We start from the raw sequence: 57,671 nt of genomic DNA, 5'->3' as shown, positions 1-57,671 counted from the left end.
GGCGGCGGCATTCTGGCGGAAAGTATGGCACGCGAAGGCGCAACCGTCACCGGGCTGGATATGGGCTTTGAGCCTTTGCAGGTCGCCAAACTGCATGCGCTGGAAAGCGGCATTGAGGTAGAGTACGTGCAGGAGACGGTTGAGGAACATGCGGCAAAACACGCCCAGCAATACGACGTCGTCACCTGTATGGAAATGCTGGAGCACGTTCCCGATCCGCAATCGGTCGTCCACGCCTGCGCCCAACTGGTTAAACCCGGCGGCGAGGTGTTCTTCTCAACGTTGAACCGCAATGGGAAATCCTGGCTGATGGCGGTCGTCGGCGCTGAGTATATTCTGCACATGGTGCCAAAAGGCACGCACGACGTGAAGAAATTCATTAAGCCTGCTGAACTGTTAAGCTGGGTAGATGAAACCGTCCTGAAAGAGCAACATATCACCGGGCTGCACTACAACCCGATAACCAATACTTTCAAACTCGGTCCCGGAGTAGACGTTAACTACATGTTGCATACCCGCGCTAAAAAAGCCTGACATCAAAGAATTTTCCTATAAGGGTTGCGTTAGATCATCGGGCGCAACCTTTCCCTTCGATGAAGAAATCAGCATTCGATCAAATTTTGATTTTTTTTTATGAATTGTTGACATCCTCTCCAGGCCTTATCAGACGCGCATTTAGCGATTCTTACGCTTTTGCAACCGCAATTTAACGCCAAAATCAACTCTTGTACTCAAAAGAATCCCTACTAGAATACTCACCATATAGCGTTTCACTTATCGATTACCCCCTATATATAGTATTTATCCACAGAGTTAGTCACAACGTGGCGTTGTGGATAAGCGGGGGGATATTTTTCTTTCACGGACAGGTAAACAGGTAGAAAACCACATGAATCAGAGTCTGCTGGTGACAAAGCGTGACGGCCGTACTGAGCGCATCAATCTCGACAAAATTCATCGCGTGCTTGATTGGGCGGCAGAAGGACTGAATAACGTATCGGTTTCTCAGGTCGAGCTACGCTCGCATATTCAGTTTTATGATGGGATTAAGACCTCCGATATCCATGAAACTATCATTAAGGCCGCCGCAGACCTGATCTCTCGCGATGCGCCGGATTATCAATACCTGGCTGCGCGTCTGGCGATTTTCCACCTGCGTAAGAAAGCCTTCGGCCAGTTTGAGCCGCCCGCACTTTACCACCATGTGGTAAAAATGGTTGAGCTTGGCAAATACGACAATCATCTGCTGGAAGACTACACGGAAGAAGAGTTCAAGCAGATGGATTCGTTTATCGTTCACGATCGCGATATGACCTTCTCCTACGCTGCCGTTAAGCAGCTGGAAGGGAAATATCTGGTGCAAAACCGCGTGACCGGCGAAATCTATGAAAGCGCGCAGTTCCTCTACATTCTGGTAGCGGCCTGCCTGTTCTCGAACTACCCGCGTGAAACGCGTCTTGACTATGTAAAACGTTTTTACGATGCGGTCTCTACGTTCAAAATCTCGCTGCCGACGCCCATCATGTCCGGTGTGCGTACCCCAACCCGTCAGTTCAGCTCCTGCGTACTGATCGAGTGTGGCGACAGTCTGGATTCCATCAACGCCACCTCCAGCGCGATTGTGAAATACGTTTCTCAGCGCGCCGGTATCGGCATCAACGCTGGCCGCATTCGTGCGCTGGGCAGCCCGATTCGCGGCGGCGAGGCCTTCCACACCGGCTGTATTCCGTTCTACAAGCACTTCCAGACGGCGGTGAAATCCTGTTCGCAGGGCGGCGTGCGCGGCGGCGCGGCGACACTGTTCTATCCGATGTGGCACCTGGAAGTGGAAAGCCTGCTGGTACTGAAAAACAACCGCGGCGTGGAAGGCAACCGCGTACGTCACATGGACTACGGCGTACAGATCAACAAACTGATGTATACCCGCCTGCTGAAGGGCGGCGACATTACGCTGTTCAGTCCGTCCGACGTGCCGGGGCTGTATGATGCGTTCTTCGCCGACCAGGACGAATTCGAACGCCTGTACGTGAAATATGAAAACGACGACAGCATCCGCAAACAGCGTGTGAAAGCGGTCGAACTGTTCTCGCTGATGATGCAGGAACGCGCCTCTACCGGTCGTATCTATATCCAGAACGTTGACCACTGCAATACTCACAGTCCGTTCGATCCGGTTGTCGCCCCGGTACGCCAGTCTAACCTGTGTCTGGAGATTGCCCTGCCAACCAAACCGCTGAACGATGTCAACGATGAAAACGGCGAAATTGCGTTGTGTACGTTGTCTGCATTCAACCTGGGCGCCATTAAAACTCTGGACGAGCTGGAAGAACTGGCTATTCTGGCAGTACGCGCTTTGGATGCTCTGCTCGATTATCAGGATTACCCGATTCCGGCTGCCAAACGCGGCGCAATGGGCCGTCGTACGCTGGGCATTGGCGTGATTAACTTCGCCTACTGGCTGGCGAAAAACGGTAAACGTTATTCCGACGGCAGCGCCAATAATCTGACGCATAAAACCTTTGAAGCCATTCAGTACTATCTGCTTAAAGCGTCCAACGAACTGGCGAAAGAGCAAGGCGCCTGCCCATGGTTCAACGAAACCACCTATGCAAAAGGCATTTTGCCGATCGACACCTACAAAAAGGATCTGGATGCGATCGTCAACGAACCGCTGCACTACGACTGGGAACAGCTGCGTGAATCGATCAAAACCCACGGTCTGCGTAACTCCACGCTATCGGCGCTAATGCCGTCGGAAACGTCGTCCCAGATCTCCAACGCCACCAACGGCATTGAGCCGCCGCGCGGCTACGTCAGCATCAAGGCCTCGAAAGACGGTATTTTGCGTCAGGTCGTGCCGGATTATGAGCATCTGAAAGACGCTTACGAACTGTTGTGGGAGATGCCGAACAACGACGGTTATCTGCAACTGGTGGGTATCATGCAGAAGTTTATCGATCAGTCGATTTCCGCCAATACCAACTACGATCCGTCACGTTTCCCGTCAGGAAAAGTGCCGATGCAGCAACTGCTGAAAGATTTGCTCACCGCGTATAAGTTTGGCGTGAAAACTCTGTACTATCAAAATACCCGCGACGGCGCGGAAGATGCGCAGGACGATTTGGCGCCTTCTATTCAGGACGATGGCTGCGAAAGCGGCGCTTGTAAGATCTGATGAATAGTGCCGGGTAGCGCTATGCTTACCCGGCCTACGATTGTACGGTTTGTAGGCCGGATAAGGCGCTTGCGCCGCCATCCGGCGCTCATCCCATAAAGGATTCACTTCAATGGCATACACCACTTTTTCACAGACGAAAAACGATCAGCTCAAGGAACCCATGTTCTTTGGCCAGCCGGTCAACGTTGCACGCTATGACCAGCAGAAATATGACATCTTCGAAAAACTGATCGAAAAACAGCTCTCTTTCTTCTGGCGTCCGGAAGAGGTCGACGTCTCCCGCGATCGTATCGATTATCAGGCGTTGCCGGAGCACGAAAAACATATCTTCATCAGCAACCTCAAATACCAGACGCTGCTGGATTCCATTCAGGGACGTAGCCCGAACGTCGCCCTGCTGCCGCTCATTTCCATCCCGGAGCTGGAGACGTGGGTAGAGACCTGGGCGTTTTCTGAGACGATTCACTCACGATCCTATACCCACATTATTCGTAACATCGTCAACGATCCGGCGGTCGTGTTTGACGATATCGTGACCAATGAGCAAATTCAGAAGCGCGCCGAAGGTATCTCCGCCTACTACGACGAACTTATTGAGATGACCAGTTACTGGCACCTGCTCGGTGAAGGCACCCATACCGTTAATGGCAAAACGGTTGTCGTGAATCTGCGTGAGCTGAAGAAAAAACTGTATCTGTGCCTGATGAGCGTGAACGCGCTGGAAGCCATCCGCTTCTACGTCAGCTTCGCCTGCTCTTTCGCATTTGCCGAGCGTGAACTGATGGAAGGCAACGCCAAAATTATCCGTCTGATCGCCCGTGACGAAGCTCTGCATCTGACCGGCACGCAACATATGCTGAACCTGTTGCGTAGCGGCGTGGACGACCCGGAGATGGCGGAAATCGCCGAAGAGTGTAAACAGGAATGCTATGACCTGTTCGTGCAGGCGGCGCAGCAGGAAAAAGAGTGGGCGGACTATCTGTTCCGTGACGGTTCGATGATCGGCCTGAATAAAGATATCCTGTGTCAATACGTTGAATATATTACTAATATTCGTATGCAGGCGGTAGGGCTGGATCTGCCGTTCCAGACCCGCTCCAACCCAATCCCGTGGATCAATACCTGGCTGGTGTCCGATAACGTTCAGGTCGCGCCACAGGAAGTGGAAGTTAGCTCTTATCTGGTCGGACAAATCGATTCGGAAGTCGATACCGACGATCTGAGTAATTTCCAGCTCTGATGGGACGCGTCACGCTGCGTATCACTGGCACACAGCTGCTGTGCCAGGATGAACACCCTTCTCTGCTGGCCGCGCTGGAATCGCATAACGTTGAGGTGGAGTATCAGTGCCGCGAAGGTTATTGCGGCTCCTGTCGTACCCGGCTGGTTGCCGGTCAGGTTGACTGGATTACGGAACCTTTAGCGTTTATCCAGCCGGGAGAGATTTTGCCCTGCTGCTGCAGGGCAAAAGGCGATATCGAAATCGAGATGTAACTCAGTGCAACTCGCTGGTGGAAACCAAAGGCATCACGCCACGTTTTTTCATCTGCACGGCATACAGTGCGCCAGCGAGTACCACCAGCACCGCGCCAGCGACATAAATCATACGATAGCCAACTGACTCAACCATCATTCCCATGATAAAGGCGCCAATCGCCATTCCGGCGTCCATCGCGTTAAAGAACAGTGAATTCGCCACACCGATTTTATGCGGTTCAACCGAGCTGATAATTTGCGTCTGGAAGACCGGCGTGACCGAACCGTAGCCGATACCGATGAGACCGCCGGAAATAATCATCATGATGCTGCCATTGGTGTAGCCCAGCGCCACCAGACCGATGGTAAAAGCCAACAGACATGGATAAACAACATATTTCGGCCCTTTTTTATCACAAATATTCCCGGTGAAGGTACGGCATATCATCAGTAAAATCGCGTAGCACAGCAGGAAATTACTGGCCGCCGCCATTAAATCCAGCTCACGCGCATACAGCGCCAGGAAAGCCGACACGCCGGCATAGGAGAAAGTCATAAAAAAGGTGACCAGCGCAAAAGGCAAGGCGGCGCGGTCAAACATCGCGGAAAAACCCAGATTCGGTTTCGAACCATCGGCATGACGAATTACCGGAGGAACCGTCACAATCAGGGAAAGCACAATCCCTAACGCCGCTACAGCGGAACAAAGCCAGAATGCGGCAGTGAACGCGTCCCAGCGGGCCATATTCAAACCGATCCACGGTCCTACGACCATCGCCAGGCCCATCGCTAAAGAGAAAAAGCTGATGCCCTCTCCACGTCGGGAGGCCGGAATTAACCGCGCTGAAATAGTTCCTTTTACCGTGGTAATAACACCAAACGTAATCCCATGAAGTACGCGGATAAAGAGCAGCGACTCGATAGAATGGCAAACCGGATACAGCGCAGTAATCACCAAAAAAGCCAGAGAAGAGAGCACCAGAATCTTTTTATTCGAATATTTTCCCACCCACTGTCCGGCAAATGGCCGAATAACAATTGCCGCGGCCAGGAAACATGTCACTAACAGCCCGGCCTTATCTGCAGAAGCATGCAGGCGGTCAGCGATATAAATGGGTAATAAAGTTAGCAGTACATAAAAAACAAAAAAGATAATAAAACTGACTATGGTGATTGCCCAAAAATCCTTCGTCCATAATTTTTCTTTCATTCTTAACGACCCGCTCAGATGGCGCACGCAGGCAACGCTCAGCTCAACTGAACACCTATCAGGTGCGTCAAAATGTGATGTATTCGATAGAATCGCAGTATAAACAAGTGCACTCTATTAGAAAAATTAATCGTTTTAATTATATTGATTAGGTTTTACTAATGACGCTAACCCAAATCCACGCCCTGCTTGCCGTACTGGAGTACGGCGGATTTACCGAAGCCAGCAAACGGCTATACATGACGCAATCCGCCGTCAGCCAGGCCATCTCCGCGCTTGAGGAGGAGCTCGGCGTTGACATATTGATTCGTGAGCGTCGTAAAGAGATTGAGCTTACCGCCGCCGGTAGCCGCATCGTCAGGCACTTACGCGCGATCCAGCGCGACGTCAACGCGGTAAAAGAGATTGCCGAACAAGAAAAAAAGAACCCGGCCCGTACGCTACGGATTGGCTGTTTTCCCAGCGCCTGCGCCTGCATTTTACCCGGCGTCATTCGCTATTTTGAAAGCCATCATCCAAATGTAAAAATTATCCCTTATGAAGAGAACAGTACGGCTATTATTGATTCGCTGCAGGACGGAAGTATTGATGCCGGTTTCGTTCCTTTTCCGGTCAACGGTATGTATTGCGTCCCCATTTACCGGGATAAATTCACCGTAGTGGTGCCTGAAAATCATCCCCTGGCGGCCAATAGTACAGTCACGGTCGAAGAACTGATGGACGAACCACTTATTGTCAGTAAAGGTCGTTATGAATTAAGCATTATGGCGTTGTTTAAAGAAAAGGGTATTGAGCCGATATTTAAATATGAATTTAACCATCCCGATACTGCGCTGAATTTTATTCGCCAGGGATTAGGTATCGCCTTATTGCCAGAATTAACCTTAAAAGCCACGACAGGAAAATTATGCTCCGTGGCGCTGGAACCCACCTTTTATCGACAAATTTCCCTGTTAGCAAAAGAACCGCCGGTAGAAGGAAGTCCGCTATTTTTATTACAAAAATGTATGGAAACACTGACCGATGAGGGGTTGCTATAAAACAACCCCGCCTGATGGCATTGCGTTTACCAGACTTACGCTGGCAAACGTTGCGCCAGGCCGGATGAGGCGTTTATGCCCTCATCCGGCGCGTCACTTCGACTATGGCAAACCTTTAGTCATTTTTTTGCAGGAATATGACCGCTTTATCCGGGAAGTCAGTGAACAGCCCGTCGACGCCCGCCTTGTTATACAGGATGTCGTACAACTGATTGACGTCTGTGGCATAGTCCGGCAATTGATCGGCACGCACAGTGTAAGGATGCACTACCATCTTATTCTGATGCGCGTCTTGCACCATTCCAGTCAGCTTGATATTCCCTTTCGTTGAGCCTTCCGCGACCAGCATATGGTAATCCGGACCAATACCGTCCGCATATTCCGCCACCTGCTTCATAGCGCCCGGCTTAAACATCCAGTCGTAGTTGTAATTTACCCAACGACCGTCCGGCTGTTTCTGCTGTGTTTCATTCCAGTCGGTATACGCAATAAGTTGAACCAGATTGAGATCCATCCCCATTTTGGGTTCCAGTTCATTCTTAATACGTTTCAGCTCAGCGACATCAAAACACTGCAAATAGACATTGTCCTGCTTGCCGGTGTAACCATACTTCTTCAGCACTTCCAGCGTTTTCGCGGCAATATCTTTCCCTTCCTGATGATGGAACCACGGCGCTTTAATTTCCGGATAAATACCGATATTTTTACCGGTAGAGTGATTTAATCCCTGAACGAATTCAATTTCCTCTTCAAAGGTATGAATGCGGAAATCAGATTTTCCCATCGGGAAACGGCCCGGATAAGTTTGTACTTTTTTGCCGTTTTCAATATCAAACCCTTCGGTAAACTTCAGGGATTTAATTTCATCCAGCGTAAAATCGATAGCGTAATAGCGCCCATCTTTACGCGCCCGGTCCGGAAAACGGTCAGCGACGTCAGTCACCCGGTCAAGGTAGTGGTCATGGAGGACGACCAGATGGTCGTCCTTTGTCATCACTAAATCCTGTTCCAGATAATCTGCCCCTTGCGCATACGCCATCGCTTTCGCCGGTAGCGTATGCTCCGGTAGATAACCGCTGGCGCCACGGTGGGCGATAACGACTTTTTCAGCCGCCACGGCGCCGCTTCCGATAGTCATTCCTGCCAACATTAACGCCACGCTAAGGTTTTTCAGTGTGGTTTTCATGTTATTAGCCTCCGTTGCGTTTTAACTGCAGCTCATCATGATGGCGTTTTTCACCAATCATCACGACTACCAGCAGGATTACCGCCAGAATGCTGCCGCCAATCATCACCATAAAGCCGCCATCCCAACCGAAGAAGTCAACGGTATAACCCACAATGGCGCTTGCAGCGACAGAACCGCCCAGGTAACCAAACAGACCGGTAAAGCCCGCCGCCGTACCCGCCGCTTTTTTCGGCGCCAGTTCCAGCGCGTGCAGACCGATCAACATTACCGGGCCGTAGATCAGGAAGCCGATGATAATCATACAAGCCATATCAACGTTCGGGTTTCCTGCCGGGTTCATCCAGTAAACGATGGTCGCGATAGTCACCAGGGTCATAAAAAACACGCCGGTCGCACCGCGGTTGCCGCGGAAGACTTTATCCGACATCCAGCCACACAGCAGCGTGCCCGGAATACCCGCGTATTCATACAGGAAGTAGGCCCAGGAGGATTTATCCAGTGCGAAATGCTTCACTTCTTTCAGGTAGGTCGGCGACCAGTCGAGGATACCGTAGCGCAGCAGGTAGACGAACACGTTGGCGATAGCGATATACCACAGTAATTTGTTCGGCAGTACGTACTGCATGAAGATCTGCTTCGCAGTCAGCTCTTCTTCCGCTTTTTCGTTGTAGTCGTCCGGATAGTCGTTTTTATACTCTTCGATAGGCGGCAGACCGCAGGATTGCGGCGTATCGCGCATCATTGCGAAAGCGAACAGCGCCACCACAATCGCGCCAAAGGCTGGCATATAGAGCGCCGCTTTCCAGTCGTTAAACCACGCCATCCCCAGCAGGAACAGCAGTGGCGGGATCCCGCCGCCGACGTTATGCGCACAGTTCCAGACCGACACAATGCCGCCGCGCTCTTTCTGCGACCACCAGTGAACCATCGTACGTCCGCACGGCGGCCACCCCATCCCCTGGAACCAGCCGCAAAGGAACAACAGTACAAACATCACGGCGATGCTGGATGTCGCCCACGGTACAAAGCCCATAAACAACATGACTGCTGCGGCCAGAATCAACCCTGCCGGCAGAAAAACGCGCGGATTCGAGCGATCGGACACCGAACCCATTATAAATTTCGAAAAACCATAAGCGATGGAAATCCCGGACAGCGCAAAGCCCAGATCGCCGCGTGAAAAACCCTGTTCTACCAGGTAGGGCATCGCGAGGGCAAAGTTCTTGCGCACCAGATAATACGCGGCATAGCCAAAGAATATCCCCAGGAAAATCTGCCAGCGTAATCGGCGATAGGTCGGATCAATCTCCGCCGCTGGCAAGCGCGCTTTATGCGGCGCTGGTTTAAAAATACTCAACATATTGTAGCCTCCGTGGCCCGTATTTTATTTAGAGGTAAACACCGCAGTTCGTTCAAACAACCCCGCTGCTCCCAGTGTGGCCGGGATGTTAAGTAAAGATACGTCACGTTAATGTGAATTACAGCACATATTGTTACAGATTTATGACTAATGTTCAGAAAGGCGCACGAAATCACGTTTCATTTTCGAATAGTGAGCGATTATGCGCGAAATCAAACATTCCATATGATTTGTATGGCTAAATGATAAAAAACGAACTGTGAGGAAAAACAATGAAAACTCGCGACTCGCAAGCAAGTGACGTGATTATCATTGGCGGGGGAGCAACAGGCGCAGGGATCGCCCGCGACTGCGCGCTGCGCGGTTTACGTGTCGTTCTGGTGGAGCGGCATGATATAGCGACCGGCGCGACCGGGCGTAACCACGGGCTGCTGCACAGCGGAGCTCGTTATGCGGTTACCGACGCGGAATCCGCGCGCGAGTGCATTAGTGAAAACCAGATTTTAAAACGGATCGCCCGCCATTGCGTCGAACCGACGGATGGTCTGTTTATTACGTTGCCGGAAGATGATCTTGCGTTTCAGGCCACCTTTATTCGCGCCTGTGAAGCGGCAGGCATTCGCGCTGAAGCCATCGATCCGCAGCAGGCTCGCATCATCGAACCTTCCGTTAACCCTGCGCTCATCGGTGCGGTAAAAGTGCCGGATGGCACCGTGGACCCTTTCCGCCTTACCGCCGCCAATATGCTGGATGCCAGAGAACATGGCGCAATCGTGTTAACGGCGCATGAAGTGACCGGGCTCATTCGTGAAGGCGCAACGGTCTGCGGCGTCCATGTGCGCAACCATCTCACTGGCGAAACCCAGACGCTTCACGCGCCGGTGGTGGTCAATGCGGCAGGTATCTGGGGGCAACGGATCGCCGAATACGCCGACCTGAGTATTCGCATGTTCCCGGCGAAAGGCTCGCTGTTGATCATGGACCATCGGATCAACCAGCATGTCATTAACCGCTGCCGGAAACCATCGGATGCCGACATTCTGGTACCTGGCGATACGATTTCACTGATCGGCACCACCTCTACCCATATTGATTACAATGAGATAGACAGCAACCGCGTCACCGCAGATGAAGTCGATATCCTGCTGCGTGAAGGGGAAAAACTGGCCCCTGTCATGGCGAAGACGCGTATTCTGCGCGCGTATTCCGGCGTCCGCCCGCTGGTGGCCAGCGATGACGATCCCAGCGGTCGTAACGTCAGCCGCGGTATTGTGTTGTTCGACCACGCCGAACGCGACGGGCTTGATGGCTTCATTACCATTACCGGCGGGAAGCTAATGACTTACCGCCTGATGGCGGAATGGGCGACCGACGCCGTGTGCCGCAAGTTGGGCAATACTCGCCCCTGCATCACGGCGGATACGCCGTTGCCTGGCTCAAAAGAGTCTACGGAACATACGCTGAAACGCATTATCTCGCTTCCCGCGCCGCTACGCGGATCGGCGGTTTATCGGCATGGCGATCGCACGCCGGGGTGGCTGAGCGAAGGCCGCCAACACCGTAGCCTGGTCTGTGAATGCGAGGCCGTCACGGCGGGGGAAGTGCAGTATGCCGTCGAAAACTTAACCGTGAATAGCCTGCTGGATCTGCGCCGTCGCACCCGCGTAGGGATGGGCACTTGCCAGGGCGAGCTATGCGCCTGCCGCGCGGCCGGGCTATTGCAGCGTTTTAATGTGACGACCGCGGCGCAATCTATTACGCAACTCTCTGAATTTCTGAATGAGCGCTGGAAAGGCGTACAACCTGTCGCCTGGGGAGACGCGCTGCGCGAAAGCGAATTCACGCGCTGGGTTTATCAGGGATTATGCGGTCTGGAGAAGGAGCACCAGGATGAAATTTGATACGGTTATTATGGGCGGCGGTCTCGCCGGTTTGCTGTGCGGACTGCAACTCCAGCAGCATGGATTACGCTGCGCCATCGTCACCCGCGGACAAAGCGCGCTGCATTTTTCCTCCGGCTCGCTGGATCTGCTCAGCACCCTGCCCGACGGCCAACCGGTGACCGACATTACCGCCGGGCTTGATGCGCTGCGCCGCCAGGCGCCTGAACATCCTTATTCGCGTTTAGGCGCGCAAAAAGTCCTTACGCTGGCGCAACAGGCGCAAACGCTACTTAACGCCAGCGGCGCGCAGTTATACGGCGACGTACAGCAGGCGCACCAGCGTGTCACGCCGCTTGGCACATTGCGTTCAACCTGGCTTAGCTCGCCGGAAGTACCGGTCTGGCCGTTATCCGCACAGCGAATTTGCGTCGTCGGCGTTAGCGGATTACTGGATTTCCAGGCGCACCTTGCGGCAGCGTCGCTGCGCCAACGCGACCTCAACGTGGAAACCGCAGAAATCGACCTTCCGGAACTGGACGTACTGCGTGATAACCCGACGGAATTTCGCGCGGTCAATATTGCGCGTCTGCTTGATAACGAAGAAAAATGGCCGCTGCTGTACGACGCGCTGTCGCCAATAGCGACAAACTGCGACATGATCATCATGCCCGCCTGTTTCGGGCTGGCGAACGATACGCTGTGGCGCTGGCTTAACGAACGTCTGCCCTGCGCGCTTACGCTGCTGCCGACGCTGCCGCCATCGGTGCTCGGTATTCGTCTGCACAATCAGCTCCAGCGCCAGTTTGTCCGTCAGGGCGGCATCTGGATGCCGGGCGATGAAGTGAAGAAAGTCACCTGCCGTCGCGGTACCGTGAGCGAAATATGGACCCGCAACCATGCCGATATCCCACTGCGCCCGCATTTTGCCGTACTTGCCAGCGGTAGCTTCTTTAGTAGCGGTCTGGTTGCCGAGCGCGAAGGGATCCGCGAACCTATTTTAGGGCTCGACGTACAGCAAACGGCCACCCGCGCCGAATGGTATCAACAACATTTCTTCGACCCACAGCCCTGGCAGCAGTTTGGCGTCGTGACGGATGACGCTTTCCGCCCCTCCCTTGCGGGCAACACGGTAGAAAATCTGTATGCAATAGGTTCTGTGCTGGCGGGATTCGATCCTATAGCTGAGGGATGCGGCGGCGGCGTCTGCGCAGTCAGCGCCCTCCAGGCCGCGCACCATATCGCTGAGCGTGCAGGAGAACAGCAATGAGCGACACACGTTTTGAAAGTTGTATTAAATGTACGGTGTGCACCACCGCGTGCCCGGTCAGCCGCGTTAATCCTGGCTACCCTGGCCCTAAACAGGCCGGACCGGATGGCGAACGCCTGCGTCTGAAAGACGGCGCACTGTATGATGAGGCGCTGAAATATTGCATTAACTGCAAACGGTGTGAGGTCGCCTGTCCGTCGGACGTGAAGATTGGCGATATCATCCAGCGCGCCCGCGCGAAATACGATACGACGCGCCCGTCATTGCGTAACTTTATTCTCAGCCATACCGATCTGATGGGCAGCGTTTCAACGCCGTTCGCGCCGGTGGTCAATACCGCCACCGCATTAAAGCCAGTGCGCCAGTTGCTTGATTACGCGCTCAAAATCGATCATCGCCGCACCTTACCAAAATACTCTTTCGGCACCTTCCGCCGCTGGTATCGTAGCGTGGCGCAGCAGCAGGCTAAATACAAAGATCAGGTCGCCTTTTTCCATGGCTGTTTTGTGAATTACAACCATCCGCAGCTCGGAAAAGATCTGATTAAGGTGCTGAACGCAATGGGTACCGGCGTACAGCTGCTGAGTAAAGAGAAGTGTTGCGGCGTACCGCTGATCGCTAACGGTTTTACGGATAAAGCTCGCAAACAGGCTATCAGCAATGTGGAGTCGCTACGCGAGGCGATTGCCGTCAAAGGTATTCCGGTCATCGCCACGTCATCCACCTGTACGTTTGCGTTGCGCGATGAATATCCTGAAGTGCTGGACGTGGACAACGCCGGCCTGCGCGAACATATCGAGCTGGCCACCCGCTGGCTATGGCGCAAACTGGATGCCGGGAAAACGCTGCCGCTTAATCCTTTGCCGCTGAAAGTGGTCTACCATACGCCGTGTCATATGGAAAAAATGGGCTGGACGCTTTACACGCTTGAATTATTGCGGCAAATTCCGGGGCTTGAATTGACGGTACTTGATTCACAGTGCTGCGGCATTGCCGGTACGTATGGATTTAAAAAGGAAAACTATCCGACATCACAGTCCATCGGCGCGCCGCTGTTCCGCCAGATTGAAGAGAGCGGCGCCGACATTGTCGTCACCGATTGTGAAACCTGTAAGTGGCAAATTGAGATGTCTACAAGCAAACGCTGCGAACACCCCATTACGCTACTGGCCCAGGCGCTCGGCTAAGTAAAAAGCGCCGGAGCCCCTCCGGCGCTATTACCCTACTCACCAGGGCCGATTTTCCATCAGATATATATCCTTCATACTTCAAGTTGCTTATGTGTTGGCTACGGATTATTTTGGGTATAAACGCGGATGTCTCTTTGCAATAACCTGCCCTATTTGGTTAACCATGACCGCTAACCCATGGTGGCATGACAGATAACGACGTTACTGTGTATAGAGCAATATCTCTTGTATCGACGCGTTACCAGCCCCCTTTAAAGAGGGGGATAACTGAATATCCCCAATAATAATTGAGTGTTATGTGAATAATAAGAAAATCAGGTCTATGCCTGATTTAATATATCCCCCACTAATAATAATATTTTTACAAATAATTATACATGACATCATATTCGCTACTTTCACCTATCAGGAAACAGAGCAAAATGAATATATGTGTAAATTCACTTTACCGATTGAGCATATCGCAATTTCACAGCCTATATGCAGGAGAGGTGAGCGATGAGACGCTTGCGTTGTTGCTTAGCTCAGTAGAGAACGGTGATCAGAATTGTATTGATCTGTTATGCAATCTTGCGTTACGCAACGATGACCTGGGACATAGAGTTGAGAAATTTCTTTTTGAATTCTTTAGCGGAAAAAGATCGGGCTCACCAGATATAGATAAAAAAATCAATCAGGCTTGCCTTGTATTACATCAAATTGCCAATAACGATATAACAAAAAATAATACTGAGTGGAAAAAGCTACATACCCCTTCCAGATTACTTTATATGGCCGGTTCCGCGACAACCGACCTTTCTAAAAAAATAGAAATAGCACATAAAATTATGGGCAACCAGTTCGCTCAGACAGATAAAGAACAGGTTGGAGTTGAAAATCTTTGGTGTGGTGTGCGAATGATGTCGTCAGATGAGCTGGCAGCTGCAACGCAAGGTCTGGTTCAAGAATCACCTTTTCTCTCGGTAAACTATCCCATTGGGCTTATTCATCCTACCACCAAAGAAAATATATTAAGCACTCAGCTACTTGAAAAGATTGCTCAATCAGGATTATGTGAAAATGAAATCTTTCTGATAAATACAGGAGATCACTGGCTTCTCTGTTTATTTTATAAACTTGCAGAAAAAATAAAATGTCTCATATTTAACAGTTATCATGATTTAAATGAAAATACTAAGCAAGAGATTATAGAAGCAGCAAAGATTGCAGGTATATCAGAAAGCGATGAGGTTAATTTTATCGAAATTAATTTACAGAATAATGTACCCAACGGCTGTGGTCTATTTTGTTACCATGCAATTCAACTCTTATCGAATGCCGGACAAAACGATCCTGTTACCACATTACGAGAATTTGCGGAAAATTTCTTAACGCTTCCAGTAGAGGAACAAACACTATTTAACACCCAAACCCGGCGACAAATATATGAATACAGTCTCCAGTAATGGTGAGTACTTAGAGCCTATCCCATTAGGCTATTTTATTCGCCATTTTGGGACCGGGCAGTGCTCAAAATCCTCACGTACTACGTGTACGCTCCGGTTTCTGCGCGCTGGCCGGCCCCAAACTGGCTTCAACAATTACGCCTGGTGGGATAGGCTCTTATCCTGAAATGATGCTCTGCGAAGAATTTATAAGTATATAAGGGTGGGAAGGCCAGGCCTTCCCACTAAAAGTTCTATGCCGTCAATGATTCAACCACGTCTATCCAGCCATGCTCGCTGATAATGTCCTCGCCATTAAGCCAGCGGCGCAGCATATTTAGCGCCATCATCGCACAGACCTCCTGACGTATTGCCAGACTATACCGATTGGCGCTAAAACGCACGCGTAAGGCATACGTGCCATCCGGCATTTTTCTCAATAACTACGTTTTGCCGTGCTTACTGACTGAACAGATTTAAACATCGCCAACCTGCTGTCCAGCGCCTCGGTGTAGAGCATCGTATCTACCCCGACCGCGACAAAATTCGCGCCCCACGCCAGACATTTCTGCGCCATTGCCGGATCGACCGCCAAAAAACCCGCCGCTTTTCCGGCGGCGCGAATACGATAAATACACGCTTCAATGATCCGCTGCACTTCCGGGTGTCCGGCATTATCGGGGTAACCCAATGAAGCAGAGAGATCTGCCGGACCGATAAAGACGCCATCAATGCCTTCAACCTCCAGAATCGCGTCAAGGTTTTCCAGCGCCACTTTGCTTTCAACCTGCACCAACAGGCAGAGCGACTCATTGGCCTGTGCCATATAGTTGTCGATTCTCCCCCAGCGCGCCGCACGCGCCACGCTCGCGCCAACGCCTCGTTGCCCCAACGGCGGGTATCGGGTAGCGGAAACGACCTGGCGCGCCTGTTCTGCGGTGTCAACCATCGGGATCAGTAGCGTTTGCGCCCCGATGTCCAGTACCTGTTTAATGAGCGCTTTACTTCCCTCGATCGGGCGAATCACCGGCTGGCTGGCATATGGGGCGATGGCCTGTAACTGATGATACAAGTCCTGCACCGTATTAGGCGCGTGCTCGCCATCTATTAACAACCAGTCATAACCCGACGTCGCCGCAATCTCCGCCATATAAGAGGTGGTTGAACTGAGCCACAAACCAATTTGCGTATCCCCTTTACGTAATCCTTCTTTAAAAGGATTTGATAACAATGCGTTCATAGCGATCCTTACAACGTAGATAAGATTAATGATGCGCAGCGCCGGATTGCGCCACCGGACGATTAACGCTCAGCGTGAAGATAATTAATGAGCCAATGATGGCGACTCCGGCCAGCGTCAGCAGGCCCGCCGCATCGCTGGCAAACAACGTTTCCGCTTTTACGCGCAGAATTGGGGCAATAAAACCGCCCACAGCGCCAAACAGATTAACGAAACCAATTCCTGCCGCCAGAGCCGTACCGGAAAGTAGCTGCGTCGGCATAGTCCAGAATACGGGCTGAACGGCAATAAATCCTACTGCTGCAACACAGAGCGCCAGAATAGCGAGCACCGGAGAAACCAGACCTGACAGGCCAATGCCAATGCCCGCAGCCAGTAGCGTCACTGCCGCAACGTTACGGCGATCGCCGGTACGGTCGGAGTAGCGAGGAATAAGCCATGTGCCAAGCAAAGCCGCCACCCAGGGAACCGCTGTTACCACCGAAGCGGTAAAGCCCACTTTAGTGCCCAATAGCGCGGCAACCTGGGTCGGCAGGAAAAAGATGAGTCCGTATACCGCCACCTGAATCGTCAGATAAATAATAGCCAGTTGCCAGACGCGTCCATTACGCAGCGCATCCGCAAGCCTTGACGTGACCTTTTTCTCTTCTTCGCTCGCCAGTTGCCTGATAAGCGCGTTCTTTTCTTCCAGGCTAAGAAAACGCGCCTGCTGCGGAGTGTCATCAAGCCAGAAAAAGGTGAATATCCCTGCGCCAATCGCCAGTAGGCCTTCGATAACGAACATCCAGAACCATCCCGGGTGCCCCATAAAACCATGCATCTCCAGCAGAGCGCCGGAGAGCGGCGAACCCAACGTTAACGCCAGCGGCGCGCCCATATAAAATAGCCCCATAATGCTGGCACGGTTACGCTGCGGGAACCATTGTGAAGTGAGATAGATCATGCCGGGGAAAAATCCAGCCTCCGCCGCGCCCAATAGCGTGCGGATTATCAGAAATTTTGCTTCACTATCCGCCCAGGCCATCGCAGCAGAGAGAAAGCCCCACAGCAGGGTAGTCGTGCCGATCCAGGTTCTTGCGCCAAATTTGCGCATCAGCAGATTAGCCGGTACGCCAAGGAAAGCGTAAACCACAAAGAAAATACCGGCCCCTAGCGCGTAGGCTTCATTACTTAGCCCGGTATCTATCTGATAGGTCTCTTTGGCAAAACCAATATTTGAACGATCCAGAAACGCCAGTACATACAGCGCCAACATAAAAGGAATTAAACGTGCGCGGTTTTTCTTCACTACGCCGTCAAGTAAAGTGATGCTCATAGCAATATCCTCAACAGGATGAGGGCGTTGCCGTACAAAGGCAACGCACGAGTTATTAGTGGCTATAAGGGCGTTTCAAGTGACAGTCACGGTTAAGCTCGACGCCGAAGCCCGGCTTATCCAGCACTGATTTATGGATGCGTCCATTCATCGGCACCGGCTCATCCAGGAGAATCGGGTCAAATTGCGGACGCAGGGTGGAGCAGTCCGGGCTGGTCATCAGGAACTCGCTGAAAGGGGTATTAGTGAAAGTAATAACTGCATGGTGCGAATAGACAGACGAACCGTGCGGCACCACCAGTTGCCCGCGCGATTTGGCAAGCGCGGCGATCTCAACCAGCGTGGTTAATCCGCCGCACCAACCAACATCCGGCTGCATAATATCAATGCCGGTTTCTGCCAGAGTGCGGAAGGATTGCAGCGTACCATGGTGTTCGCCGCTGGTAACCATCATCCCTGCAGGCGCGTTGCGTTTTAATTCGCGATAGCCTTCATACTGCTGCGGCGGCAGACACTCTTCAATCCATTTGAGATTAAATGGCGCACAGGCGTGAGCCAGTTTAGTCGCATAGTTCACATCCTGACTCATCCAGCAGTCGAGCATCAGCCAGAAATCCGGCCCGCACTTTTCACGCATATCCGCCACCATCGCGGCATCTTTACGGATCCCCGCATCACCATCGTGCGGTCCCCAGTGAGTCGGCATTTTACCGCCGATAAAGCCCATTTCTTTAGCCAGATCCGGGCGTGCGCCGGTGGCGTAAAACTGAATTTCATCGCGTACCGCTCCGCCCAGCAATTTATAAACCGGCAGCCCAACCACCTTGCCAAACAGATCCCACAGCGCCAGATCCACACAGGAAATCGTGTTCATCACCAGACCGCCGGAACCGGAGTAGTACATGGTCGCGCCGAGCATCTGATCGTGAATAAGTTTGATATCGCTTACGCATTTGCCTTCAATAAACCGGTTAAGATGTTTTTCTACGATAAAACAGCCCATCTCCCCTGCTGTCGAAACGGCGAACCCCGTCTGTCCATTTTCCGCCTCTACTTCGACGATCAGCGTCCCTAACACGTTGATCCCAAAAGACTGACGAGACTGCTCATAGTCGCGATATTTGCTCATGGGAGTGGCGATATGGTCATCAATCCAGTGATTTCCTCCCTGGTCGTGATAATCCCCGCCGCCAGCCCCTTTCTCTGCGGTAGCGCCCCCAATAAACCAGGCTCGAACGTGTTTAATTTTAGGAAGAGTCATAATATTCTCCATTTTAAGATGCGAGTGAGTCGAAGGGACTTTTCCATCCCAACAGGCGTGAAATATCTTTGGCACAGGCAATAGCTTTACCGGCCAAATAATCAAGATTCTCTTCGTTGATTTGCAGGCGTGTGCCGACCACTGAAATTGCCGCGGTCAGTTCGTTTCTGGCATTAAATACCGGTGCGGCAACGCAGCGGACATCCGGATAATCCTCCCCGTTATCAAAGCTCCATCCACGCTGGCGAATGCGTTCCAGCTCATCATTCAATTGTTGCGGCTCGGTGATGGTGGTCAGCGTGGCTCGCTCCCATACCATTTTTTCAATAATGGCTTTGCGTACGGCGGCCGGCTGCCATGCCAGCAGGCATTTGCCGATGCCGGAACGATAAAGAGAGAGGCTTTTCCCCTCATGCGAGCGCACGCTGATAGTGGATGAAGATTCCACTTTCAGTATGTAATACGCATTTTCGTGGTCGATGATCCCCAAGTGACACAGCAGCCCGGTTTCATCCATCAGTTGTGTTAGACGAGGACGCGCCAGCTCCCGCAGATCCATCTTGCTGAGCGCATGACCCGACAATTCAACGAGCTTAGTCCACAGGCAGTAGTTCTCCTGATGATCGAGGCTAATAAATCGCTGACATTTTAATTCATTCAACAGCAGGTACGCGGTGCTTTTTGGAATACGCAACGTTTCAATAATGATTGCCGCGCTGCATGGGCCAATACGCGCGATCAAATTGAGGATGTCGATTGCGCGAGTAAGAGCCGGGACTTTACTTGATTCCAACATATTGGACTCCAGTCTGAGACACTGGAATCAGTGTGAAAGGTCAGCAGGGAAAAAATTGTGAAGCGCGTCAAAGCTTATCCGCCTTCCAACGGAGTGGAAGGGTTAACCATATAAATGTGAATTAACGCACGTATTACTTTGTATTCAGTACAATTGGCTGGACAAAAAAGCAGATAATATTGCCGGATAATGGCATAGCGGCCTTATCCGGCTCACGATGTCGTTCCCATCGCAGATAAGAGAAAGGGATTATGATGTCAATGATTCAACCACGTCTATCCAGCCATGCTCGCTGATAATGTCCTCGCCATTAAGCCAGCGGCGCAGCATATTTAGCGCCATCATCGCGCAGACCTCCTGACGTATTGCCAGACTATACCGATTGGCGCTAAAACGCACGCGTAAGGCATACGTGCCATCCGGCGTCGCCAGCGCGAAATTAAGATGTTCGTTTTCCAGCCCCGACACGGCCAGCGCCAGACCGGCATAATGATTGCTGCGCCGTTCTGTCGTCCAGTGTGCCGTTTGCGCCAGCGTCTCTTCCTGAGAAGGAACGACTTCGCTGGCAAGAACAGGCGCCCCGGCTCGGGAAAGCTGTAGCGCCAGTAAACCGCTGGTGTATTGCTCGCTCAACGTCAGACTCAACTGCCTTTCCTGCAGGCGGCGGGCTATTTGCGCCGGCAGGTTTTCCGTACCTTCAAAAATCAGGTTCTGCCCGGCAACCCGTTTGACCTCTGGCCATAACGCCAGCATCGCCTCCCGTTGCGTCGCCGGGCCGGTCAACTTCAGTTCAATGATCGGCATTGATGAGCGATACCCCATCGTCACGCCGGGCGGCAACGGCAGTGAATCGAGACGCTGCGCGAGGTCGCTTTCTGAACGTCCAAAAGTCGTTAACCGCAGGCAAAGCGGCGGCTCCGGCAGCGAAAAACGCGCGCGTAACCGCGGTAAGATTTCCTTCTCCACCATAACCTTAAATTCCGACGGTACGCCGGGGGTGAAAAACATCAGGCAGCGGTTGAGCTGTAGCGCAAATCCACAGGCAGTGCCGACCGGATTATTAATAAACTCCGCGCTGGCAGGCAGTTCCGCCTGTTTACGGTTGCTCGGCGCCATCACGCGACCGCGCTGCTGAAAGTAGCGTTCCATTTCGGTCAGCCACGCCTGGTGCAGTACTAATCCTTCGCCTTTTGCCGTTGCCGCGGCGAGCGCGCTTAAATCATCGCTGGTCGGCCCTAACCCGCCATTAACAATCAAAACATCAGCATGTTGACTGCGTTCACGCAAGATAGCGACCAGACTGTCCAGATTATCGCCTACCGTATTTCGCCGTGATAACGGAACGCCCTGATGAAAGAAAAAATCAGCCAGCCAGGCGGCATTGGTGTCAACGATTTGTCCGTGCAACACCTCATCCCCGGTGGATAGCATTTCCACATTTAGCATTGTGTTCTCCTGCTCTTATGATGAAAACACTATAACGCAAAGACGAATATGACGTGGAAAGAAGAATGACGGGAACAGGAGGAATATGGCGCGACGATTGCCGCGCCGTTAGCATCAAAAGCTGGCGTTTACGCCAACATAAGGGCCGTCAGCAATCGCATTATCGCGGTTGCCGTCTTTACCCGCCAGGTTCAGGTAACGATAACCGGCTTCAATGCTCAGCGGGCGCATAATGGTGAAACGCGCGCCTGCATTCGCTTCTTCATAACTGTCGATACCGCTGGACAGCGAATCTGGTGAATAATAATACTCGCCGAACAGACGGAAGCTGTTGCCGATTTTCCATTGTAGCCCACCGCCGACAGCCGCCGCATAGCCTTCATCGCTGTCTTTCGGATTGGTATAAATACCTTTACCGCCGACCGTCGCCAGCAGCGGTCCCACCGGAATGTTCAGCCCCAGACCCACGCCCGCAGCGTCGCCATCATCATCGTTGTGCATCCAGTTGCCGCTTAGCGCCAGTCCCGTCGATTCCGTACCAAAACCCACGCCAATGTTGGTGTAATCTTCGCCCGCCTGGCCGCTAATACTGATGGCCTGCGCCGATGCAGAAACAAACAGCATTCCGGCAAAACCTAATAATATGCTTTTTTTCATTTTTACCCTTTCCAGCAAGCACATAAAGAAAAACTCCCCAAAACGGCAGAATTGTACTGCCAGACGCTGAGGAATCAATGCACTAAGAAACCATTCCAAAAACATATTGTAACGAAATACTACTTTCGCCATGACGCATCATTGCGCCATCACATGGCGACGCCTGCATCAACAAAATTAACAAAAAACGCAGTCTGCGTTATCGCTTCCATATTTCACAAAGAATTTCGCAGAATGATTTGTTAAGCTGATGGCCTGGTGGTTTAAGGAAGCGACTTATGCGTCAACGAACTATAGTTTGCCCATTAATTCAAAATGATGGCTGTTATCTGCTGTGCAAAATGGCCGACAACCGCGGCGTCTTTCCCGGTCAGTGGGCGCTGTCGGGCGGCGGGGTCGAGCCAGGCGAACGCATTGAAGAGGCGCTGCGTCGGGAGATTCGGGAGGAACTCGGCGAACAACTGATTCTGAGCGATATTACGCCGTGGACCTTCCGCGACGATATCCGCGTTAAAACCTACGCTGATGGCAGACAAGAAGAGATTTATATGATTTATCTCATCTTCGACTGTGTTTCCGCTAACCGCGATATATGTATTAACGACGAATTTCAGGACTACGCCTGGGTCAAGCCAGAAGAACTGGCGCTGTATGATTTGAATGTAGCGACACGCCACACATTAGCATTGAAAGGGTTATTATAATGACGACAGCCGCTTCAGGCTGTCTTTACGCTTTTAACATGCGGCTAGCCGGGAACAAATTCACCATCTAAAAAGAGTTTTCCGTTTTCCGCATGCATAACGAGCGCATTAAGATAGTCCGGATCAAACTTTACGCCGCGCTTATTTTTTGCAATATACGTCAAACAATGATTATGGGTAAAAATGACTATATTTTTATTCTGCGACTTTTTCAGTAACGTATTGATTGAAGCATAAATACCGCTGCCGCAATCCATCATTTTTTTATCCACCGTAAGCGACCTGCCCGCAGAAAACCAGGTTGCCGACTGGATGGTGCGCACCGTATTACTGGAATAGAGATTGTAATTTTGTATATCGGCACTGAAGGCTTTACCCAGCGCTCTGGCATCTTGCGCACCGTTGACCGTAATCCCCGTGCTGTCTGACAGGCAGGTATTATCGGAACGATCGCACCGCTCGGCATGGCGGAATAACACGACTACCGGATGCTGCTTCGCCAGCGCCGCCAGCGCTTTACCGTTAATCTGCGGTAGACCGTTACCACTCCAGGCATGTTGTGAGGTCAACCCGGCGATAATAACCAACGCCCCCGCCAGAGTCGCGAGATAGCGTTTGTTTTTAATAAAGCGTAGGGTAAATGCCAGCACATTAACCTCTCAGGCAGACAGTGCAGCTAACTTAATAGCAATACGATTAAAATGAAATTCCGCAACGGAAGACCAGGCCAGAAACATAAAAACAGCTTTTGGGCATGCATAAAATGCCTTAAACTTTCGGCGAAAGCAAAGCATAATTCCGTTAAAAATTATCTTTTTACTTCACCTTAATTTCTTAATGTTAATTTAATATTCATCCAGTAGGGTTCAGCTAAATGCGTTAAAAAATAAGCCCTTTTCTATTGCCGAAATATTTGAAAAGCGGCTTTCAATGGCTGAAGGAAAAATGATGTCGGACTTTTTGCCTTTCTCCCGTCCGGCGATGGGCGCGGAAGAGCTTGCTGCCGTTAAGACCGTACTGGACTCAGGTTGGATAACAACCGGCCCGAAAAATCAGGAACTGGAAGCGGCGTTTTGTCGGCTAACTGGCAATCAATATGCCGTTGCCGTCAGTTCAGCCACTGCCGGTATGCACATCGCGTTGATGGCGCTGGGCATTGGTGAAGGCGACGAGGTCATTACACCGTCAATGACGTGGGTTTCTACGCTAAATATGATCGTTTTACTCGGCGCGAACCCCGTCATGGTCGATGTCGATCGCGATACGCTGATGGTCACGCCTGAACATATCGAAGCCGCGATTACGCCACAAACCAAAGCAATTATCCCCGTCCACTACGCTGGCGCGCCCGCCGATCTGGACGCTATTTACGCTCTTGGCGAGCGTTATGGCATTCCAGTGATTGAAGACGCGGCGCACGCGACAGGAACCAGCTACAAAGGTCGCCACATTGGCGCCCGGGGCACCGCGATTTTCTCCTTCCACGCCATTAAGAACATTACCTGCGCTGAAGGCGGTATCGTCGTCACGGATAACCCGCAATTCGCCGATAAACTGCGCAGTCTCAAGTTTCACGGGCTTGGCGTTGATGCCTGGGATCGACAGAGCGGGGGACGCGCGCCACAAGCGGAAGTCCTGGCGCCGGGCTACAAATATAATTTGCCCGACCTCAACGCCGCTATCGCGCTTGCTCAGTTACAGAAACTGGATGCGCTTAACGCTCGCCGCGCCGCCATCGCAGCGCAGTACCACCAGGCAATGGCAGACCTGCCTTTTCAGCCTCTGAGCCTTCCGTCGTGGGAGCATATTCACGCCTGGCATTTATTCATTATCCGGGTCGATGAAGCCCGCTGCGGTATTACCCGGGATGCTCTGATGGCATCGCTGAAAACGAAAGGCATCGGCACAGGGCTGCATTTCCGCGCCGCGCATACGCAAAAATATTATCGCGAACGTTTCCCAACGCTCACGCTGCCTGACACCGAGTGGAACAGCGAGCGGATCTGCTCACTGCCGCTCTTCCCGGACATGACCGAGAGTGACTTTGATCGAGTCATTACCGCCCTTCATCAGATAGCAGGACAATAAGCATGTTTGACGCCGCCCCCATAAAAAAAGTCTCGGTGGTTATTCCTGTCTATAACGAACAGGAAAGCCTGCCGGAATTGATAAGACGCACCACCACCGCCTGCGAGAGCCTGGGCAAAGCGTGGGAGATTTTATTGATAGATGATGGTAGCAGCGATAGCTCGGCGGAGCTGATGGTTAAGGCGTCCCAGGAGGCCGATAGCCATATCATCTCTATTTTACTCAACCGTAACTACGGTCAACATGCAGCGATTATGGCGGGGTTTAGCCATGTAAGCGGCGATCTTATCATTACGCTGGATGCCGATCTGCAAAACCCGCCGGAAGAGATCCCGCGCCTGGTGGCGAAAGCCGATGAAGGGTTCGATGTGGTAGGCACCGTGCGCCAGAACCGACAGGACAGCCTGTTTCGCAAATCGGCGTCAAAAATCATTAATCTGCTGATCCAGCGCACAACGGGCAAAGCGATGGGCGATTACGGCTGCATGTTACGCGCCTATCGCCGCCCTATTATCGATACCATGTTGCGCTGCCATGAACGCAGCACCTTTATCCCTATTCTGGCCAACATTTTCGCTCGTCGGGCTACCGAGATCCCGGTGGATCACGCTGAACGTGAATTTGGCGACTCTAAATACAGTTTTATGCGTCTCATTAACCTGATGTATGACCTGGTGACCTGCCTGACGACGACGCCGCTGCGCCTGTTAAGCCTGCTGGGCAGCGTTATCGCCATCGGCGGGTTTAGCCTGTCGGTATTGCTTATTGTACTTCGCCTGGCGCTGGGACCGCAGTGGGCGGCGGAAGGCGTATTTATGCTCTTTGCCGTTCTGTTTACCTTCATCGGCGCGCAATTCATCGGTATGGGACTGCTGGGCGAATACATCGGTCGCATTTATAACGATGTCCGCGCCCGCCCCCGCTATTTTGTTCAACAAGTTATCTACCCGGAAAGCACGCCGTTTACTGAGGAAAGTCACCAATGAAAGCCGTTATTTTTGCCTATCACGATATGGGATGTCAGGGCGTGCAGGCCGTACTGGATGCCGGGTATGAGATTGCCGCGATTTTTACTCATGCCGACAATCCTGCGGAAAACACCTTTTTTGGCTCCGTCTCCCGGCTGGCGGCAGAATTAGGGATTCCGGTTTATGCGCCGGATAACGTAAACCATCCTATCTGGGTCGACCGCATCGCTGAGCTTGCGCCGGATATTATTTTTTCGTTCTATTACCGCAACCTGTTAAGCGAAGAAATTCTGCACCTCGCCCCGGCTGGCGCGTTCAATCTGCACGGTTCTCTATTGCCTGCCTATCGTGGCCGTGCGCCGCTAAACTGGGTTCTGGTTAACGGCGAAAGCGAAACGGGCGTAACGCTGCATCGTATGGTCAAACGTGCCGACGCCGGAGAGATTGTCGCCAGTCAACGCGTCGCTATTGCGCAGGACGATGTTGCGCTTACCCTGCATCATAAGCTATGTCAGGCCGCGCGCCAGTTGCTTAATAGCATCCTGCCCACCATGAAATGCGGCGATATACCTTCTGTTCCTCAGCGTGAGTCTGACGCTACATATTATGGTCGCCGCAGGCCGGAAGATGGCCTTATCGACTGGCACAAACCGGTTTCCACTGTGCATAACCTGGTGCGGGCGGTAGCCGCCCCCTGGCCCGGCGCGTTCAGCTATAACGGCTCGCAAAAATTCACTATCTGGTCTTCCCGAATTTATCCGGATGCGCAGGGCGCGCTTCCCGGCTCGGTAATTTCGGTCTCTCCGCTGCGGGTCGCCTGCGCCGATGGCGCGCTGGAGATTATTACCGGCCAGGCCGGAGACGGTATTACTGTACAGGGCTCGCAGCTTGCACAGACGCTTGGTCTGGTGGCGGGCGCGCGTTTGAACCGTCCACCAGCGACCAGCGGTAAACGTCGCATTCGCGTTCTCATCCTCGGCGTCAACGGTTTTATCGGCAATCATTTGACCGAACGGTTACTGAATGAAGAGAATTACGAGGTCTACGGTATGGATATCGGCAGCAACGCCATTAGCCGATTCCTGCTCCACCCTCGCTTTCATTTCGTGGAGGGAGATATCAGCATCCACTCAGAATGGATCGAATATCATGTCAAAAAATGCGATGTCGTACTGCCGCTGGTAGCGATTGCTACCCCGATTGAATACACCCGCAACCCGCTGCGCGTCTTTGAACTTGATTTTGAAGAAAATCTGCGGATTATTCGTTATTGCGTGAAATACCGTAAACGCGTAGTTTTCCCGTCTACCTCTGAAGTGTACGGCATGTGTACGGACGCCTCTTTTGACGAGGACAAATCGAATCTGATCGTCGGACCGGTGAATAAGCCGCGCTGGATTTACTCCGTTTCCAAACAGCTTCTCGACCGGGTAATTTGGGCTTATGGCGAAAAAGAGGGATTGCGCTTCACGCTTTTCCGTCCCTTTAACTGGATGGGGCCGCGGCTGGATAGCCTGAACGCGGCGCGTATCGGCAGTTCACGCGCGATAACGCAGTTGATTCTGAACCTGGTAGAAGGGACGCCGATCAAGCTTATCGACGGTGGTCAGCAGAAGCGCTGTTTCACCGATATTCGCGATGGTATCGAAGCATTATTCCGCATTATTGTGAATGATGGCGATCGGTGCGATGGCAAAATCATTAATATCGGCAATCCTGACAACGAAGCCAGTATTCAGGAACTGGCGACGCTGTTGCTCGACAGTTTTGATAAGCATCCGCTGCGCTGCCATTTCCCACCGTTTGCCGGTTTCCAGGTCGTCGAAAGCCGTAGTTATTACGGCAAGGGTTATCAGGATGTCGCACACCGGAAACCCAGCATCGACAATGCCAGGCGCTGTCTGGGCTGGGAACCGTCTATTGCGATGCGGGATACGGTTGAAGAAACGCTGGACTTCTTCCTGCGCAGCGTAGATGTCGCGGAACGCGCATCATGACGAAAGTCGGTTTACGCATTGATGTTGATACCTTGCGAGGAACGCGTGAAGGTGTTCCCCGGCTGCTGGCGACATTGCATCGCCACGGCGTTCAGGCCAGCTTTTTCTTCAGCGTCGGGCCGGACAATATGGGACGCCATCTTTGGCGTCTGATAAAACCGCGATTTTTATGGAAAATGCTACGTTCAAACGCCGCCTCGCTCTACGGTTGGGATATCCTGCTGGCCGGCACCGCCTGGCCGGGAAAAAATATCGGCAACGCTAATGCCGGGATTATTCGTGAAACGGCAACATACCATGAGACGGGACTACATGCCTGGGATCACCATGCGTGGCAGACTCACAGCGGCCACTGGAGTATCCGCCAGCTTGAAGAAGATATTGCGCGCGGCATAACGGCGCTTGAGGCCATTATCGGAAAACCCGTCACCTGCTCAGCCGCGGCCGGCTGGCGAGCGGATGGGCGCGTTGTTCGTGCGAAGGAGCCGTTCAACCTGCGGTATAACAGCGATTGCCGTGGAACCACCTTATTCCGTCCGCTACTGATGCCGGGCCAGACAGGGACGCCGCAAATCCCCGTCACCTTACCCACATGGGATGAGGTTATCGGCCCCGCCGTTCAGGCGCAGTCGTTCAATACCTGGATTATCTCCCGTATGTTGCAGGACAAAGGCACGCCGGTATATACCATCCATGCGGAAGTCGAAGGTATTGTCCATCAACCGCTGTTTGAAGATTTGCTCGTTCGTGCACGCGACGCGGGGATCACCTTTTGTCCTCTGGGCGAACTGCTGCCGACATCGCCTGAGTCTCTGCCGTTGGGGCAAATTGTACGTGGACACATCCCTGGCCGTGAAGGTTGGCTGGGGTGTCAACAGGCAGCGAGCGCCTCATGATGAAATCGATACGCTATTATCTGGCTTTCGCCGCATTTATCGCGCTCTACTATGTTATTCCTGTCAATAGCCGCCTGCTCTGGCAGCCGGATGAAACGCGCTATGCCGAAATAAGTCGGGAGATGCTGGCGTCTGGCGACTGGATCGTGCCGCATTTTCTGGGATTACGTTATTTTGAAAAACCGATAGCCGGTTACTGGATAAACAGTCTGGGTCAGTGGCTTTTTGGCGCTACCAATTTTGGCGTGCGGGCTGGCGCTATTTTAACGACATTGCTGGCCGCAGCGCTGGTGGCGTGGCTGACGTTCCGCTTATGGCAGGATAAACGTACCGCGTTGCTCGCCTCCGTGATCTTTCTCTCCCTCTTTGCCGTTTACAGTATCGGGACGTATGCGGTACTCGACCCGATGATCGCGCTTTGGCTTACGGCCGGGATGTGTTGTTTCTGGCAGGGGATGCAGGCCACGACCCGAACGGGCAAGATTGGGATGTTTTTGCTACTGGGCGCAACCTGCGGTCTGGGTGTATTAACTAAAGGCTTCCTCGCCCTGGCCGTACCGGTAGTGAGCGTGCTGCCGTGGGTCATTGTCCAGAAACGCTGGAAGGACTTTTTGCTATACGGCTGGCTGGCGGTCTTGAGCTGCTTTGTGGTTGTCCTTCCCTGGGCGATCGCCATTGCGCGACGCGAAGCCGATTTCTGGCATTACTTTTTCTGGGTGGAGCATATCCAGCGATTCGCCATGAGCGATGCCCAGCATAAAGCCCCTTTCTGGTACTATCTGCCGGTACTGCTCGCGGGAAGTTTACCGTGGCTGGGGTTACTGCCTGGCGCGCTTAAACTGGGCTGGCGCGAGCGAAACGGCGCATTCTATTTGCTCGGATGGACGATCATGCCGCTTCTCTTTTTCAGCATTGCGAAAGGGAAACTGCCCACCTATGTTCTTTCCTGTTTCGCACCGATAGCGATACTCATGGCGCGATTCGTCCTGCATAACGTAAAAGAAGGCGTTACCGCGCTGCGTGTCAACGGCGGGATCAACCTGGTGTTCGGGTTAGTCGGGATCGTCGCAGCGTTTGTCGTCTCCTCATGGGGCCCGCTGAAATCGCCGGTGTGGACGCATATCGAAACCTATAAAGTTTTTTGCGTCTGGGGCGTCTTTACTGTTTGGGCGTTTGTGGGCTGGTATAGCCTCTGTCATAGCCAAAAATACCTATTACCCGCGTTTTGTCCGCTGGGACTGGCGCTGCTGTTCGGCTTTTCCATCCCCGACAGGGTGATGGAGTCCAAACAGCCCCAGTTTTTTGTCGAAATGACCCAGGCGCCTTTGGCATCAAGCCGCTATATTCTTGCCGACAACGTCGGCGTCGCCGCCGGGCTGGCCTGGAGTCTGAAACGAGACGATATTATGCTCTACGGACACGCGGGCGAACTCAGGTATGGCCTTAGCTATCCTGATGTGCAGGATAAATTCGTTAAAGCCGACGATTTTAACGCCTGGCTCAACCAGCATCGTCAGGAGGGCATTATTACGCTAGTACTTTCAATAGCCAAAGATGAAGACATCAGCGCTCTTTCCCTTCCCCCTGCGGACAATATTGATTATCAGGGGCGTCTGGTGTTAATTCAGTATCGGCCTAAATGATCGGCGTCGTTCTGGTGCTTGCCAGTCTGCTCAGCGTTGGCGGTCAGCTCTGCCAGAAGCAAGCGACACGGCCATTGACGGCGGGCGGACGCCGCCGTCACCTGATGCTGTGGCTGGGCCTGGCGCTGATATGCATGGGCGCAGCGATGGTGCTGTGGCTGCTGGTGCTACAAACCCTGCCGGTGGGAATTGCTTACCCGATGTTGAGTCTGAATTTTGTCTGGGTCACGCTGGCGGCATGGAAAATCTGGCATGAACAGGTTCCGCCCCGCCACTGGTTGGGCGTCGCATTGATTATCAGCGGCATTATCATTCTGGGGAGTGCGGCATAATGGGCGTAATGTGGGGACTGATAAGCGTTGCAATTGCCTCCCTCGCCCAGTTGAGTCTGGGATTCGCCATGATGCGGCTGCCATCGATAGCGCATCCGCTGGCGTTTATTTCCGGACTGGGCGCATTTAATGCCGCGACCCTGGCGCTATTCGCCGGTTTAGCGGGGTATCTGGTTTCCGTCTTCTGCTGGCATAAAACATTACACACGCTCGCGCTCAGCAAAGCCTATGCGCTACTGAGTCTCAGCTATGTGCTTGTCTGGGTAGCCTCAATGCTGTTACCCGGTTTGCAAGGCGCTTTCAGCCTAAAAGCGATGCTCGGCGTATTGTGCATTATGGCGGGGGTAATGCTGATTTTTCTGCCCGCCAGATCATGATGGCTTGCGCGTCAACCGCTGCCATTCGTCGCAGGAATAACAGCGTGCATCAACGATTTTTAAGGTCTGGTGTTTTTCCCGATTAATACAATACTGCGCATCCTGTAAAGGCGACAGGATATCGCCGGGACTCAGTAATATCATGGAATTCGCCTCGGCGATCATTTTTAGCGAACCGCCGCTATCGCACAGCACCAGAACATGGCACGCCCTCTTTTTGACATAATGCGATTTCTTAACCAACCATTCCATAGCGCCCCCGTTTCACGCTGATTGTTCATAACACGTTACACATCAACGGATAAACAAAACGGCAATAGCGATGGAATGGTTGTATATTAACCTAACATTAATTTTTACAGTTCTCACACACCCACTGCTGGAGCGCACGGCGAGATATTTTAATCCCTCCGTTTTTCAGTTCTGACGGCAGCGTCAACCAGCGAACCGGCTGTTGAAAACGCGCCAGCTTATCGCGAACCCATTCAGCGAGGTTCACGTCTCCGGCCTGCGATGCATACTCCACAACCGCAACGGGACGATGGCCAAACTCTTTATCTTCTACCGGCACGACAAAGGCTTGTTGCACCAGCGGATGCGCGTTAATAACGCGTTCGACTTCCTCCGGCTGAATGCCTTCGCCGCCGCTAAAGAACAGGTTGTCCAGCCGCCCGGCGATGGTTAGCCTGCCGTGGTTCAGCTCGCCGCGATCGCGCGTGGCAAACCAGCCTTCGTCATTAACCAGCGGGATCAGTTTGCCATCACGCCAGTAACCTTCCGCCATACTGGCGGCGCGCAGCCAGACTTCATTATCGACGATTCTGATCTCTCTGCCGGGAAGCGGCGCGCCAACATCATCCGAACCATCGGCCTCTTTGGCGCATACCGTAGACGCGAACTCCGTGAGCCCATACCCGCACCAGCAGCGAATCCCTTGTTTGCTGGCCTGGTCGGTGAGTTCAACCGGAATCACCGCGCCGCCGAGCAAAACGGCTTTCAGCGTCACCGCCGCCCGATTCGCCAGCAACCGCCATAGCTGCGTCGGCACCAGCGAAGCATGAGTACACCCTGCCAGCATCTGCTCCAGCGGTTGCTTATCGCGTACCGTCATGCGCGCCCCGGCGAAGAGCCAACGCCACATAATACCCTGCCCGGATACATGAAACAGCGGCAGCGATAGCAGCCAGTCATCCTGCGGGCCAAACGGCATTAGCGAAAGCACCCCCTGCGCGCTGGCAAGATGCGCCTGGCACGTATGTACGGCCGCTTTTGGCAATCCTGTGGAACCCGATGTCAGCGTCATGGAAACCAGACGCTGCGATTGCCAGGCCACAGCATACGCCGCTGTACTCTTTTGTATCTGCAACGCGGTTAATCCGGAAAACGCATTTTCGCCTTCCAGTGTCAGCGCAAAACGCAGCGTTAACTTCGGCACCAGCGCCTCCAGCAATGTCTGGGGCAACTGCGGGTTGACGGGCAGAACCCGCGCGCCGCACTGCATCAGCGCAAGCCATGCCAACAGAGTGCGCGGCTGATTCCCGGCGCGCAGCAGGACACCATCGCCCTCGCGTACGCCCTGCGCGGCAAACCCGCCCGCCAGCGCATCAATACGCTCACAGAGGGCGTGCCAGCTTAGCACTTCATCGTTCAGGCGCAGAGCGGGCGCCTGGCTGCGAACCTGACGCCAGTGGCGCCACGGCCAGTCCGTGAATGTCATAACAGTCGTTCCAGCTCATCACGCTTCAGACAAGGCAACGCGCTACCGGGCCAGGGGCGAACCTGTTGCGCCTGCATCAGATGCAAGGTATCCAGTCCGGGCAGCGTTCCCGGCGTCAACCAGGCGGCAATCCGCGCCAGTTGCGTCAGGCCGAGGCTGGACTCGATTGAAGAGCTGATGACCGCCGTCAGTCCCAACGCATGGGCGGCAGCGACTTGCTCACGCACTTTATCAAGCGATCCGGTCAGCGTAGGTTTGATAACCACAGCCTTGACGCCCTCTTCGGCTTCAAAGGTGAAATCCGCTTCGCGCAGACTTTCGTCCCAGGCAATCGCGATGCCGGTTTCACGGGCAAAGGCGCGGGAATCATCCCGCGTCTTACATGGTTCTTCGAGAAAGGCGATACGAGCGCGGTAGTCTGGATTAACATACTTTGCGAACTGTTGGGCTTTTAGCGGCGTCCAGGCGCGATTCGCATCCAGACGCAGATGCAGATCCGGGATCGCCTCCAGCAGCAAATTAACCACCATGCCGTCGCGTACCGCTTCATAGAGACCCACTTTGACCTTAGCGATTTTCTCGCCGGGCATATCGGCAAGCCGCAGCACCAAATCGTCAGGATCGCCAGTGCATAACGGCGCGGCGCGATAGTCCGCCGCCTCCGGCAATACGCCTGTCAGTTCCGCCAGCGCGCAGCTTGCGCCAAACGCGACCGAAGGCATCTCGGGTAATCCCTCGCTCCCCTGAAGCCAGTCGTTCACCCATGTTAGTAGCGCCGTCTGCGCCTCTTCCCACGTTTCCTGACTGAAGCCCGGCAGCGGAGAGATCTCTCCCCATCCCTCACGCTCGCCGTCACGCAGACAAACATACAGCCCGTCGCGAGTTTTTAACCGCCTGTCGCGCAGAACCACCCCCGCGTCCATGGGGATCTGCCAGCGGTATACCTGCGCGCTACGCATTATGGGTTCCGTTTGAATTTGCTGAAGTCAGGCTGACGCTTCTGGTTAAAGGCGTTACGGCCTTCCTGCCCTTCTTCGGTCATGTAGAACAGCATGGTAGCGTTGCCGGCCAGCTCCTGCAGCCCGGCCTGACCGTCACAATCGGCATTCAGCGCCGCTTTCAGGCAACGCAGCGCCATCGGACTGTTTTGCAACATTTCGCGGCACCAGCGCACGGTCTCTTTTTCCAGATCCGCCAGCGGCACAACGGTGTTAACCAGCCCCATGTCCAGCGCCTGTTGCGCATCGTACTGGCGGCACAGGAACCAGATTTCACGCGCTTTCTTCTGACCAACGATACGCGCCATATACGAAGCGCCCCAGCCGCCGTCAAAGGAGCCGACTTTCGGACCGGTCTGGCCGAAGATGGCGTTTTCCGCCGCGATGGTCAGGTCGCACATCATGTGCAGCACATGCCCACCGCCGATGGAGTAACCCGCGACCATCGCGACAACCGGTTTCGGACAGGTGCGAATCTGGCGCTGGAAGTCCAGCACGTTCAGGTGATGCACGCCGGAGTCATCCTGATAACCGCCGTAATCGCCGCGCACCTTCTGGTCGCCGCCCGCGCAAAACGCTTTATCGCCTTCGCCGGTCAGAATAATCACGCCCACGTTGTCGTCGTAACGGGCATCCGCCAGCGCCTGAATCATCTCTTTGACGGTCAACGGACGAAATGCATTGCGCACCTGCGGACGATTAATGGTGATTTTTGCAATACCGTCGGTGGATTTTTCATAACGAATGTCGGTGTAACCCTCCGAGCAGTCGTGCCATTCTACCGGTGCGTAAAGCATTGTTTCATCAGGATAGATCATAGTGTGTCCTTTAGTCAGAGACGCAGAATCTGAGCCAGACTGTCTACCACGCCAGCGGGGTTTTCCCGATGCGCGTTGTGTCCGGCGTTACGAATAACATGGCATGTCGCCGCCACTTCCTGCGCCAGGGCGCGGAATTTGCTGTCGCGTTCGCCACATAAATAATAAAACGGAAATGCCAGCGCGTTGAGCGCCTCGCGTAAATCCGGCTGGGCGGCAAGCGATGTCGCCTCCAGCATCGCAGCCAGCGTTTCGCCGTTATTCTGGCTACGCAGCGCCGTCAACGTCTGCCTTTGCTGCGCCGTCAGCGAGGCGAACACCGGCTGCTGATACCAGTCGTGAAAAACCTCAGTCAGGGGTTCACGACGAAAACGCTCTGCCCAGCGCCCGTCGGACAATCGTCTTTCAGCGCGCGCCTGTTCATTTTGCAGCCCCGGATGACCGCCTTCGACCACCAGGCCGCACAGGCCTGGTATTCCCTGGCAGGCTGCCATCATCGCCACCCGGCCGCCAAGGGAGTATCCCACCAACCAAAACTTTAGTATGTTGTAACTAATTAACGTGGCGCGCAGTAATCTGATGACATCGGCAAATCCGCCGACCGGAATAGCCGTAGATCCGCCATGTCCCGGTAAGTCAATATAAAGCCGCGAACAGCCGTGAAACTGTTCGCCAACCGGCTGCCATTCGCGGCAATCGCCAGAAAAACCGTGCAGGAAAACCAGCGAGGGCGCCCCAGGCTGTCCGGGCATGTGCTGCGCGTGCAACATCATAGATGGCTTACCTGAGCCAAAAGTTGCTGCAGCGTCTGCGCGCCATCCGTATCGTTTACCACCAGCTCAATCACCGTTGTCGCCGGGGTTCGCCACGCGCCAGCCAGCGCAGACTCCAGCTCTTCCCAGTTTTCCGGGCGATGATAGCGTAGGTTAAACATGGCGGCCGCATGGTCAAAATGGACGTTTTGCGGCATCAAATAAAAGCGCTCACGTTTGCTTTGCGGCGTCGGCAGCAGGGAAAAGATCTGTCCGCCGTTATTGTTAACCACAATCAACACAAACGGCGCGGATACCTGACGTAGTAACGCCAGCGCGTTAAGATCGTACAGCGCGGATAAATCGCCGACGATAGCCAACGTCGATTTGGCGCTGGCGCGCTGCACGCCCGCCGCCGTGGAAAGCAGACCGTCAATGCCGCTCGCCCCGCGATTGCTGTATACCGGATAGCCAGCCGGCAACTGCGACAGCGCGTCGATCAGACGCACCACCAGACTATTGCCCACGAACAATTGCCCCTGCTCCGGCAGATAGTCGCGGATACGGTGCGCCAGCTGCGCTTCGCCAAAGGTGTCTCGCTGCGCGACCACCCGTTGCCACGCCAGTTCCGCCAGACGCGGGATCTCTACACACCACGGTTTACGTTTTTCCGCCGGATGCATCTCCAGCCAGTCGGCGATTTTCGCTACCAGTCTGCGTCCACGATGGTGCGCCGGGTCCAGACGACCTTCAATATTGTCGATTACCCAGTACTCTTCCGGCTCGCAGGTTGCCTGCCATTGCAGTAAGCGTTTTCCGGTAAGGCTACTGCCAAGCTGGACGACAATCTGCGCCTGCTGCAGTTCGGTCACCGCTTTGGCGTTGCCGAGCCACAGGTCGGCGCATGGCAGCGGCTGCCCGGTTTGCGACAATACGTCGCCAATTAATGGCCATCCCAGAGTTTGCGCCCACTGCGCCACTTTTTTGCCTTCTTCCGCGCTCATACGCCCGGCGACAACGACGCCGCGTTTTTGTCGCCAGAAGAACCAGTCGCGCTGTTTGTCGCTTTCCAGTCGACGCGCTTCGCGCAGCCAGGGCTTTTCATCCTGCCACCAGTCGCCGAGACGCTGCTGCCAGACCAGACCGGTATCATTCATATCGCCATACAGCGGTTCGGCAAAAGGACAGTTAATGTGCAGCGCGCCCGCATGAAGCATGGCGAGCGCATTGTCGATGGTCGACACCAGCCAGCGCGCCGGAATATCCTGCGTGGGACGCGGCAACGACAGAGTTTGGGAGGGGTGCGAGGCAAACATCCCCGCCTGACGGATCGCCTGGTTGGCGCCGCAGTCAATCAGCTCCGGCGGGCGATCGGCGGTAAGTAAAATGAGCTTCTCGCCCGTCAGACCCGCCTCAATCAGCGCCGGATAGAGGTTCGCCACGGCGGTACCTGAAGTGACAATAACGGCAACAGGCTGTTGGCTGACTTTCGCCAGCCCTAACGCCAGATGACCAAGCCCACGCTCATCAAAGTGCGTATGGTGAATAAAAGCAGGATTCTCTGCCGCCGCCAACGTGAGCGGCGTGGAACGGGAACCAGGGGCGATACAAACATGCCTGACGCCATGACGGGTTAAGGCTTCCAGGATGACCGCCGCCCAGCGCCGGTTAAATGCACTTACTGACATGAGTTTGTCCGGTATCAATCATTGGGACTAAGTATAAAGAGCTGCAAAAATGGATTATTGATATGGGTCGGGAATATGTGACTCATTACGCATCCATCTGCAATAAGGTACGTAACCCGGCCGCTTTATTATCTATTTCCTGCCATTCCTGTTCCGGATCGGAGCCGCGGACGATTCCCGCGCCGGCATACAATCGCACCACATTGGCCGTCACTTTGGCTGAACGTAACGTCACGCAAAACTCACTTTGCCGCGTGGAGAGATAGCCTGCCGACCCGGCATACCATTCACGTTCGAACGGCTCATGTTGTTCTATAAAACAACGCGCGGGTTCACGAGGGATCCCGGCGACCGCTGCGGTAGGCTGTAACTGGTGCAGGCAGAGCGTGTCATCCGCCTGATTAAGCGCCGTCCAGATACAGCGGCGCAAATGCTGTACCTTGCGCAGTCTGAGCACCTGCGGCGGCAGCACATCCAGCGAGTGGGTGCAGTTTTGCAGTCGCTGGCAGATGTCTTCGACAACCAGCATATTTTCTCGCTGGTTTTTATCGTCTTTCATTAACCATTCGCCAAGCTGCCAGGCTTTATGGTTATCCGGATGGTTCGCCACCGTCCCGGCCAGCGCTTCGGTACGCAGCGCCGTTTCACGCCGCCGCCAGAGCCGCTCCGGCGATGATCCCAAAAAGGCGGTATCGGCGGAAAAAGCCATAAAAAAGTGGTAGCAGTTGAGATTTAAACGACGACTGGACGCCATCATCGCGGCGGCATTGACCGGACGGGAGAATTGTAAGTCGGTGGCCCGCGCCAGCACAACTTTATCAAACGCCTCTTGCGCAATGGTGTGGGTGGCCTGCTGAATCAGCTTCACCCAACCGTCTTTGTCCGGCCAGTGTTGTTCGCTCGTGAGCGAAAGGCGTAGCGCCGGAACAGGCTTAATGCCGACCAGAGAAGCGAGAAACGATTTCGCCTGGCGCGCATCATCGCGTAGCGAAACGTCACTGTACAGATGTAAGCGTAAGGTCGCCGTACCCCCGCTACGTCGCCACTCCAGCCGTGGCAGCAATAAGTAGCCCTCTTTCGGCTCGAACGCATTCAGCCCCCAAATACGCAGATCAGGCTGCGCGTGCTGACGTAAAAACCGTTGCGCCAGATCGAGCGATGAAAAGACGGAGATTGCCCCGAGAACGGCAGCTTCTTCGTCGCCATTGCGCTGTTGCCAGTAGAATTGCGGAAAGGATGACTGGCTGGCCAGCCAGCTCAATGCATCGAAGGCATCGTTTAAAGGGAAAGGCGCATCGAAAACGCAAAGCCCTGGCGTCGCCGGTATCTCTTGCGATAGCTGACGCGTCAGATTTTCCAGCGCAGTAGTAATAGAATGCACGCGGACCCTCCCTGTTAAAAACCCCACATTATACGGGGTACTGCCCTAAAAAAGCAGTACCTCATTTAGGGAGGGTTGCAATTCTGTTCAGTGGGGGGATTTAGCGCCGCGCCAGCAGCAGTCCAAGTACCAGTCCTACCGCCGCGCCTACGCCAATACCCTGCCAGGGTTTTTCATGAACGTAGTCATCCGCTTTATAAACGGCCTGCTTTGCCCGGTAATAATAGCTATCCGACGCATGGCTTACGCGGTTTTTCACCTCTTCCAGCGCTTGTTCCGCGCGGGCTTTCAGCTCAATGTATTTTTGATCGGCGGGATCGCCTGAGGAACGTAAAACCTCTTCCAGCGTTTCGCTGAGCAAAGTCAGATCATCATCAACACGTGATTCACCAAATTGATATGACATTCTCATTCTCCGTTGTGTTAACACCTGCTCCTAACTATAGTCAACGGTTTCGGTTTATGCCTGATGAACCTCCCGCGCCATTCCCCGGTGCGGAATGCCGTCTTCGTCATAAACATCGGTGACGGGAATAAAACCAAACCGCGCATAAAAAGGTTGCAGATGCGCCTGCGCCCCCAGATATAGCGGCTTATCCGGCCAGTGCCGCCCACAAGATTCCAGCGTTTTCGCCATTAATTGCTGGCCCAGTTTCGCCCCTCGCCAGGCATCGCTGACGATCACCCGGCCAATGACAACCGGGTCTGATTCGTTATCGCTTTTCAGAATCCTCGCATACGCCACCAGCTCATCCTGATGCCAGCCCAGAATATGCCGATTGTCGCCGACTAAATCATCGCCATCCACATCCAGGTAAGGACAGCGCTGTTCTACCACAAAGACTGCGCAGCGCAATTTGAGTAACGCGTAAAGTTGAGGAACGGTAAGTTCGCTATGGTGGAGATCCTGCCAGTCAATCATGATGCGCTCCTGTGTTGTGGTAATCTTGGGTTAAACGATAACCAAACGTGTATGGACAAGATGGAATTAATTTTTTTAGGTACGTCCGCAGGCGTTCCCACGCGCTCACGCAATGTAACGGCAATTTTATTACATCTGCAACATCCAACGCAGCCGGGAGTATGGCTTTTTGATTGCGGCGAAGGGACACAGCATCAAATGCTTAATACCGCGTTTCATCCCGGTAAGCTTGAGCGCATTTTTATCAGCCATCTTCACGGCGATCATCTGTTTGGCCTGCCGGGTCTGCTATGCAGCCGGTCGATGGCGGGGAACCCCCATCCGCTAACCGTATACGGACCTCAAGGCGTGCGTGAGTTTATTGCAACCACACTGCGCCTTAGCGGTTCATGGACCGATTTTCCGTTGCAAATTGAAGAAATTAGCGCAGGCGATATTCTTGACGACGGTCTGCGTAAAGTGACCGCGTTCAGGCTGGAGCATCCACTGGAGTGCTACGGATATCGCGTTGTTGAACATGACAAGCCTGGCGCGCTGAATGCCAGGGCGTTAAAAGCCGCAGGCGTTACGCCCGGCCCGCTGTTTCAGGCGTTGAAGGCAGGAAAAACCGTCACGCTTGCCGATGGAAGGCAGATCAATGGCGCCGACTACCTTGCTCCCGCCGTGGCCGGGAAATCAGTGGCGATTTTCGGCGATACCGCGCCCTGCGAGGCCGCCCTCGCGCTGGCGCAAGGCGTGGATGTGATGGTCCATGAAACCACGCTGGATGCGTCAATGGAGGAGAAAGCCAACGCTCGCGGACACAGCTCCACCCGTCAAACCGCGACGCTGGCGCGGGAAGCTGCCGTCGGTCGGCTGATCATGACCCATATTAGCTCACGCTATGACGATAAAGGCTGTCAGCGCTTACTGGCGGAATGCCGTGCTATTTTCCCGGCGACGGAGCTGGCTTACGATTTTTCTGTTTTCCCGGTTTAGCGCTCCATTTTTTGTCCTCATTGCCGATAACACTAAAAAAGGCAGGCTTTCATAATGAGGTTAGGATGGACAATTTTCAGAAAGATATTGATGACAGGGCCAATTTAACCCTGTCCAACCGTTTTGAACTGCTGTTATTCCGTCTTGGTACATCGCTGCATGAACAGAAATCAGAGCTGTTCGGCATCAATGTATTTAAGCTGCGCGAAATCGTACCAATGCCCGCCTTTACGCGCCCGGCAGGCATGAAAGCGCCGCTATTGGGCATGGTCAATATTCGGGATCAGGTCATTCCGGTGATTGATTTGCCAGCGGTAGCGGGCTGCAAGCCGGAAACCGGGCTGAATATTTTGCTGATCACCGAATATGCGCGCAGCGTACAGGCATTTGCCGTCGAGTCGGTGGAAAATATTATGCGTCTTGACTGGCAACAGGTGCATACCGCCGAGAAAGCCGTCAACGGTCGCTACATCACCAGTATTGCCTGCCTGGATGACAACAAAGAAACCAACAACCTGGCGCTGGTGCTCGACGTTGAGCAGATCCTTTATGATATTGTCCCCTCCAGCCACGATCTGCGCGCCACCAATCTGAAGACCAATAAATTTTATATTACCCCTGGCGCGGTAGCCATTGTGGCGGAAGATTCCAAAGTCGCCCGCGCGATGCTGGAAAAAGGGCTGAACGCAATGGGAATTCCGCATCAGATGCATGTGACCGGCAAGGATGCATGGGAGAGAATCCAGCAACTGGCGCAGGAAGCGGAGGCCGAAGGTAAGCCAATTAGCGAGAAAATCGCGCTGGTCCTGACAGATCTTGAGATGCCGGAGATGGATGGCTTTACGTTAACGCGTAAAATTAAAACCGATGAACGGCTGAAAAAGATCCCGGTCGTTATTCACTCTTCCCTTTCCGGCAGCGCCAACGAAGATCATATACGTAAGGTGAAGGCCGACGGCTACGTGGCCAAGTTTGAGATTAACGAACTCTCTTCGGTCATTCAGGAAGTGCTGGAGCGCGCAGCAACAAACAGCCAGGGACCACTGATCAGCCGCAAAAGCGCCTGACGTAACAGGGGATGCCTGCAGTACAGGCATCCCCTGACGCTTAGTGAGACAAGCCTTCCGCCAGTTTTACCAGTTTAATAAACTCCGCGCGATAGCCTTGTTTATCTTCTCCGCGCGCCTGTTCACCCCATTTAATAATTTGCGGCCAGGTCGTATCTGCCAGCGTTTCTGAGCCACGCAGTTTTTGCCCGAAAGCCGCTACCGCCGCGCGGAAACGAAAATCTTCAGAGGCGTCAGCAAAGCTCGGCATCTTTCCCATAACGACCGGGAACTCGGCTAATGTACTTTCGCTGCCCTGCGGCGCTTTCCAGCGCAATTTGATCCACGCCAGCTCGCTTGATTTTGTTGGCTTTGAGGCGGCTTTATCCTGAGCGTAGCGCAGTTTATCCACCGAGGCTTTCTGCCCGTTAAGCGTCAGTTCAAAGAATAGCGTGACGTGTTTACCCGCGCCGATATCACCGGCATCAACCTTATCGTTATTGAAATCCTCGTCGCGCAGTTGGCGTTTTTCATAACCAATCTGCCGGTACTCAGTCACCCACTGCGGATTAAATTCGATTTGCGATTTTACATCTTTGGCAACGGTGACCAGCGTTTGATGCATCTCATCTTTGAGGACTTTTTGCGCCTCGGAGAGGGAGTCGATGTAGCTGTAATTACCGTTACCCACATCAGCAATTCTCACCATCATGGCTTCGTTGAAATTGTCATCGCCGACGCCCAGCGTAGATAAAGTAATACCTTTCTCGCGCTCTTTTTTTACCAGCGCTTCGATGTCTTTGGGATCGGTAATACCGAGGTTAAAATCACCGTCGGTGGTCAACAAAATGCGGTTAACGCCGCCTTTGATAAACCCTTTTTCGGCCTGCTCGTAGGCTAGTCGTAATCCCGCTTCACCACCGGTACTCCCGTAAGCATCCAGATTATCAATTGCCGCTTTAATCGCGGTTGTGTTATTTCCCGCTGTAGACGCCAGCGCAACGTGAGTGCCGCCCGCGTAGGTCACAATCGTGATGTTATCCTGCGCACGCAGATCGTTCACCAACAGTTTTAGCGCCGACCGGATCAACGGCAGGCGTTCCGCTGGCTGCATAGAGCCGGAAGTATCAATGAGAAAAACCAGGTTGGCAGGTGGTAGATCTCTGGTCTGCATGTCCCGGGCCTGAACATCAACTTTTAATAGCGTACGCTGCGCGTTCCACGGCGAGGGAGCCAGTTCGTATTTAACCGCAAATGGCATCGGTATACAGGCCGCAATAGGTTTAGTGTTATCCTGCTTATCCGCAACGGGCTGAGGCGCGGGAAAATAGTTGAGCATCTCTTCTACCCGCACGGCTTCCGGCGGCGGCAGTTGTCCCTGATTCAGAAAGCGCCGCACGTTAGCGTAGCTGCCAGTGTCTACATCCAGACTAAACGTGGCGAGCGGCGCCTGACTTACCTGTTTAATCGGATTTTCGTCGTAGTGTTCGTAACGCGCGGTCCCCATTACATTACCGCCTTGTGCAGCGAACGCTTTTGATGCCACGGCACGTGTCCGCATTTCATGTTGCGGTGCTTCGGCTGTTGCCAGAGATCCCGCTTTGGCATCTGCCAGAGATGCCGCTTTGGCATCTGCCAGGGCTTTGGCTTCAGCTTTCGCTTTATATTCGGCTGCTTTTTTCGCAGCCTGTTGGGCGGCCTCGGCTTGTCTTTTCTGGACAGTGTCATCCCCGGCCTGAGCGCTATTTTCTTTCTGGATAGCCTGCTCCTGTTTTAACTCAGCCGGATTATTTCCCTGCGGGTCGGAGGGCTCCGGCCCACAGCCCGAGAGAACAACCCCACCCAACAACAGCATTAATGTTTTTCCATTAAGCATACAAATTCCTTTTCAATTATATTCGGGTAACTCTCTGCAGATGTCCTGCATTATATTCCGCTTTACTTTTATTATCTGCATGGCGAAAGTAGAAAATAACATTACCTGCGTTAATAACCACCAATAATAAAAAACATAATTATATTTTTGAGGCAAATAATATTTATGTTTAAGATGAACAACTTAATCAGTTGCTGGCGTTCGACCCACAGATTCTGCGTGAAGAACATTATTTACAGTGACCGGTTTACCAAAAGTGAATATATAAGATGGGGGACAATCTGCACTGTGCCCTCGCCGATACTTCCTTTTACAACCCGCCAGACACCAACCCATTAAGCCGTGCCGTTGCTCACGTTATTGATGGAAAGAGATTATATGCCGCCGTCACATGAAATAATGAACTGAGCGCGATCGGACGCCCTGAAAAACGCTGACAGAAATACGCTTCAGATCAAATTTTTCCCATTGAAGTCGATGAATAAACATTTATCCGGGAAACGGGTCACGAAAACAGTTGGGAGAGTTGTTCCACTGCTTGCGGAACCGGATACCGAATGTTGCGCTGCGCTCTACCCAACCTACGCCTGATGGCGCTTTGCTTATCAGGCCTACGAATTATCACATATTGATAACCCTATAGGCCGGATAAGGCGTAGCCGCCATCCGGCATAAATGTTGTACTAAGCCTGGTCAGCAACCTACCAGTTATAGCGCATGTTCAGGCTAAAGCTGGCGTCGCCGTAGTCGTTCTTTCCCTTCTGACCGGCGGCCTGAGCGTAGACGCTTAGCCGTTCGCTGACGTTTGCCTGAATCCCCACTTTCACTTCCACGCGGTCGTTCGGCAAATCCTGCGATACCTTCGTGTCGCCAAAGGTGGCCGAGGCATTGTCGCTGGCGTGCAGCCAGTTGACCTCCATAAACGGCTGGATCCTGCCGCTCTCTTTGTACAGTTTACCGTCCACACGCACGCCTAAGCGCGTCGTCCAGCTATCATCGTTCTGGCCGCTGATGCGGGTACCGCCATCGTCAATAACCGTGTCGGCGCTGTAGCGCTGCCAGGTGACCTGCGCCTGCGGCGTCAGGCTGACCGTGTTGCGGTTGCTTAACGCAATATCATAACGATAACCCGTTTCCAGCGAGACGGCGTGCGCGGCGGAGTCGTAACGGCTGGCGCTGAGTCCGTCGTTATCCACGCTGTTGTTGTAAGCGCCGTACTGATACCAACTGTCGATGTAAGCCCCGCGATGGCTTTGCGCATCGGCAAACCAGGTGGCGTAGAGGCCGAGGTTGTAGCCGTCCACGCTACCGTTGGCGGAGAACTGGCTGCCGTCCGCCCCCCGGTTGCCGGTGCTGTCGGTGCTGGCGTTGATGTAGCTGCCCATCAGGCCAACGGTGACGCTCTGCGCGCCGTCGCTCCAGGTCAGGATGTCGCCGCCGAGCTGGAACTGCGAGTAGTCGCTGTCGATATCTACATTGCCGTTAACCGCCTGCGATTCGGCTTTACCGGCCTTAAAACGCATCCAGATGCTGCCGTCGGCGGAACGGTACTGGCTGCCTTCCCGGTCGTAGAGGGTCTGCATTTGCAGGTTGCGCGCCATCCACTGGTTGCCGAGATAAACGCCAATGTCGGCGCGGTACTGCGGCGCCACGGGCGTGACGTCGCCGCCGTCAGGTGGAGTGATATCGCCGCCATCGTCCGGCGGGGTGATATCGCCGCCGTCGTCAGGCGGAGTGACCTCACCGTCATCGTCCGGCGGAGTGACCTCGCCGCCATCGTCCGGCGGGGTGACCTCGCCGCCGTCGTCAGGCGGAGTGACCTCGCCGCCATCGTCCGGCGGGGTGATATCGCCGCCGTCGTCCGGCGGAGTAACCTCACCGCCGTCGTCCGGCACGTCATCAGACTCGGAGCGCAAGTACCAGTCGCCGCCGTCTTGTTTCAGCGTGTAGGTCCAGGCGTTAATATCAACATGCCCTTTGTAGAGCGTAAAATCACCGTCGGACTGGCCGCCCACCTCAATGACTTCAATACCGTTAACCGTTTTTGCGCCCAGGCCATTAACGTTGGTGATATGCAGCGTGGTGCTACCGGCGGTGTCGCCGGTGACGATCAGTTTATCGGTGGGCGAGCTGTCATCGCCCAGTTGGGTATTGAGATAGAGATGACCGTCGTTGCCGGTATAGTTTCCCGCGATCGTCAGCGTATTGTTGGGCTGGTCGCTGCCGCTTATCATCGCGCTGCTGTTGACGACATCGCCGTTGACGGTGAACGTATCGACAAAGTACAGGTTGCCCAGATTGTTAACATGGCCGTTCACCGTGGCGTTATGGCCGCCAAAGGCGGCGTTCGCGGCGATATTAACCGCCTGCGCGCTCCCCGCAGAGCCGATAGTCGCCGTTTCGGCCAGCCATAGCGCGCCCTCCTGCACGTCGGTGTCGCCGCTGTAGGTGTTTTGCGCCCCCAGGGTCAGCGTGCCAGCGCCCCGTTTGATGAGCGATTTGCCGTCCCAGTAGGTGGCGCTGTCGGGATTGAGCGTGGCGTCAACGTCCGTCAGCGCGGTGTTCAGCGTGAAGCTGTGACCTTGCTCGCTCAGGGTGAAGGTGCCGTGGGCGTTGGTGGCGGCGTTGTCGCTGTCGGCATACCAGGACAGCGAGGCGGTTACGTCATAGCGGGTGTCGTCGTCGGCGTTCACGCGCCCATCGACGGTGAGAAAATCCACCTGTTTGGCGTCTATACCGGCTACGGTGAATTGCGCAAAATCGCTATCGATGGCGCTGTCCGTGTCAATCAGCGTGTAGCTGTACGCGTCGCGGGTCCAGGATTTCGTCACGTTGCCGATGCCGGTAATATCCAGCGTGCCGCCCAGGTTGGCGCGGTCGGCGGTGACGATGGCGCCGCTGTTGCTGTCGGTCAGGTGTACGGCCAGGGTGCTGTTCGCCTCCTGCGTTAGCGTATTTGCCCGCAATGCGCTGCCTGCGCCGATTGCGGTGGTGGCGTTATCGTGAGTGGTGAGATTTGCCGTAACGAACTGGCCGCTGGCGTTCAGTTGCAGGCTGGCGTAATTGTCGATATCGCCGCTGCCCAGCGCCTCAACGTTACTGGCGACCAGCGTACCGCCGCTGATGGTGGTGCCGCCAGTGTAAGAATTGGCGCCGGAAAGCGTGAGCGCGTCGTCGCCGGATTTCACCACCTGGCCGCTGCCGCTGATGACGTTATCGAACGTACCGCTGGTGTTCAGCTCCAGCGTGGCGTTGTCGGTGACGTCGCCGCTGCCCAGCGCATCAACGCTAGTGGCAACCAGCGTGCCGTCGTTGATGGTGGTGCCGCCGGTGTAAGAATTGGTTCCGGAGAGCGTGAGCGTCTTGTCGCCGGATTTCACCACGCTGCCCGTACCGCCGATGTTGTTGGCGAAGTCACCGCCGGTGTTCAGCTCCAGCGTGGCGTTGTCGGTGACGTCGCCGCTGCCCAGCGCATCAACGCTAGTGGCAACCAGCGTGCCGTCGTTGATGGTGGTGCCGCCGGTGTAAGTATTGCTGCCGGAAAGCGTGAGCGTCTCGTCGCCGGATTTTTCCACACGGCCCGTACCGCCGATGCTATTGATGAAGTCACCGCCGGTGTTCAGTTCCAGCACGGCGTTGTCGGTAACGTCGCCAGTACCCAGCGCGTTTACATCGTTGGCGACCAGCGTGCCGCTGCTGATAAGGGTACCGCCGGTATAAGTATTGCTGCCGGAAAGCGTGAGCGTCTCGTCGCCGGATTTCACCACCTGGCCGCTGCCGCTGATGGCGTTGTCAAAATCGCCGCCAGTGTTCAGTTCCAGCGTGGCGTCGTCGGTGACGTCGCCGGTACCCAGCGCCTCAACGTTGCTGGCGACCAGCGTGCCGCCGTTGATAAGGGTGCCGCCAGTGTAAGTATTGCTGCCGGAAAGCGTGAGCGTGTCGTCGCCGGATTTTTCCACCTTGCCGCTGCCACCGATGGCGTTGTTAAAATCGCCGACAGCGTTCAGCGCCAGCGTGGCGTTGTCGGTAACGTCGCCAGTACCCAGCGCGTTCACGTCGTTGGCGACCAGCGTGCCGCCGCTGATGGTGGTGCCGCCGGTGTAAGAATTGGCGCCGGAGAGCGTGAGCGTCTTGTCGCCGGATTTGACTACCTGGCCGCTGCCGCTGATAGCGTTGGTAAAGTCACCGCCGGTGTTCAGTTCCAGCGTGGCGTTGTTGGTGACGTCGCCAGTCCCCAGCGCCTCAACGTTGTTGGCGACCAGCGTGCCGCCGCTGATGGTGGTGCCGCCGGTGTAAGAATTGGTTCCGGAGAGCGTGAGCGTCTTGTCGCCGGATTTCACCACGCTGCCCGTACCGCCGATGTTGTTGGCGAAGTCACCGCCGGTGCTCAGCTCCAGCGTGGCGTTGTCGGTGACGTCGCCGCTGCCCAGCGCCTCAACGTTGCTGGCGACCAGCGTGCCGCCGCTGATGGTGGTGCCGCCGGTGTAAGTATTGCTGCCGGAGAGTGTGAGCGTCTTATCGCCGGATTTCACCACGCTGCCCGTACCGCCAATGTTGTTGGCGAAGTCACCGCCGGCGTTCAGCTCCAGCGTGGCGTTGTCGGTAATGTCGCCAGTGCCCAGCGCCTCAACGTTGCTGGCGACCAGCGTGCCGCCGCTGATGGTGGTGCCGCCGGTGTAAGAATTGGCGCCGGAGAGCGTGAGCGTCTCGTCGCCGGATTTCACCACCTGGCCGCTGCCGCTGATGGCGTTGTCAAAATCGCCGCCGGTGTTCATCTCCAGCGTGGCGTTGTCGGTGACGTTGCCGGTACCCAGCGCCTCAACGTTGGTGGCAATCAGCGTACCCTCGCTGATGGTGGTGCTGCCGGTATAGGTGTTTTCCGCATTCAGGATCAGCGTGCCTGCGCCGGTTTTGGTAAGCGACTGGCCGTTCCAGCCGCTGTTGGCGTCAACGTCTTCCAGCACCGTGTTGACCGTAAAGCTGTCGTCGGCATCCGCCAGGTTGAAGGTGCCGTGGGCGTCGATGGCGGCGTTGTCGCGATCGGCATACCACGTCAACGTCTCGACCAGATCATAGTGTGTGTCATTGACGTTTTTCTGCCCCACGACGGTAATGAACGCGTCCGGGTTCATGGCGTTGCCGTTGATAGTGATGTCGTCAAAATCGCCGCTAATGGCGTTGTCCGATTCGATAAGCGCCAGGGAGATCAGATCGTCGGTGCTGCGTATCGGCTCCTGGCTGGCTGGCGAGGCGACATTGAGCGTACCGTCCAGATTCACGTTTTTTGCGCGGATGACGGGGCCGCTGGTCTCCGTCAAATCGGCCGTTAGCGTGCTGCCGTCCTGCTGGGTCAGGGTATTGGCCTGTAGCGTGCTGCCCGCGCCGATTTCAACGGTGGCGCCGCTGTGGGTGGTGAGATCCGCGACGATAAAGGGATCGCTGGCGCTTGCCGCGTCCAGTTTGAGGTAAGCGCGGTTGTCGATATTGCCGCTGCCCAGCGCGCCGCCAGCGGTGGCGGTCAGCGTTCCCTCTGCAATGGTGGTGCCGCCGCTGTAGCTGTTGTTGTTACTGAGCGTCAGCTCGCCGCCGCCCTGTTTTACCACGTTGCCGCTGCCGCTTATGACGCTGCCGTAGGCGGCGGCATCGCTGCGGTTAAACGTCAGCGTGCCGTTGTCAACGATGTCGCCGTTAAACGCGCCCAGCGTGCCGCCGTTGCCAATCTGCAGCGTCGTGCCGCTATCGACGGTCGCGCCTTTGGCGGTCATCGCGCCGTTCAGTATCAGCGTGCCGGATTTTACCCAAAGCGCGCTGTTGGTTGTTCCCGAGAGGTTCATCGTCGCGCCCGACAGCGTCCAGTCGCCGCTGCTGGTCACGCTGTTCAGGCCGCTGATGCTGCTGCCCAGCGTACCCTCCCCATCCAGAATCAGATTATTGTTGGCGCTGGCGCTATTGTTGTCGTCGGTAATGCTGCCGGATATCTCCGTACCGGTATTGAGGGTGAGGGTGTTGTTCTTGCTGCCGCTATTGATGAGAATGGCGTTGGTTCCGCCGGTTATTTTCCCCTGACTGGTCAGGGTGTTGCCGGAGCCGTTGATGGTTACGCCATTGGTGTCGCCCAGGATTGCTCCCGCATTAGCGAGCGTATTGTTATTGCCGTTGAGCTGAACGGCGGTATTTGCCGTGATGGAGCCGCCCGCCAGGTTATTGAGCGTGTGGCCTGTGGTGACGTAGACGCCGAATACCGAGGAGTCCATCGTGCCGCTGTTGTTAATCGTGACGGCGCCGCCGTGGGCATAGACGCTCGCGTCCCCGGCGCCTTTACCCGTTGTGGTAATGGTGCCGGTGTTGGTGATAGTGCCGCTGGTGCCGCTATAGTAATGGATGCCGTAAGAGATACTGGAGCCGGTCGCCGTGATGCTGCCGCCATTGGTGACGTTGTTGGCACCGCTGTTAATCAGGATGCCGTTGTCTTTGGCGACGATAGCGCTTCCGCTTTCGGTCGTTATCTGGTTATTGCCGCCAGCGATACTGATGCCGGTGCTGGTGGTGGTGATCTTACTTCCACTTTTGGCCGTGATCTGGTTGCCGCTGCCTTTACTGACGCGGATACCATTTTTGCCTGAAATTTCACCGCCTGAGGTGGTGACGATATTGTTATTGCCGCTGATAAGGAGGCCGTCGCTTACGCCGGTCATCTTCCCCTGGTTGGTGATGGTATTGCCGTTGCCATTAATCGCCACCGCCGTGTTGGCCGAGATTGCGCTCCCGGCCTGGTTATTGAGCGTATGGCCTTTGGAACGTGCCGAGTCGAGATAGACGCCATAGACGGTGGAACTCATGGTTCCGCTGTTGTTGACGACGGTGCCGTCGCCGTTGCCGTGGACATAGACGCTGGCGTCTCCCGCGCCGCCGCCCGTGGTGGTAATGGAGCCGGTATTGGTGATAACGCCGCCGGAGGTACTTTCGCCATAATGGATGCCGTAAGTATTGGCGGTGCCATATGCGGAAATCGTGCCGTCATTGGTGACGAGGTTGTCGACGCCCACTTTAAGTTCCATGGCGGTGGACTTGATGCCGACGAGGCTGCTGTTTCCCGCCGTGATCACCCCGCCGACACGGTTGACCACTTCAAAATGAGAACCGTGATAGAGCGCAACGGTAATAAAATCAGACTGCATAAGGCCGCTATTATCAACAGAAACAGAACCACTCACCGCCATATCATTCAGGGTGTGGACATAAATCGCCGCATCCTCGATCTTGTTTGAACCATCGCTGGCCGTGGTGATAATGGTGCCGGTATTGACAATCGTACCGTAAGTACCGTCGCGAAACTCGACGCCATAAGAGCGCCAGGAGCCATCGGAGTTAATCATCCCGCCGTTGGTGATGTGGGCCTCGCCGCTCTGGACGATCACTCCGGAAACGCCCTCCAGCACCCCGCTTTCGCTGCTGACGTAACTGCCGCCATTGAGCATATAAACGCCGGCATATTCCTGGGGGATATCCTCAGGATCATGCTCATACGTTGCGTTGTTTTCGATTAGGGCATCGTTGATCACGCTGCCGCCGTTTTGAAGCATTATCGTTCCATCTTCGTTGGAACCGGTGATCGTCCCCTGGTTATGTACGCTGGTGGCGCCCGTTGACGAATCCAGGTTCATCGCCTGGCTGTCGGTCAGGCTGCTCCCCACGACAGCGCCGCTTTCAATCAGCAGATCCCAGTCGTTGCTGTTATCGCCGACGATGGCGGCGCTGGTCGCTGTGTCGGTGGCGACGGTATTGCCCGTTTCCACGACAAACGGCGTAGCGCCTGACAGGGTGTAGGTGGTGGTCTGGGAGGGAATAGAAACTCGCGTTTCCTCTGCGACGGCGGGGGCAGCATCCATCGCCAGCAGAGTTACCGCGCACGAGGCGCTGACGCTGACGATAGCGCGGCTACCGCTGCGCGCCAGTTCGGAGGTGACAATATATATGCCGCGGGCGGCGTTCCATATAATATTGTAGGTTTTGTTCACTTACTATGTCCTTATTTTCTTTTTGTCCTTTTTGTTTACCTCCGTGGAGCAGCACAAAACCCGGCTATATCGGAGTAACGTTTACGACATAATAAATCGGAATTTGTCATTTTATTAAAATTTATAAATGAACATTAGCATGACATGGTGTGTAAATAAATTTATTTAACGATTATATGTACTTAGAGGTTGCGGTAATAATTAGTAATTCTACCGTTTGGATTCATGTAAATTAAATAAATCAAAATAACATTACTGCGAATTATATTAACAAAGCTGACTGGTTTTGAATTTTATCGCTTCGATCTATTATTCAGGGGGAATATAGAAGAGGTGTGAATATAATAGCGCCTGGCGGCGCTGTCGGATGGCTGACAAAGGGGAATACAACGTTGATGCCGGATGGCGGCTACGCCTTATCCGGCATCTGGTTCTGTGTTCGTTGGAAAAGTGTTGGGTTTCGGCTACGCCTCACCCAACGAGTCTATGGTCTCTATGCGTCACAGGTTTTCATAAGTTGGATGCAATCCAACATTTAGAGGCTCCGGTGTTGGTCATCAGCCTCAACCGCCGATAAATCGGCGGTTATTGACATCATCAACGCGGCATTACATCAGCGGCATCGCCAGTTGCACAAGGCTAATCAGCGGCTGCGGCCAGACGCCCAGTACCAACACCAGCAACGCGGAGATCAGCACCACGATACCGCCTGCGCTGTACTGCCAGTTTGTCGGCGCGTCGCGTCCCGGTTGCTGCGGCGCGTGCAGGTAGAGACTCACCGCAACGCGCAGGTAGTAGTACAAACCAATCGCGGAACCCACTACCACGGCGGCGACCAGCCACCACAAGCTGGCCTGAACGCCGACCGCCAGCACGTAGAATTTGCCGATAAAGCCCAGCGTCATCGGGATACCTGCCAGCGACAGCATCATCACCGTCATCACTGCGGCAAGAACCGGACGGTGCCAGAACAGACCACGGTAAGAGTACAGAGAATCCGCATCCGGGCCGCGGAACGGGCTGGACATCAGGCTGACCACGCCAAACGCGCCGAGGCTGCTGAACAGATAACCGGCCAGGTAAACGCCTACCGCTTCCATCGACATCTCGCCGCTCTGCAGGGCAATCAGCGCCACCAGCAGATAGCCGAGGTGAGAGATAGAAGAGTAACCGAGCAGACGTTTGATGTTGGTCTGGCTCAGCGCCATCAGGTTACCAAAGATGATAGAGGCAAAGGCGATAATGCCCAGCACCACGCGTACCGCTTCGCTATCGCCTACCGGCGCATAGAGGAACAGACGCATCACCACGCCGAAGATAGCAATTTTGCTCGCCGTCGCCAGGAAGGTGGAAACCGGCGCAGGCGCGCCCTGATAAACGTCTGGCGTCCACAGGTGGAACGGCACCAGAGAGAGTTTAAAGCCCAGACCAACAATCATCAGGCCAAAGCCCGCCAGCAGCAACGGCTCGTGCAGCATACCATCGCCGAGGCTCTTACCGAGCGCTTCGAAAGACAGGTTGCCGGACTGCGCATAGACCAGCGCCATCCCGAACAGCAGGAAAGACGAGGCGGCAGCGGAGAGGATGGTGTATTTGATACTGGCTTCCAGCGAGCGTTTCTGGCGGAAAGCATAACCAATCAGGCCGAACAGCGGCAGTGAGATCAGTTCAATACCGAGGAACAGCGCCGCCAGATGGTTGGCGTTCGCCAGCAGAATTCCGCCCAGGCTGGCGATTAACACCAGCAGGTAGAACTCTTCCTGGTTATCGTTATAGCCTTCCAGCCACGGGTAGGCAAAGGTACAGGTGGCGAGGCTCGCCAGCAGCACCAGCCCGGTGTAGAGCATCGCAAAGCCGTCAACGCGCATCAGCGGCGTGACGTCCATTGCCCCGGCCTGGCCGACAAACCAAAGCGAAACCAGAGCAGCGTTAAGCCCAATGACCGATAGCGTGGCATTGAGGAAGTGATTGCGTCGCCACGCAATGGAGAGCATCACAACCACCACCGTCAAGCCGACGATCAGCAGCGGTAGCAGCGCAATCAGGTGTTGTGGAGTTATTGTCATGGCGATTTACGGCCTTGTAGTAGTAACGGAATTAACAAACCACTGCTGGATGTTGCTCATCGCAGAATGCGAGGTATCCAGAATCGGCTGCGGATAGAAGCCAAGCAGTACCAGAAGCACCACCAGCAACAGAATGATAAACAGCTCGCGCAGCGACATCCCTGGCAGTTCCTGGCTGGCAATCTGGCTCTTCGCTTTACCGAAGTAAGCGCGATGCAGCATCGCCAGCGAGTATACAGAGGCGAATACCAGCCCAAAGGTGGAGATCACGGTAATCATCGGCACCACCTGGTAGCTGCCGAACAGAATCATAAACTCGCCGACAAAGTTACCGGTGCCCGGCATACCGAGCGTCGCCACCGCAAAGAACATGGACAGCGCAGGCAACCACTTCATCTTGCCCCACAGGCCGCCCATCATACGCATGTCACGCGTATGCAGACGTTCGTACAACTGGCCACACAGAATGAACAGACCGGCTGCGGACAAACCGTGCGCAATCATCTGAATCACCGCGCCCTGGTACGCCAGTTGGCTGCCGGTGTAGATAGCGATCAGCACGAAGCCCATGTGGGAAACGGAGGTATAGGCAATCAGGCGCTTGATGTCGTATTGGGTAAAGGCCATCCACGCGCCGTAGAAAATGCCGATAACGCCCAGCCACATGGCGATAGGCGCAAACTCCGCCGACGCGTTCGGGAACAATGGCAGGGAGAAACGCAGCAGACCGTAAGCGGCGGTTTTCAGCAAGATACCGGCCAGGTCGACGGAACCGGCGGTCGGCGCCTGGGAGTGCGCATCCGGCAGCCAGCCATGCAGCGGCACCACCGGCATTTTCACCGCGAAGGCGATGAAGAAGCCCAGCATCAGCAGATATTCCACACCGTGGGACATCGGCGTGTTCAGCAGTTCTTCATAGTTGAAGGTCCAGACGCCGGTCGCTTTATAGTGCACAAAGACCAGCGCCAGGATGGCAATCAGCATCACCAGACCACTCGCCTGGGTGTAGATGAAGAACTTGGTCGCCGCCGTGATACGCGTTTTCCCGTCAGAAGCTTTGTGGCCCCACAGCGCGATCAGGAAGTACATCGGCACCAGCATCATTTCCCAGAAGAAGAAGAACAGGAACATGTCGATGGCCAGGAACACGCCGATAACGCCGCCTAAGATCCACATCAGGTTCAGGTGGAAGAAGCCCTGATATTTTTCGATTTCTCGCCAGGAGCAAAGCACCGCCAGAACGCCGAGCAGGCCGGTCAGCACCACCATTAGCAGCGACAGTCCGTCGAGCGCCAGATGGATAGAGATGCCAAAACGCGGGATCCACGGCAGGACAAATTCAGATTGCCACTGCGGAATACCGGCGGATTGCGTCAGTGAGTAGCCGCCCTGCAACCACAATTGCAGACCGAGCGCCAGCGTCAGCCCCATGGTAATCAGCGCTATCCAGCGCGGCACCTTCACGCCAAAGCGTTCGGTCTGCCAGCACAGAAAGCCGCCGATAAAGGGAATCAATATTAGCCAGGGTAGTAACATGGCGATTTTTATTCCTTTTTAAGGCCTCTGACAGAGGCCTGATTTTCAACGAATTTGGATAAAATTCACTTTACGATCAACGCAGTACCATCAGCAGCGCCAGCACCACAACCGCGCCAATGCTCATGGATGCCACATACCAGCGCAAATAACCGTTCTCGCTCAGTACCAGGCCTTTGCCTGCAAAACGGGAAAGGATAGCCGGAATGTTCATCAACGCATTAAGCGGGTCGCGCTTCAGCAGCCAGGCGATACCGAGGAATGGCTTGACGAATACTTTGTCGTACAGCCAGTCAAAGCCCCAGGCGTTATACCACCAGGTACCCAGCAGACGGCCCGGCGCGCTGTTGGCGATCGACGTCACCAGCGTGCGTTTACCCAGCCACAGCCATGCGGCAATCAGGATGCCGGCAATCGCCACTACGCCAGAGGTAATTTCCAGCGTCATGACGCGACCATGCGCCAGTTCAGTTGTCTGCGGCAGCACCCCCTGCAATGGCGGCACAATCAGCGCGCCAACAAAGGTAGACAGGATCATCAGGACAATCAGCGGCAGATGATGGGTAATCCCCTTCCCTGCATGAGCATGAATTTGTTCTTTCCCGTGGAATACGATGAAAATCATCCGGAAGGTGTACAGCGAGGTCATGAACGCGCCGACCAGACCCGCCACCATCAGATTGATATGACCGTTCGCCATCGCGCCAGCCAGGATCTCATCCTTACTGAAGAAGCCCGCAGTGACCAGCGGCAGCGCCGACAGCGCCGCGCCCCCCACCAGGAAGCAGGCATACACCAGCGGAATGGACTTACGCAGACCGCCCATCTTAAAGATGTTCTGTTCGTGATGGCAGGCCAGAATTACCGAGCCGGAGGCCAGGAACAGCAGCGCTTTAAAGAAGGCGTGCGTCATCAGGTGGAAAATCGCCGCATCCCACGCCTGCACGCCAAGCGCCAGGAACATGTAGCCAATCTGGCTCATGGTGGAATAGGCCAGCACGCGTTTGATGTCGGTCTGCACCAGCGCGGCGAAACCTGCCATTACCAGCGTAATCGCCCCGATAATACCCACCAGATGCAGAATTTCCGGGGTCATCAGGAACAGGCCATGCGTGCGTGCAATCAGGTAGACACCGGCGGTAACCATGGTGGCGGCGTGGATCAGCGCGGAGACCGGCGTCGGACCGGCCATCGCGTCGGCAAGCCAGGTCTGCAACGGTAGCTGCGCAGATTTACCGACCGCGCCACCCAGCAGCATCAGCGTCGCCCACATCAGCATGTTGTTGCCGTCAGCAAAGTGCGCTGGCGCCAGCTCGACCATTTCGCGGAAGTTCAGCGTGCCCAGTTCGTTGTAGAGGATGAACAGCGCGAAGGCGAGGAACACGTCACCGACACGGGTCACCACGAAGGCTTTCATTGCCGCTGCGCCATTCTTCGGATCGCTGTAATAGAAGCCGATCAACAGATAAGAGCACAGGCCCACGCCTTCCCAGCCGAGGTACATCAACAGCAGGTTATCGGACAGCACCAGAACAACCATGCTGGCGATAAACAGGTTGGTATAAGCGAAGAAGCGGGAGTAACCCTCTTCCCCACGCATGTACCAGGACGCGAACATGTGGATCAGGAAGCCGACGCCGGTGACCACAGAGAGCATGGTCAGCGACAGGCCGTCCAGCACCAGGTTAAAACCGATGTTGAAGTTACCGACCGACATCCACGTCCACAGCGGCTGGCTGAACGCCTGTTTGCCGTTGGCGAAGAAATCCATCCCGACAAACGCTGTCACCAACGCCGCCAGACCAACGGAGCCCACGCCAATGGTCGCGGAGAGATTTTCCGACCAGCGTCCGCGAGAGAACGCCAGCAGTACAAAGCCAATCAATGGCAGAATAATGGTTAAGGCAAGCATGTTCATCCACGCATCTCACTTACTGAATCGATGTTCAGGTTCTGGCGACGGCGATGGAGTTGCAGCAACAGCGCAAGTCCAATACTCGCTTCCGCAGCCGCAAGGCTGATGGCGAGAATGTACATCACCTGACCATCGGTCTGGCCCCAGTAGCTCCCGGCGACCACAAAGGCCAGCGCGGAGGCATTAATCATGATTTCCAGCCCGATCAGCATAAACAGCAGATTGCGGCGGATAACCAGACCGGTTAAACCCAGGACGAATAAAATCGCAGCGAGGATCAGTCCGTGTGTTAAGGGGATCATGCGCGCTCCTCCGTTTTTCTTTTCGCGCGGTCATCGGCGCGGTTGCTTAGCACTTCGCCCGCACGCTCTTCACGACCGACGTGGAACGCCACCACCAGGCCTGCCAGCAGCAGCATCGACGCCAGTTCGACCGCCAGAACATAAGGCCCGAACAGCGTGATGCCCACCGCTTTCGCGCTAATCGGCGTGCCGTCGATGCCCTGGTCGTTAACGCCCAGAATGGCGTACACAATGACCGCCAGCATAATGGCCGACAAAACCGCCGGACCAATCCACACCTGCGGCTTCAGCCACTGGCGTTCCTGTTCGATTTCGCTGCCGCCGAGGTTGAGCATCATCACCACGAACACAAACAGCACCATGATGGCGCCTGCGTAGACGATAATTTCCAGCGCACCGGCAAAATAAGCGCCCAGCGAAAAGAACACCCCGGAAATCGCCAGTAGCGATATCACCAGATACAACAGCGCGTGTACCGGATTGGTATGGGTGATCACTCGCAGGGTCGCGAGGATGGCTATCAGGCCACAGATATAAAAAGCGAATTCCATTGCCCTCTCCTTACGGTAACAGGCTCTTGACGTCGATAGGCTTGGCTTCGTTCTCTGCTTCGCCTTTATCTTTGCCGTCGATTGCCATACCCGCCATCCGGTAGAAGTTATATTCCGGGTATTTGCCCGGACCGGAAATCAGCAGATCCTCTTTTTCGTACACCAGATCC

General features: G+C 54.5%; 47 protein-coding genes (2 of these 47 running past the window's edge). 19 read left to right on the top strand and 28 right to left on the bottom strand.

The window, feature by feature from the left end; translation table 11 throughout:
• From ubiG to yfaE, 4 genes are all read left to right on the top strand, one after another.
• Nucleotides 1-534: the 3' portion of a bifunctional 2-polyprenyl-6-hydroxyphenol methylase/3-demethylubiquinol 3-O-methyltransferase UbiG gene (ubiG, locus tag ABVM99_RS14500; RefSeq protein ID WP_023195594.1), read on the top strand. Its footprint begins 195 nt before the window's first position; 534 of the gene's 729 nt are visible here — the last part of the coding sequence; its start codon lies beyond the left edge, outside the window; its stop codon occupies nucleotides 532-534.
• Nucleotides 535-889: 355 nt separating this feature from the next.
• Nucleotides 890-3,175 (top strand): class 1a ribonucleoside-diphosphate reductase subunit alpha, encoded by a 2,286-nt coding sequence (nrdA, locus tag ABVM99_RS14495; RefSeq protein WP_001076494.1) that lies wholly within the window; start codon nucleotides 890-892, stop codon nucleotides 3,173-3,175.
• 112 nt (nucleotides 3,176-3,287) lie between these two features.
• Nucleotides 3,288-4,418, top strand: coding sequence for a class Ia ribonucleoside-diphosphate reductase subunit beta (nrdB, locus tag ABVM99_RS14490; RefSeq protein ID WP_000332026.1), 1,131 nt, complete (start codon nucleotides 3,288-3,290; stop codon nucleotides 4,416-4,418).
• Complete coding sequence (gene yfaE, locus ABVM99_RS14485) at nucleotides 4,418-4,672, top strand: ferredoxin-like diferric-tyrosyl radical cofactor maintenance protein YfaE (RefSeq protein WP_000533921.1); 255 nt, start codon at nucleotides 4,418-4,420, stop codon at nucleotides 4,670-4,672. The genes nrdB and yfaE overlap by 1 nt, the downstream gene beginning before the upstream one ends.
• A gap of 1 nt (nucleotide 4,673) precedes the next feature.
• On the opposite strand, the gene ABVM99_RS14480 is transcribed toward yfaE, so the two are convergent.
• Nucleotides 4,674-5,864: an MFS transporter gene (locus tag ABVM99_RS14480; RefSeq protein WP_000660244.1), complete on the bottom strand. Its 1,191-nt coding sequence runs from the start codon at nucleotides 5,862-5,864 to the stop codon at nucleotides 4,674-4,676.
• Nucleotides 5,865-6,025: 161 nt separating this feature from the next.
• Between ABVM99_RS14480 and ABVM99_RS14475 the strand changes: the two genes are divergently transcribed.
• Nucleotides 6,026-6,904, top strand: coding sequence for a LysR family transcriptional regulator (locus tag ABVM99_RS14475; RefSeq protein WP_000176719.1), 879 nt, complete (start codon nucleotides 6,026-6,028; stop codon nucleotides 6,902-6,904).
• A 115-nt stretch (nucleotides 6,905-7,019) separates the two neighbouring features.
• Here the strand turns inward: ABVM99_RS14475 and glpQ are convergent, their stop codons facing one another.
• Complete coding sequence (gene glpQ, locus ABVM99_RS14470; RefSeq protein WP_023195825.1) at nucleotides 7,020-8,090, bottom strand: glycerophosphodiester phosphodiesterase; 1,071 nt, start codon at nucleotides 8,088-8,090, stop codon at nucleotides 7,020-7,022.
• A gap of 4 nt (nucleotides 8,091-8,094) precedes the next feature.
• Nucleotides 8,095-9,453, bottom strand: coding sequence for a glycerol-3-phosphate transporter (glpT, locus tag ABVM99_RS14465; protein WP_000948739.1), 1,359 nt, complete (start codon nucleotides 9,451-9,453; stop codon nucleotides 8,095-8,097).
• A 272-nt stretch (nucleotides 9,454-9,725) separates the two neighbouring features.
• On the opposite strand from glpT, the gene glpA reads away from it, so the two are divergent.
• The 4 genes from glpA (at nucleotide 9,726) to sseL (ending at nucleotide 15,238) form a co-directional block, all read left to right on the top strand.
• Nucleotides 9,726-11,354, top strand: coding sequence for an anaerobic glycerol-3-phosphate dehydrogenase subunit A (gene glpA / locus ABVM99_RS14460; protein WP_023195766.1), 1,629 nt, complete (start codon nucleotides 9,726-9,728; stop codon nucleotides 11,352-11,354).
• Complete coding sequence (gene glpB / locus ABVM99_RS14455) at nucleotides 11,344-12,603, top strand: glycerol-3-phosphate dehydrogenase subunit GlpB (protein WP_023195765.1); 1,260 nt, start codon at nucleotides 11,344-11,346, stop codon at nucleotides 12,601-12,603. Before glpA ends, glpB begins: the two co-directional genes overlap by 11 nt.
• Nucleotides 12,600-13,790 (top strand): anaerobic glycerol-3-phosphate dehydrogenase subunit GlpC, encoded by a 1,191-nt coding sequence (gene glpC, locus ABVM99_RS14450; RefSeq protein WP_001285736.1) that lies wholly within the window; start codon nucleotides 12,600-12,602, stop codon nucleotides 13,788-13,790. The genes glpB and glpC overlap by 4 nt, the downstream gene beginning before the upstream one ends.
• Before the next feature lie 425 nt (nucleotides 13,791-14,215).
• Complete coding sequence (gene sseL, locus ABVM99_RS14445) at nucleotides 14,216-15,238, top strand: SPI-2 type III secretion system effector deubiquitinase SseL (protein WP_023195764.1); 1,023 nt, start codon at nucleotides 14,216-14,218, stop codon at nucleotides 15,236-15,238.
• 233 nt (nucleotides 15,239-15,471) lie between these two features.
• On the opposite strand, the gene ABVM99_RS14440 is transcribed toward sseL, so the two are convergent.
• From ABVM99_RS14440 to ABVM99_RS14410, 7 genes are all read right to left on the bottom strand, one after another.
• Entirely contained in the window at nucleotides 15,472-15,648 is a 177-nt protein-coding gene (locus ABVM99_RS14440; RefSeq protein WP_001112765.1) for a hypothetical protein, read from the bottom strand.
• A gap of 5 nt (nucleotides 15,649-15,653) precedes the next feature.
• Nucleotides 15,654-16,457, bottom strand: a complete 804-nt coding sequence (gene yfaU / locus ABVM99_RS14435) for a 2-keto-3-deoxy-L-rhamnonate aldolase (RefSeq protein WP_000992941.1) — start codon at nucleotides 16,455-16,457, stop codon at nucleotides 15,654-15,656.
• A gap of 25 nt (nucleotides 16,458-16,482) precedes the next feature.
• Complete coding sequence (locus ABVM99_RS14430; RefSeq protein ID WP_000028931.1) at nucleotides 16,483-17,772, bottom strand: MFS transporter; 1,290 nt, start codon at nucleotides 17,770-17,772, stop codon at nucleotides 16,483-16,485.
• A 55-nt stretch (nucleotides 17,773-17,827) separates the two neighbouring features.
• Complete coding sequence (gene rhmD, locus ABVM99_RS14425) at nucleotides 17,828-19,033, bottom strand: L-rhamnonate dehydratase (protein WP_052938214.1); 1,206 nt, start codon at nucleotides 19,031-19,033, stop codon at nucleotides 17,828-17,830.
• A 13-nt stretch (nucleotides 19,034-19,046) separates the two neighbouring features.
• The gene (locus ABVM99_RS14420; RefSeq protein ID WP_023195762.1) at nucleotides 19,047-19,829 is read right to left on the bottom strand and encodes an IclR family transcriptional regulator; all 783 of its coding nucleotides are present in this window, start codon (nucleotides 19,827-19,829) and stop codon (nucleotides 19,047-19,049) included.
• 249 nt (nucleotides 19,830-20,078) lie between these two features.
• On the bottom strand, nucleotides 20,079-21,275 hold the full coding sequence (locus tag ABVM99_RS14415) for a nicotinamide mononucleotide deamidase-related protein YfaY (protein ID WP_000935683.1): 1,197 nt from the start codon (nucleotides 21,273-21,275) through the stop codon (nucleotides 20,079-20,081).
• A gap of 114 nt (nucleotides 21,276-21,389) precedes the next feature.
• Complete coding sequence (locus ABVM99_RS14410; protein WP_001670658.1) at nucleotides 21,390-21,932, bottom strand: YfaZ family protein; 543 nt, start codon at nucleotides 21,930-21,932, stop codon at nucleotides 21,390-21,392.
• 278 nt (nucleotides 21,933-22,210) lie between these two features.
• Between ABVM99_RS14410 and nudI the strand changes: the two genes are divergently transcribed.
• A complete protein-coding gene (gene nudI, locus ABVM99_RS14405) occupies nucleotides 22,211-22,636 on the top strand; it encodes a nucleoside triphosphatase NudI (protein WP_001249902.1) in 426 nt (141 codons plus the stop codon).
• Nucleotides 22,637-22,680: 44 nt separating this feature from the next.
• Here the strand turns inward: nudI and pmrG are convergent, their stop codons facing one another.
• Nucleotides 22,681-23,286: a lipopolysaccharide core heptose(II)-phosphate phosphatase PmrG gene (gene pmrG / locus ABVM99_RS14400; protein ID WP_000879258.1), complete on the bottom strand. Its 606-nt coding sequence runs from the start codon at nucleotides 23,284-23,286 to the stop codon at nucleotides 22,681-22,683.
• Between the two features lie 298 nt (nucleotides 23,287-23,584).
• Between pmrG and arnB the strand changes: the two genes are divergently transcribed.
• Genes arnB through arnF form a run of 7 tightly spaced genes read left to right on the top strand, consistent with a single transcriptional unit; the run spans nucleotide 23,585 to nucleotide 30,937 of the window.
• Complete coding sequence (gene arnB, locus ABVM99_RS14395; RefSeq protein WP_001279284.1) at nucleotides 23,585-24,724, top strand: UDP-4-amino-4-deoxy-L-arabinose aminotransferase; 1,140 nt, start codon at nucleotides 23,585-23,587, stop codon at nucleotides 24,722-24,724.
• 2 nt (nucleotides 24,725-24,726) lie between these two features.
• On the top strand, nucleotides 24,727-25,710 hold the full coding sequence (gene arnC, locus ABVM99_RS14390; protein ID WP_052938209.1) for an undecaprenyl-phosphate 4-deoxy-4-formamido-L-arabinose transferase: 984 nt from the start codon (nucleotides 24,727-24,729) through the stop codon (nucleotides 25,708-25,710).
• Nucleotides 25,707-27,689 (top strand): bifunctional UDP-4-amino-4-deoxy-L-arabinose formyltransferase/UDP-glucuronic acid oxidase ArnA, encoded by a 1,983-nt coding sequence (gene arnA, locus ABVM99_RS14385; protein WP_023195615.1) that lies wholly within the window; start codon nucleotides 25,707-25,709, stop codon nucleotides 27,687-27,689. The genes arnC and arnA overlap by 4 nt, the downstream gene beginning before the upstream one ends.
• Nucleotides 27,686-28,585: a 4-deoxy-4-formamido-L-arabinose-phosphoundecaprenol deformylase gene (arnD, locus tag ABVM99_RS14380; RefSeq protein WP_000169760.1), complete on the top strand. Its 900-nt coding sequence runs from the start codon at nucleotides 27,686-27,688 to the stop codon at nucleotides 28,583-28,585. The genes arnA and arnD overlap by 4 nt, the downstream gene beginning before the upstream one ends.
• Nucleotides 28,582-30,228, top strand: a complete 1,647-nt coding sequence (gene arnT / locus ABVM99_RS14375) for a lipid IV(A) 4-amino-4-deoxy-L-arabinosyltransferase (protein ID WP_031623155.1) — start codon at nucleotides 28,582-28,584, stop codon at nucleotides 30,226-30,228. Before arnD ends, arnT begins: the two co-directional genes overlap by 4 nt.
• Nucleotides 30,225-30,560 (top strand): 4-amino-4-deoxy-L-arabinose-phosphoundecaprenol flippase subunit ArnE, encoded by a 336-nt coding sequence (gene arnE, locus ABVM99_RS14370; protein WP_000580685.1) that lies wholly within the window; start codon nucleotides 30,225-30,227, stop codon nucleotides 30,558-30,560. The genes arnT and arnE overlap by 4 nt, the downstream gene beginning before the upstream one ends.
• Nucleotides 30,560-30,937: a 4-amino-4-deoxy-L-arabinose-phosphoundecaprenol flippase subunit ArnF gene (gene arnF, locus ABVM99_RS14365; RefSeq protein ID WP_000538692.1), complete on the top strand. Its 378-nt coding sequence runs from the start codon at nucleotides 30,560-30,562 to the stop codon at nucleotides 30,935-30,937. Before arnE ends, arnF begins: the two co-directional genes overlap by 1 nt.
• On the opposite strand, the gene pmrD is transcribed toward arnF, so the two are convergent.
• The 9 genes from pmrD to ABVM99_RS14320 form a co-directional block, all read right to left on the bottom strand.
• Entirely contained in the window at nucleotides 30,932-31,189 is a 258-nt protein-coding gene (gene pmrD, locus ABVM99_RS14360; protein ID WP_000455132.1) for a signal transduction protein PmrD, read from the bottom strand. The two genes, arnF and pmrD, sit on opposite strands and share 6 nt — an antisense overlap.
• A gap of 97 nt (nucleotides 31,190-31,286) precedes the next feature.
• Complete coding sequence (gene menE / locus ABVM99_RS14355; protein WP_023195613.1) at nucleotides 31,287-32,654, bottom strand: o-succinylbenzoate--CoA ligase; 1,368 nt, start codon at nucleotides 32,652-32,654, stop codon at nucleotides 31,287-31,289.
• Nucleotides 32,651-33,613, bottom strand: coding sequence for an o-succinylbenzoate synthase (gene menC, locus ABVM99_RS14350; RefSeq protein WP_001255556.1), 963 nt, complete (start codon nucleotides 33,611-33,613; stop codon nucleotides 32,651-32,653). Before menC ends, menE begins: the two co-directional genes overlap by 4 nt.
• On the bottom strand, nucleotides 33,613-34,470 hold the full coding sequence (gene menB, locus ABVM99_RS14345; RefSeq protein WP_000640013.1) for a 1,4-dihydroxy-2-naphthoyl-CoA synthase: 858 nt from the start codon (nucleotides 34,468-34,470) through the stop codon (nucleotides 33,613-33,615). Before menB ends, menC begins: the two co-directional genes overlap by 1 nt.
• A 14-nt stretch (nucleotides 34,471-34,484) precedes the next feature.
• On the bottom strand, nucleotides 34,485-35,243 hold the full coding sequence (gene menH, locus ABVM99_RS14340) for a 2-succinyl-6-hydroxy-2,4-cyclohexadiene-1-carboxylate synthase (RefSeq protein WP_000979144.1): 759 nt from the start codon (nucleotides 35,241-35,243) through the stop codon (nucleotides 34,485-34,487).
• Nucleotides 35,240-36,910 (bottom strand): 2-succinyl-5-enolpyruvyl-6-hydroxy-3-cyclohexene-1-carboxylic-acid synthase, encoded by a 1,671-nt coding sequence (gene menD, locus ABVM99_RS14335; RefSeq protein ID WP_000116395.1) that lies wholly within the window; start codon nucleotides 36,908-36,910, stop codon nucleotides 35,240-35,242. Before menD ends, menH begins: the two co-directional genes overlap by 4 nt.
• 85 nt (nucleotides 36,911-36,995) lie before the next feature.
• Complete coding sequence (gene menF, locus ABVM99_RS14330; protein ID WP_023195612.1) at nucleotides 36,996-38,291, bottom strand: isochorismate synthase MenF; 1,296 nt, start codon at nucleotides 38,289-38,291, stop codon at nucleotides 36,996-36,998.
• 100 nt (nucleotides 38,292-38,391) lie between these two features.
• Nucleotides 38,392-38,697, bottom strand: a complete 306-nt coding sequence (elaB, locus tag ABVM99_RS14325) for a stress response protein ElaB (protein WP_001522308.1) — start codon at nucleotides 38,695-38,697, stop codon at nucleotides 38,392-38,394.
• A gap of 54 nt (nucleotides 38,698-38,751) precedes the next feature.
• Entirely contained in the window at nucleotides 38,752-39,213 is a 462-nt protein-coding gene (locus ABVM99_RS14320) for a GNAT family N-acetyltransferase (RefSeq protein ID WP_000568155.1), read from the bottom strand.
• Nucleotides 39,214-39,273: 60 nt separating this feature from the next.
• Between ABVM99_RS14320 and rbn the strand changes: the two genes are divergently transcribed.
• Both rbn and ABVM99_RS14310 read left to right on the top strand, forming a co-directional pair.
• Nucleotides 39,274-40,191: a ribonuclease BN gene (gene rbn / locus ABVM99_RS14315; RefSeq protein WP_000419093.1), complete on the top strand. Its 918-nt coding sequence runs from the start codon at nucleotides 39,274-39,276 to the stop codon at nucleotides 40,189-40,191.
• 65 nt (nucleotides 40,192-40,256) lie between these two features.
• Nucleotides 40,257-41,258, top strand: coding sequence for a chemotaxis protein (locus tag ABVM99_RS14310; RefSeq protein WP_000368558.1), 1,002 nt, complete (start codon nucleotides 40,257-40,259; stop codon nucleotides 41,256-41,258).
• Nucleotides 41,259-41,298: 40 nt separating this feature from the next.
• On the opposite strand, the gene ABVM99_RS14305 is transcribed toward ABVM99_RS14310, so the two are convergent.
• The 8 genes from ABVM99_RS14305 to nuoI all read right to left on the bottom strand — a co-directional run.
• On the bottom strand, nucleotides 41,299-43,113 hold the full coding sequence (locus ABVM99_RS14305) for a VWA domain-containing protein (protein WP_023195611.1): 1,815 nt from the start codon (nucleotides 43,111-43,113) through the stop codon (nucleotides 41,299-41,301).
• Nucleotides 43,114-43,814: 701 nt separating this feature from the next.
• Nucleotides 43,815-51,131 carry an autotransporter outer membrane beta-barrel domain-containing protein gene (locus ABVM99_RS14300; protein ID WP_052938520.1) on the bottom strand — a complete coding sequence of 2,439 codons (7,317 nt, stop codon included), beginning with the start codon at nucleotides 51,129-51,131 and terminating at the stop codon, nucleotides 43,815-43,817.
• A gap of 608 nt (nucleotides 51,132-51,739) precedes the next feature.
• Nucleotides 51,740-53,197, bottom strand: a complete 1,458-nt coding sequence (gene nuoN / locus ABVM99_RS14295) for an NADH-quinone oxidoreductase subunit NuoN (RefSeq protein ID WP_000156667.1) — start codon at nucleotides 53,195-53,197, stop codon at nucleotides 51,740-51,742.
• 6 nt (nucleotides 53,198-53,203) lie between these two features.
• The gene (gene nuoM, locus ABVM99_RS14290) at nucleotides 53,204-54,733 is read right to left on the bottom strand and encodes an NADH-quinone oxidoreductase subunit M (protein WP_023138690.1); all 1,530 of its coding nucleotides are present in this window, start codon (nucleotides 54,731-54,733) and stop codon (nucleotides 53,204-53,206) included.
• A gap of 76 nt (nucleotides 54,734-54,809) precedes the next feature.
• Entirely contained in the window at nucleotides 54,810-56,651 is a 1,842-nt protein-coding gene (gene nuoL, locus ABVM99_RS14285) for an NADH-quinone oxidoreductase subunit L (RefSeq protein WP_001056582.1), read from the bottom strand.
• Nucleotides 56,648-56,950 (bottom strand): NADH-quinone oxidoreductase subunit NuoK, encoded by a 303-nt coding sequence (gene nuoK / locus ABVM99_RS14280; RefSeq protein WP_000612687.1) that lies wholly within the window; start codon nucleotides 56,948-56,950, stop codon nucleotides 56,648-56,650. The genes nuoL and nuoK overlap by 4 nt, the downstream gene beginning before the upstream one ends.
• Nucleotides 56,947-57,501 carry an NADH-quinone oxidoreductase subunit J gene (gene nuoJ, locus ABVM99_RS14275; protein ID WP_000393522.1) on the bottom strand — a complete coding sequence of 185 codons (555 nt, stop codon included), beginning with the start codon at nucleotides 57,499-57,501 and terminating at the stop codon, nucleotides 56,947-56,949. The genes nuoK and nuoJ overlap by 4 nt, the downstream gene beginning before the upstream one ends.
• A gap of 10 nt (nucleotides 57,502-57,511) precedes the next feature.
• A protein-coding gene (gene nuoI / locus ABVM99_RS14270) for an NADH-quinone oxidoreductase subunit NuoI (protein WP_000172747.1) crosses the window boundary here: on the bottom strand, nucleotides 57,512-57,671 show its 3' end. The gene runs 383 nt beyond the window's last position; the window shows 160 of its 543 coding nt (coding positions 384-543); its start codon lies beyond the right edge, outside the window; its stop codon occupies nucleotides 57,512-57,514.

The organism is Salmonella sp. SJTUF15591, assembly GCF_043356435.1.
In the GTDB taxonomy this organism is placed as follows: Bacteria; Pseudomonadota; Gammaproteobacteria; order Enterobacterales; family Enterobacteriaceae; genus Salmonella; species Salmonella enterica.
Note: the sequence above shows the minus strand (reverse complement) of the source record. Positions and strands in the feature narration are given on the sequence as shown.

What these genes read in the sequence shown, in the direction of transcription:
- ABVM99_RS14420 (WP_023195762.1), bottom strand. Translation starts at nt 19,829, where the DNA reads ATGTTGGAATCAAGTAAAGTCCCGGCTCTTACTCGCGCAATCGACATC.
- ABVM99_RS14415 (WP_000935683.1), bottom strand. Translation starts at nt 21,275, where the DNA reads ATGCTAAATGTGGAAATGCTATCCACCGGGGATGAGGTGTTGCACGGA.
- ABVM99_RS14430 (WP_000028931.1), bottom strand. Translation starts at nt 17,772, where the DNA reads ATGAGCATCACTTTACTTGACGGCGTAGTGAAGAAAAACCGCGCACGT.
- nuoM (WP_023138690.1), bottom strand. Translation starts at nt 54,733, where the DNA reads ATGTTACTACCCTGGCTAATATTGATTCCCTTTATCGGCGGCTTTCTG.
- ABVM99_RS14320 (WP_000568155.1), bottom strand. Translation starts at nt 39,213, where the DNA reads ATGATTGACTGGCAGGATCTCCACCATAGCGAACTTACCGTTCCTCAA.
- ABVM99_RS14310 (WP_000368558.1), top strand. Translation starts at nt 40,257, where the DNA reads ATGGACAATTTTCAGAAAGATATTGATGACAGGGCCAATTTAACCCTG.
- elaB (WP_001522308.1), bottom strand. Translation starts at nt 38,697, where the DNA reads ATGTCATATCAATTTGGTGAATCACGTGTTGATGATGATCTGACTTTG.
- menC (WP_001255556.1), bottom strand. Translation starts at nt 33,613, where the DNA reads ATGCGTAGCGCGCAGGTATACCGCTGGCAGATCCCCATGGACGCGGGG.
- menD (WP_000116395.1), bottom strand. Translation starts at nt 36,910, where the DNA reads ATGTCAGTAAGTGCATTTAACCGGCGCTGGGCGGCGGTCATCCTGGAA.
- ABVM99_RS14440 (WP_001112765.1), bottom strand. Translation starts at nt 15,648, where the DNA reads ATGCCGGATGGCACGTATGCCTTACGCGTGCGTTTTAGCGCCAATCGG.
- yfaE (WP_000533921.1), top strand. Translation starts at nt 4,418, where the DNA reads ATGGGACGCGTCACGCTGCGTATCACTGGCACACAGCTGCTGTGCCAG.
- glpA (WP_023195766.1), top strand. Translation starts at nt 9,726, where the DNA reads ATGAAAACTCGCGACTCGCAAGCAAGTGACGTGATTATCATTGGCGGG.
- nuoN (WP_000156667.1), bottom strand. Translation starts at nt 53,197, where the DNA reads ATGACAATAACTCCACAACACCTGATTGCGCTGCTACCGCTGCTGATC.
- nrdB (WP_000332026.1), top strand. Translation starts at nt 3,288, where the DNA reads ATGGCATACACCACTTTTTCACAGACGAAAAACGATCAGCTCAAGGAA.
- nrdA (WP_001076494.1), top strand. Translation starts at nt 890, where the DNA reads ATGAATCAGAGTCTGCTGGTGACAAAGCGTGACGGCCGTACTGAGCGC.
- glpC (WP_001285736.1), top strand. Translation starts at nt 12,600, where the DNA reads ATGAGCGACACACGTTTTGAAAGTTGTATTAAATGTACGGTGTGCACC.
- glpB (WP_023195765.1), top strand. Translation starts at nt 11,344, where the DNA reads ATGAAATTTGATACGGTTATTATGGGCGGCGGTCTCGCCGGTTTGCTG.
- sseL (WP_023195764.1), top strand. Translation starts at nt 14,216, where the DNA reads ATGAATATATGTGTAAATTCACTTTACCGATTGAGCATATCGCAATTT.
- nuoL (WP_001056582.1), bottom strand. Translation starts at nt 56,651, where the DNA reads ATGAACATGCTTGCCTTAACCATTATTCTGCCATTGATTGGCTTTGTA.
- ABVM99_RS14305 (WP_023195611.1), bottom strand. Translation starts at nt 43,113, where the DNA reads ATGCTTAATGGAAAAACATTAATGCTGTTGTTGGGTGGGGTTGTTCTC.
- arnC (WP_052938209.1), top strand. Translation starts at nt 24,727, where the DNA reads ATGTTTGACGCCGCCCCCATAAAAAAAGTCTCGGTGGTTATTCCTGTC.
- menE (WP_023195613.1), bottom strand. Translation starts at nt 32,654, where the DNA reads ATGACATTCACGGACTGGCCGTGGCGCCACTGGCGTCAGGTTCGCAGC.
- glpQ (WP_023195825.1), bottom strand. Translation starts at nt 8,090, where the DNA reads ATGAAAACCACACTGAAAAACCTTAGCGTGGCGTTAATGTTGGCAGGA.
- ABVM99_RS14410 (WP_001670658.1), bottom strand. Translation starts at nt 21,932, where the DNA reads ATGAAAAAAAGCATATTATTAGGTTTTGCCGGAATGCTGTTTGTTTCT.
- yfaU (WP_000992941.1), bottom strand. Translation starts at nt 16,457, where the DNA reads ATGAACGCATTGTTATCAAATCCTTTTAAAGAAGGATTACGTAAAGGG.
- pmrD (WP_000455132.1), bottom strand. Translation starts at nt 31,189, where the DNA reads ATGGAATGGTTGGTTAAGAAATCGCATTATGTCAAAAAGAGGGCGTGC.
- arnA (WP_023195615.1), top strand. Translation starts at nt 25,707, where the DNA reads ATGAAAGCCGTTATTTTTGCCTATCACGATATGGGATGTCAGGGCGTG.
- glpT (WP_000948739.1), bottom strand. Translation starts at nt 9,453, where the DNA reads ATGTTGAGTATTTTTAAACCAGCGCCGCATAAAGCGCGCTTGCCAGCG.
- arnD (WP_000169760.1), top strand. Translation starts at nt 27,686, where the DNA reads ATGACGAAAGTCGGTTTACGCATTGATGTTGATACCTTGCGAGGAACG.
- nuoJ (WP_000393522.1), bottom strand. Translation starts at nt 57,501, where the DNA reads ATGGAATTCGCTTTTTATATCTGTGGCCTGATAGCCATCCTCGCGACC.
- arnF (WP_000538692.1), top strand. Translation starts at nt 30,560, where the DNA reads ATGGGCGTAATGTGGGGACTGATAAGCGTTGCAATTGCCTCCCTCGCC.
- rbn (WP_000419093.1), top strand. Translation starts at nt 39,274, where the DNA reads ATGGAATTAATTTTTTTAGGTACGTCCGCAGGCGTTCCCACGCGCTCA.
- ABVM99_RS14480 (WP_000660244.1), bottom strand. Translation starts at nt 5,864, where the DNA reads ATGAAAGAAAAATTATGGACGAAGGATTTTTGGGCAATCACCATAGTC.
- menB (WP_000640013.1), bottom strand. Translation starts at nt 34,470, where the DNA reads ATGATCTATCCTGATGAAACAATGCTTTACGCACCGGTAGAATGGCAC.
- menH (WP_000979144.1), bottom strand. Translation starts at nt 35,243, where the DNA reads ATGATGTTGCACGCGCAGCACATGCCCGGACAGCCTGGGGCGCCCTCG.
- arnT (WP_031623155.1), top strand. Translation starts at nt 28,582, where the DNA reads ATGATGAAATCGATACGCTATTATCTGGCTTTCGCCGCATTTATCGCG.
- nuoK (WP_000612687.1), bottom strand. Translation starts at nt 56,950, where the DNA reads ATGATCCCCTTAACACACGGACTGATCCTCGCTGCGATTTTATTCGTC.
- ABVM99_RS14475 (WP_000176719.1), top strand. Translation starts at nt 6,026, where the DNA reads ATGACGCTAACCCAAATCCACGCCCTGCTTGCCGTACTGGAGTACGGC.
- rhmD (WP_052938214.1), bottom strand. Translation starts at nt 19,033, where the DNA reads ATGACTCTTCCTAAAATTAAACACGTTCGAGCCTGGTTTATTGGGGGC.
- arnE (WP_000580685.1), top strand. Translation starts at nt 30,225, where the DNA reads ATGATCGGCGTCGTTCTGGTGCTTGCCAGTCTGCTCAGCGTTGGCGGT.
- arnB (WP_001279284.1), top strand. Translation starts at nt 23,585, where the DNA reads ATGTCGGACTTTTTGCCTTTCTCCCGTCCGGCGATGGGCGCGGAAGAG.
- nudI (WP_001249902.1), top strand. Translation starts at nt 22,211, where the DNA reads ATGCGTCAACGAACTATAGTTTGCCCATTAATTCAAAATGATGGCTGT.